This is a genomic window from Klebsiella sp. P1CD1 (assembly GCF_003790505.1).
Taxonomy (GTDB): domain Bacteria; phylum Pseudomonadota; class Gammaproteobacteria; order Enterobacterales; family Enterobacteriaceae; genus Klebsiella; species Klebsiella variicola.
The window spans coordinates 4441273-4497338 of sequence record NZ_CP033631.1 but is presented as its reverse complement, the minus strand read 5'-3'; the positions used below and the strand labels follow the sequence as shown (position 1 = coordinate 4497338).

The window sequence follows — 56066 nt, the reverse complement described above, 5'->3', positions numbered from 1 at the left end:
CGCTGAACGGCGCCTCGGTGTCCGCATGGCATGCTGCCTGGCTGCGCGCGGCACCTTTGCCACCGGTAAGGCATTCGGTTGCCGCATGGCGGCATTCGGAATGATTTGGAATATAGATTATGTCATTCATCCGGAGGGGTAAAGGTTGCAGGCGGAACGCCCCGGCACTAGACTACCCGCCTCTTTATTCAGTCTGAGTTACCGTCATGCGCGTTACCGATTTTGCTTTTGAACTACCCGAATCTCTGATCGCCCACTATCCGATGCCTGAGCGCAGCAGCTGCCGCCTGCTCTCCCTGGACGGGCCGACGGGCGCGCTGACGCATGGCACCTTCACCGACATCCTCGATAAGCTCAATCCCGGCGATCTGCTGGTGTTTAACAACACCCGGGTGATCCCGGCGCGTCTGTTCGGCCGCAAGGCCAGCGGCGGCAAGATTGAAGTGCTGGTGGAGCGGATGCTGGATGATAAGCGCATCCTGGCCCATATTCGCGCCTCAAAAGCGCCGAAGCCGGGCGCCGAGCTGCTGCTGGGCGATGACGAGAGCATTAAGGCCACGATGCTGGCGCGTCATGGCGCGCTGTTTGAAGTGGAATTTAACGACGAGCGTCCGGTGCTGGAGATCCTCAACGGGATCGGCCATATGCCGCTGCCGCCCTACATTGACCGCCCGGACGAAGACGCTGATCGCGAACTCTATCAAACCGTCTACGGCACCAGGCCGGGCGCGGTAGCCGCCCCGACCGCCGGTCTGCACTTCGACGAACCGCTGCTGGACAAACTGCGCGCCAAAGGCGTTGAGATGGCGTTTGTCACCCTGCACGTGGGGGCGGGGACTTTCCAGCCGGTGCGCGTCGACAGCATTGAAGAGCACACCATGCACTCTGAATATGCGGAAGTGCCGCAGGAGGTGGTCGATGCGGTGCTGGCGGCGAAAGCGCGCGGCAACCGCGTGATTGCGGTAGGCACCACCTCGGTACGCTCGCTGGAGAGCGCGGCGCAGGCGGCGAAAGACGCCCTGATCGCGCCGTTCTTCGACGATACGCAGATTTTCATCTACCCGGGTTATCAGTACCAGGTGATCGATGCGCTGGTAACCAACTTCCATCTCCCTGAATCCACACTGATTATGCTGGTGTCGGCGTTTGCGGGTTATCAGCACACCATGAACGCCTATAAGGTGGCGGTGGAGCAGAAATATCGCTTTTTTAGCTACGGGGATGCGATGTTTATCACGTACAATCCGCAGGCTATTTCTGAGCGTCCCTGACAAGGCCGGCCCGCCGGCGTTTTGGACGCCATGACGCATTTTTTAGCCACGGAATCATTCCGTGGCGAGTATGAAAACGTCGGACTGTTTTTCTGACGCAGGAGCAAGCATGAAATTTGAACTGGATACCACCGACGGTCGCGCCCGCCGCGGTCGCCTGGTGTTTGAGCGCGGCGTGGTGGAAACACCGGCCTTTATGCCCGTTGGCACCTACGGCACCGTCAAAGGGATGACGCCGGAAGAAGTGGAAGCCACCGGCGCGCAGATTATTCTCGGCAACACCTTCCACCTGTGGCTGCGCCCGGGTCAGGAGATCATGAAGCTGCATGGCGATCTGCACGATTTTATGCAGTGGAAAGGACCGATCCTTACCGACTCCGGCGGCTTCCAGGTGTTCAGCCTTGGCGATATCCGTAAGATCACCGAGCAGGGCGTCCATTTCCGCAACCCGATCAACGGCGATCCGATTTTCCTCGATCCGGAAAAATCGATGGAGATTCAATACGATCTCGGTTCCGACATCGTGATGATCTTCGACGAATGTACGCCGTACCCGGCAGACTGGGATTACGCCAAGCGCTCGATGGAAATGTCTCTGCGCTGGGCCAAGCGCAGCCGCGACCGTTTCGATAGCCTTGGCAATAAAAATGCGCTGTTCGGCATCATTCAGGGCAGCGTTTACGAAGATTTACGTGATATCTCGGTGAAAGGTCTGGTAGAGATTGGCTTTGATGGCTACGCTGTCGGCGGTTTGGCGGTCGGTGAGCCGAAGGAAGACATGCACCGTATTCTGGAGCACGTCTGCCCGCAGATCCCGGCCGATAAACCACGATACCTGATGGGCGTCGGGAAGCCGGAAGATCTGGTGGAAGGGGTACGTCGCGGTATCGATATGTTCGACTGCGTCATGCCGACGCGCAACGCGCGTAACGGCCACCTGTTCGTCACCGACGGCGTGGTGAAAATCCGCAACGCGAAGCACAAAAGCGATACCGCACCGCTGGACGCCGAGTGTGATTGCTATACATGTCGCAATTATTCACGCGCTTACTTGCATCACCTCGACCGTTGCAACGAAATATTGGGCGCGCGTCTCAATACCATTCATAACCTGCGCTACTATCAGCGTTTAATGGCTGGTTTACGCAAGGCTATCGAAGAGGGTAAATTAGAGAGCTTCGTGACCGATTTTTACCAACGTCAGGGGCGCACCGTGCCTCCTTTGAACGTTGATTAATTTTAATAATGAGGGAATTTCAATGAGCTTTTTTATTTCTGATGCGGTAGCGGCAACGGGTGCACCGGCGCAGGGCAGCCCGATGTCTCTGATTCTGATGCTGGTGGTGTTCGGTCTGATTTTTTACTTCATGATCCTGCGCCCACAGCAGAAGCGCACCAAGGAACACAAGAACCTGATGAACTCCATCGCCAAAGGTGATGAAGTGCTGACCAACGGCGGTCTGGTCGGTCGCGTGACCAAAGTAGCGGAAACTGGCTACATTGCTATCGCGCTGAACGATACCACTGAAGTGGTTATCAAACGTGACTTCGTTGCTGCCGTTCTGCCGAAAGGCACCATGAAGGCGCTGTAATCTAACTTTTCCCAAAGGGAACTGCCGTGTTAAACCGTTATCCTTTGTGGAAGTACGTCATGCTGGTCGTCGTCATTGTCGTCGGCCTGATCTATGCGCTTCCCAACCTGTATGGTGAGGATCCGGCTGTTCAAATCACTGGCGCGCGCGGCGTCGCCGCCAGTGAGCAAACGCTGATCCAGGTCCAGAAAACTTTACAAGAAGAAAAAATAACCGCGAAGTCTGTGGCACTGGAAGAGGGCGCTATTCTTGCGCGCTTCGACACCACTGATACCCAGCTGCGTGCGCGTGAAGCGCTGCTTACCGTGCTGGGTGACAAATACGTCGTGGCGCTAAACCTTGCTCCGGCAACCCCACGCTGGCTGGCGGCACTCTATGCCGAGCCAATGAAGCTGGGTCTTGATCTGCGCGGCGGCGTGCACTTCCTGATGGAAGTCGACATGGACACCGCGTTAGGCAAACTGCAGGAACAGAACATCGACAGCCTGCGCAGCGAACTGCGTGACAAAGGCATTCCTTACGCGACCGTGCGCAAGGAAGACAACTATGGTCTGAGCATCGTCTTCCGCGACAGCGCGGCGCGCGACCAGGCTATCTCTTATCTCAGCCCTCGCCATCGCGATCTGGTGATTTCCTCTCAGGGTGACAACAGCCTGAAAGCGGTGATGACCGATGAGCGCCTGAAAGAAGCCCGCGAGTACGCGGTTCAGCAGAACATTAACATTCTGCGTAACCGTGTGAACCAGCTGGGCGTCGCCGAACCGCTGGTTCAGCGTCAGGGTGCTGACCGCATCGTGGTTGAGCTGCCGGGTATCCAGGATACCGCGCGGGCGAAAGAGATCCTTGGCGCAACCGCGACCCTCGAGTTCCGTCTGGTCAATACCAACGTGGACCAGTCCGCCGCTGCCTCTGGCCGCGTGCCGGGCGACTCGGAAGTGAAAGAGACGCGTGAAGGCCAGCCGGTGGTGCTGTACAAGCGAGTGATCCTGACCGGTGACCATATCACCGACTCGACCTCCAGCATGGATGAGTACAACCAGCCGCAGGTCAACATCTCGCTGGACAGCGCGGGCGGTAATATCATGTCTAACTTCACCAAGGACAATATCGGTAAGCCGATGGCGACCCTGTTCGTGGAGTATAAAGACAGCGGTAAGAAAGACGCTAACGGTCGCGCTATCCTGGCGAAAGAGGAAGAGGTGATTAACATCGCCAACATCCAGTCGCGTCTGGGTAACAGCTTCCGTATCACCGGTATCAGCAACCCGAACGAAGCACGCCAGCTGTCGCTGCTGCTGCGTGCCGGCGCGCTGATTGCCCCGATTCAGATCGTCGAAGAGCGGACTATCGGCCCAACCCTTGGTATGCAGAACATCAAGCAGGGTCTGGAAGCCTGTCTGGCCGGCCTGGTGGTCTCTATCCTGTTCATGATCCTCTTCTATAAGAAGTTCGGTCTGATTGCGACCTCGGCGCTGATTGCCAACCTGGTGCTGATTGTCGGCATTATGTCCCTGATCCCGGGGGCGACGCTGACCATGCCGGGCATCGCGGGTATCGTGTTAACCCTTGCGGTGGCGGTCGATGCTAACGTTCTGATCAACGAGCGTATCAAAGAAGAGCTGAGCAACGGGCGTACCGTTCAGCAGGCGATTGACGAAGGTTATCGCGGCGCGTTCAGCTCGATCTTCGACGCCAACGTGACGACGCTTATCAAAGTGATCATCCTGTACGCGGTCGGTACCGGTGCCATTAAAGGGTTTGCGATTACCACCGGTATCGGTATCGCGACCTCAATGTTTACCGCTATCGTCGGCACCCGTGCCATCGTGAACCTGCTGTACGGCGGCAAGCGCGTTAAAAAGCTGTCTATCTGAGGAGTGCGTTGTGGCACAGGAATATACTGTTGAACAATTGAACCACGGCCGTAAAGTCTGGGACTTTATGCGCTGGGACTACTGGGCCTTCGGCATTTCAGGTTTTCTGCTGATTGTGTCGATCGCCATCATCGGCGTCCGCGGCTTTAACTGGGGGCTCGATTTCACCGGCGGTACGGTGATCGAGATTACCCTTGAGAAGCCGGTCGATCTGGACCAGATGCGCGACTCCCTGCAGAAAGCGGGCTTTGAAGAGCCGCAGGTGCAGAACTTTGGCAGCAGCCGCGACATCATGGTACGTATGCCGCCGGTGCATGACGCCAACGTCAGCCAGGAACTGGGCAGCAAGGTCGTGACGGTGATTAACGAATCGACCAGCCAGAATGCGGCGGTGAAGCGAATTGAGTTTGTCGGCCCGAGCGTCGGCGCGGACCTCGCGCAAACTGGCGCCCTGGCGCTGATTGCCGCGCTGGTCTGTATCCTGATCTACGTCGGCTTCCGCTTCGAATGGCGTCTGGCTGCCGGGGTGGTTATCGCCCTGGCGCACGATGTGGTGATCACCATGGGCGTACTGTCGCTGTTCCATATCGAGATCGACCTGACCATTGTGGCCTCGTTGATGTCGGTTATCGGCTACTCGCTGAACGACAGTATTGTGGTATCGGACCGTATCCGTGAAAACTTCCGTAAGATCCGCCGCGGTACGCCGTACGAGATCTTCAACGTGTCGTTGACCCAGACGCTGCACCGTACCTTGATCACCTCCGGGACCACCCTGATGGTGATCCTGATGCTGTTCCTGTTCGGCGGCCCGATTCTGGAAGGCTTCTCGCTGACCATGCTGATCGGTGTCTCCATCGGTACGGCTTCCTCTATCTACGTCGCCTCTGCGCTGGCGTTGAAACTGGGTATGAAGCGCGAGCATCTGCTGCAGCAGAAGGTCGAAAAAGAAGGGGCGGACCAGCCGTCTATTCTGCCGTAATCCGGTTCAGTTGAGATAAAGCCATCCCGGCCCAGGCGGCCGGGATTTTTTTGTCCGCGATAAAACCTGCTGACAGTATGCTGTCAGGAGCCCTCCCATACACTCCTTCTGAACTCACTAACGAGCAGGAGGAAGTATGAATAACGTGATTAACTGGTTTGAAATTCCGGTCGCCGATATGGATCGCGCCGTCGCGTTTTATGAGCCGGTGATGCAGGTGACGCTGCGTCGCGAAACCATGGACTGCGCCGAGCTGGCGGTGTTCCCGCATCAGGATCCGGCCCCTGGCGGCGCGTTGGCCAAATTTGAGGGTATCGCCCCTTCAGCGCAGGGCGCTATTATTTACCTGCATACAGACCATCTTGCCGCCACCCTGGACCGCGTTGCCTCGGCGGGTGGGGCGTGTGTTTTCGGGCCGCTGACGCTGCCGAATGATATTGGCACCATCGCGCTGTTTACTGACAGCGAGGGCAACCGCGTCGGCCTGCACCAGCCGGCTTAACCTAAACGTTTTGTGAAGTGAGACATGACCCGACGCGCCGACCGTTTATTTCAGATTGTGCAGATCCTGCGCGGCAGGCGGCTCACTACCGCCGCGCTGCTGGCGGAGCGGTTGGGCGTGTCGGAGCGCACCGTGTATCGCGATATCCGCGATCTCTCCCTCTCCGGCGTGCCGGTGGAGGGCGAGGCGGGGAGTGGTTATCGCCTGCTGGCGGGCTACGATCTGCCGCCGCTGATGCTGACCACCAAAGAATCCGAAGCGCTGATCGCCGCGATTCGGTTGCTGAAAACCTGGGGCGGTGAGGCGCTGTCGCAATCGCTGGAATCCGCCCAGGAGAAGATGCTGGCGATCCTGCCGGAGGCGCGCCGGCGCCAGGCGGAGCAGACCCGCCTGTTTGCCCCCGATCTCGGCGCCCATCGCTATGCCAAAACCTATTTTGACGTCATTCATCAGGCGGTCTCCGGCCAGCAGGTGCTGCAGTTGCGCTATCAGGATGAGTCTGGCCGGGTAACCGAGCGCGACGTGCTGCCGCTGGGGCTGTTTTTCTGGGGGGAGCGCTGGCTGCTGGTGGCCTGGTGCGAGCTGCGTAATGATTATCGTAACTTTCGCCTCGACCGTTGTCTGGCGGTCAGGGCGACCGAGCGTCGATTCAGCGAGTGTGCCGATCGCTCGTTAAGCGATTTTCTGCGCAAAGTGCGGTGCGACGTGTGGGAGAAATAAAAACGCCCGGCTGGCCCGGGCGCTGTCTTGCTGTATCCGCAATTAGAAGTTGTAACCGACCACGAAGTAACCACCCCAGCCGGTCGAGCGGACGCTGAAATCGCCATCGCCGAAGTTCAGCTTGGCATCGTCAGCCCACTGACCGCCGTTATGGAAGTAACGGGCCACCACCGAGTAGTGCCAGTGCGCGTAGTTCAACGCCAGGATGTGGCTGGAGGCGATGGAGTTGCTGGTGCGCGCGTGCTTCCCGTTCAGATCGTAGAAGTTGTCATCGCCGAGATCAGAACCCCAGTCGAAGTTGGTGAAACCGATGTAGCTCAGCGAGCCGCCCCACAGGTCGGTCAGCGGCACGAAGTATTTCACTTTGAAGCGGTAGCCGTCCCACTCGTTTTCGTTGGACGCGCCGTAGTTCTGCCACTGGTATTTGGCGTAGACGTTCAGCGACAGGCTCATCGGCAGGCCGGTATCGATATCGGTACCCAGACCCATATACCAGGTGCTCTGCTCCTGAGAGTCGTTACGGCCCATATCGTAGATATAGTTGTTCGCGAAGTACCACTCTTTGAACGGCCCGAAGCTCAGATCGGTATTGGTCAGCTTATCGATAGAGAAACGCGGTTCGATCTCCATAAACAGCGGCGAGCCGTTGTTCCAGATACCTTTTGCCGTGCTGTTGCCGCCGAAGAATACCGGGGCATCGATATAGCCGTAGAAATCAAACCAGTCTTTTTTGGCGAACGCTTCATATTCCAGGTAGGTATCGTTACGGATCTGCGGTCCAAAACGGGTGTGGTAGCTGCCCACCACGTTAACACTCTGGTGCCACCAGTCAGACAGGAACTGCGGTTTATCGTTTTCTGCCGCGCCCGCAGTAAAAGAAGTGGAGAGCGCCACAACCGCACCCGCTGCCAGTAATGTTTTTTTCATAGTAATGCCACTGTTTAAATTGAGCCTGAAGGCGTTAAAAGAAGTGCCGAAGCGTTTCTAAATATTTCGTCTTTCTGTGGGGGTCTATTATAGGAATCATTGCTCACAAAAATACGTGTTGTTTCACATAACCAGAACATGCGTAATCGATTGCGTTCACGATTCTATGCATTTCTTGACAAAATGCTACTGAAAATCGCCATACAGAACGATTTCTAATGAACTCTTGTGAAAAGTTGTAAGTGGATAAGAAAGACGGAGCTGGAGGTAGCCGGGCGGGGCAGGGCCCGGCGTGAAGATTTACTGTGCAGCGGCGGGCTGGATATCGTGGACGCGAATAAAACCGACTTTGTCGGGCGTCACGTTCAGACGCAACGGGATATCCACATCGCTGGGGGCGAGGATGCTGGCCGGGGCGCTAATCAGCTGATCCTGAACATTGACTTCCTGATAGCTGTGGGTGGTGCCGGTGATCTGCCCGGAGGCGACGGTGGCGGTAAAGGCCGGCAGCGGATCGTTGGATTCACCCTGAATGCGTAAAGTCAGGCGTGACCCGTCGCCGTCCGGCGTAATGCTGCCCACCGACATGCGCAGGGTGCCGATCTGGCTCTCCAGCCGCGCCGGGGTTTTGGCCTCCGGCAGCAGATAGACGCCGCGGGTGGATTTGGCGTTCAGCGCGTTTTGTTGGGTGATTTTGATCGTTTGCTGATTGAGCTGGGTCATCTCCTGGCTCAGGGTACTCACGCTCTGGTGCATCTGGCGGATTTCGCTTTGCTGGGCGCAGGCGGTCAGGGTAAACAGGCTGCCCGCGATGGCGAGTTTCAGGTAACGTCTTGTCATGGTCAGGATTCCGTTTGCAGAGGATGCTTAATGGTAGCCAAACCGCCTGCCTCTCTCATAGATCCTTTGTCTCAAAAGCTCTTTCTTTGTAGTCAGGTCACTTCGCGGTAAACTACCCTTCAGTTTAACTACCTGTCAGGACGCGCTATGCATTGCCCTTTCTGTTTCGCCGTGGATACCAAAGTGATCGACTCTCGTCTGGTGGGGGAAGGCTCTTCCGTGCGTCGCCGTCGGCAGTGCCTGGTCTGTAATGAACGCTTTACCACCTTCGAAGTGGCGGAGCTGGTGATGCCCCGGGTGGTGAAGAGTAACGATGTGCGTGAACCCTTCAACGAAGACAAGCTGCGCAGCGGGATGCTGAAAGCGCTGGAGAAACGTCCGGTTAGCGCCGATGACGTGGAAATGGCGGTCAACCATATCAAAACCCATCTGCGCGGCACCGGCGAGCGCGAAGTGGCCAGCAAAATGATTGGCAATCTGGTGATGGAACAGCTGAAAAAGCTGGATAAAGTCGCCTATATTCGCTTTGCGTCGGTCTATCGCAGCTTTGAAGACATCAAAGAATTCGGCGAAGAGATCGCCCGCTTACAGGACTAAGCCATGCAGGACGAAATGTACATGGCGCGAGCGCTGAAGCTTGCCGCGCGCGGACGCTTTACCACCCATCCTAACCCTAACGTTGGCTGCGTCATTGTGAAAGACGGCGAGATCGTCGGCGAGGGCTTTCACTATCGCGCCGGCGAGCCGCACGCCGAAGTGCACGCGCTCCGCATGGCCGGCGAAAAGGCGCAGGGCGCCACCGCCTACGTCACCCTTGAGCCCTGCAGCCACCATGGCCGTACGCCGCCGTGCTGCGATGCGTTGATCGCCGCCGGCGTTAGCCGCGTGGTCGCTGCGATGCAAGACCCAAACCCGCAGGTGGCGGGGCGCGGTCTGTATCGTCTGCAGCAGGCCGGTATTGACGTCAGCCACGGGCTGATGATGAACGAAGCGGAAGCGCTGAATAAGGGCTTCCTGAAGCGGATGCGCACCGGTTTTCCTTGGGTGCAGCTGAAGCTGGGCGCCTCGCTGGACGGCCGCACGGCGATGGCCAGCGGTGAAAGCCAGTGGATCACCTCCCCGCAGGCGCGACGCGACGTGCAGCGTCTGCGCGCCCAAAGTCATGCCATCCTCACCAGCAGCGCCACCGTGCTGGCGGACGATCCTGCGCTGACCGTGCGCTGGCAGGAGCTGAGCGCGGATACTCAGGCGCTGTATCCCGAAGAGAATTTGCGCCAACCGCTGCGCGTCGTCATCGACAGTCAGAACCGCGTCACGCCTGAGCACCGTATTGTGCAGCAGGCAGGAGAAACGCTGTTTGCCCGCCTGCGTGCGGATGAGCGCCAGTGGCCGGAAAGCGTTCGTACGCTGCTGGTGCCGGAACATAACGGCCATCTCGATCTGGTGTTGCTGATGATGCTGCTTGGCAAACAGCAGGTGAACAGCGTCTGGGTGGAGGCGGGAGCGACGCTTGCCGGGGCGCTGCTGCAGGCTGGCCTTGTCGACGAGCTTATCGTCTATATTGCGCCTAAACTGTTAGGCAATGCGGCGCGTGGATTATGCGCGCTGCCGGGGCTTGAAGAACTGAGCCAGGCACCCCATTTCAAATTCAATGAGATACGTCAGGTTGGCCCGGATGTCTGCCTGCATTTAACCACTGCGTGAGGCTTTCCTGATTATTAGGAAGCAGCGCTCAGAATAATATGATAAAATCCGCCCCCCTTGCGGGGCACATGAACCCGAAGGAAGAGTATGAACATTATTGAAGCTAACGTTGCTACCCCGGACGCTCGCGTCGCCATCACCATTGCGCGTTTCAACAACTTTATCAATGACAGCCTGCTGGAAGGTGCGATTGACGCCCTGAAACGCATTGGTCAGGTAAAAGATGAAAACATCACCGTTGTTTGGGTTCCAGGCGCGTATGAGCTGCCGCTGGCGGCTGGCGCACTGGCGAAAACCGGTAAATATGACGCGGTGATCGCGCTGGGTACGGTGATCCGCGGCGGTACTGCCCACTTTGAATATGTGGCTGGCGGTGCCAGCAATGGCCTGGCGCATGTCGCTCAGGACAGCGAAATCCCGGTAGCCTTTGGTGTTCTGACCACTGAAAGTATTGAACAAGCCATCGAGCGCGCTGGCACCAAAGCCGGTAACAAAGGCGCAGAAGCTGCGCTGACCGCGCTGGAAATGATTAACGTATTGAAAGCCATCAAGGCCTGATTTTTGTAAGGGGAATTCCGTGAAACCTGCTGCTCGTCGCCGCGCCCGTGAGTGTGCCGTCCAGGCGCTCTACTCCTGGCAGTTGTCCCACAACGACATCGCTGATGTCGAATACCAGTTCCTGGCGGAACAGGACGTAAAAGATGTAGATGTTCTGTATTTCCGTGAACTGCTGTCCGGAGTGGCGACTAACAGCGCGTACCTCGACGGCCTGATGAAGCCCTACCTGTCCCGTCAGCTGGAAGAGCTGGGCCAGGTGGAAAAAGCGGTGCTGCGTATCGCGCTGTTTGAGCTGTCCAAACGTGACGACGTACCGTATAAAGTGGCCATCAATGAAGCTATCGAACTGGCGAAAACCTTCGGCGCTGAAGATAGCCATAAGTTCGTCAACGGCGTGCTGGACAAAGCGGCTCCGGTAATTCGTCCCCGCAAAAAGTAAACGCCAGGCCGGGCTTTGCAGGATCTGATCCCGCGAACCCGGCCTTATTTTTTTCTTTGCTGAGGCATAACGTATGGCATGCGGCGAATTTTCCCTGATTGCCCGTTATTTTGATCGCGTTAAAAGCGCCCGCCTTGATGTTGAAACCGGCATCGGCGATGACTGCGCGCTCCTGAATATCCCCGAGAAAAAAACGCTGGCAATCAGCACCGACACCCTGGTGGCGGGCAATCACTTCTTACCCGATATCGACCCTGCCGACCTCGCTTATAAAGCGCTGGCGGTGAACCTGAGCGACCTCGCGGCGATGGGCGCGGAACCGGCGTGGCTCACGCTGGCGCTGACTTTGCCAGAGGTGGATGAAACCTGGCTGGAAGCCTTTAGCGACAGCCTGTTTGTCCAGCTGGACTATTACGATATGCAGCTGATTGGCGGTGATACCACCCGTGGCCCGCTCGCCATGACGCTGGGTATTCACGGCTTTGTGCCGCCAGGGCGCGCCATGAAACGCGCTGGCGCGAAGCCAGGAGACTGGATCTATGTCACCGGCACCCCGGGAGACAGCGCCGCCGGCCTGGCGGTGCTGCAGAACCGGCTGACGGTGGATGAACCGTCTGACGCCGACTACCTGCTGGCTCGTCATCTGCGCCCGATGCCGCGCGTGCTGCAGGGTCAGGCGCTGCGTGACCTGGCGACATCGGCTATCGATCTTTCCGACGGCCTGATCTCCGATCTGGGCCATATTCTTAAAGCCAGCGGCTGCGGCGCGCGCATCGATCTCGATGCCATGCCGTATTCCGACGCGATACTGCGCCAGGTGGAGCCCGAGCAGGCGCTGCGCTGGGCGCTCGCTGGCGGGGAAGATTACGAACTGTGCTTTACCGTACCGGAGCTGAACCGCGGGGCGCTGGACGTGGCCCTTGGCCATCTTGGCGCGCGTTTTACCTGTATCGGACAGATTGCGCCGGAGAGCGAAGGGCTGCAATTTATCCGCGATGGTAAGCCGGTCGCGCTTGATTTAAAGGGATACGATCACTTTGCGTAGTCGAGACGAGGCGTTACGCCGCCTGAGCATGCGTAACCCGTGGCATCTGCTGGCGACTGGCTTTGGCAGCGGCTTAAGCCCGGTGGTACCGGGGACGATGGGGTCGCTGGCGGCGATCCCGTTCTGGTATCTGATGACCTTTCTCCCCTGGCAGCTCTACTCGCTGGTGGTGATGATGAGCATCTGTATTGGCGTCTATCTGTGCCATCGCACGGCCAAAGATATGGGCACCCATGACCACGGCAGTATAGTCTGGGATGAGTTTGTCGGGATGTGGATCACCCTGATGGCGTTGCCGACCCTGGACTGGCAGTGGGTGGCCGCTGGCTTCGTGATTTTCCGTATCTTCGATATGTGGAAGCCGTGGCCGATTCGCTGGTTTGACCGCAATATCCACGGCGGAATGGGGATTATGGTCGACGATATCGTCGCCGGCGTGATCTCGGCCGGCGTGCTGTATGTCATTGGCCATCACTGGCCCATCGGTCTGCTTTAATCGTCTCTCCCCGGTAGCATCATGCTGCCGGGGAAACCACACCTGTTACTTAAATCCCACCACCGGATGCGGCTGATACGGCGCCTCCAGCTTGTCGATCTGTTCCGGAGAAAGCGTCAAATCCACCGCCTGCAGCAGGTCGTCGAGCTGTTCCTGACGCGAGGGACCGATAATCGGCGCGGCAACGCCGGGTTTGCTTAACAGCCAGGCGAGGGCAACCTGGGCGCGGCTGGCGTCGAGTTCTTCCGCCACGTCCGCGAGATTCTCAGCGATCTGCGCGTCGTTTTCTTCACTGGTGCTGTAAAGCGTTTTGCCGAACTCATCCGAAACCAGCCGGGCGGTGGTCTCTCCCCAGGGGCGGGTCAGTCTGCCGCGCGCCAGCGGGCTCCACGGGATCACCGCCACGCCGTTGTGCTGACACAGCGGCAGCATCTCATTCTCTTCTTCCCGGTAAATCAGATTGTAGTGATCCTGCATGGTGACAAAGCGCGCCCAGCCGTTCTGCTGCTGGAGCGCCAGCGCCTGGGCAAATTGTCGGGCATGCATGGACGAGGCGCCGATATAGCGCGCTTTGCCGGCTTTCACCACCTCGTCCAGCGCTTCGAGGGTCTCTTCAATCGGGGTGGTATAGTCCCAGCGGTGGATCTGCAGCAGGTCGACATAGTCCATCCCAAGACGGCGCAGGCTGTCGTCGATGGAGCGCAGGATCTGCGCCCGGGAAAGCCCTTCCGCCAGATCGCCGACCTGGTGATACACTTTGGTGGCGACAACCACCTCATCACGGCGGGCAAAGTCGCGCAGGGCGCGGCCAACGATCTCTTCACTGCTGCCGTCGGAGTAGCTGTTTGCGGTATCGAAGAAGTTGATGCCGCCTTCAATGGCGTGCTGGATAAGCGGGCGGCTGCTCTCTTCCGGAAGCGTCCAGGCGTGTCTGCCGCGGTCCGGCTCGCCGAAGGTCATGCAGCCGAGGCAGAGTCGGGAAACCCGTAAGGCAGTATCACCTAGGGGGATATAGTGCATAGTGCGCTCCTGCTATTCATCAAGGGTATCTCTTAAGCATAGCAGGAGCGGAAGGGGCAATTATGCCAGCCAGTCGCGGATTTTGGCTTCAATACCGGCGGCATCAAGGCCGAGGTCGGCGCGGATCTCTTCCTGAGTGCCCTGAGGAATAAAATAATCCGGCAGGCCAATATTGAGCACCGGTACCGCCCGGCGATGGGCCATCAGCACTTCGTTCACGCCGCTGCCGGCGCCGCCCATGATGGCGTTCTCTTCCAGCGTCACCAGCGCGTCGTGTTCGCCGGCCAGCTGCAGGATCAGCGCCGTATCCAGCGGCTTCACAAAGCGCATATCCACGAGGGTCGCGTTGAGTTTATCCGCTACCGCCGCGGCTTCCGGCAGCAGGGTGCCAAAGTTGAGGATCGCTATTTTCTCGCCCTGACGTTTCACCATCCCTTTGCCGATCGGCAGCGATGCCAGCGGCTCGAGCGTCGCGCCGGTGCCGCTACCGCGCGGATAGCGCACGGCGCAGGGGCCGTCGCTGTAATGGTAGCCGGTATGCAGCATCTGGCGACATTCATTTTCATCGCTCGGGGTCATCACCACCATATCCGGAATACAGCGCAGGAAGGAGAGATCGAACGCTCCCTGATGCGTCTGGCCGTCTGCGCCGACAATCCCGGCGCGGTCGATAGCAAACAGCACCGGCAGCTTCTGGATAGCCACATCGTGGATCACCTGATCGTAGGCTCGCTGCAGGAAGGTGGAGTAGATCGCCACCACCGGCTTGTAGTCGCCAATCGCCAGCCCGGCGGCGAAGGTGACCGCATGCTGCTCGGCGATGGCGACGTCAAAGTACTGATCGGGGAATTTCTTCGAAAACTCCACCATCCCTGAACCTTCGCGCATCGCCGGCGTGATCGCCATCAGCTTGCTGTCTTTGGCCGCTGTCTCGCACAGCCAGTCGCCGAAGATTTTCGAGTAGGAAGGGAGGCCGCCGCTGCTTTTGGGCAGTACGCCGCTGGTATGGTCGAATTTTGGCACCGCATGGAAGGTGATCGGGTCTTTCTCGGCGGGCTCATAGCCGCGGCCCTTTTTGGTCATAATATGCAGGAACTGCGGGCCTTTCAGATCGCGCATGTTCTTCAGCGTGCTGACCAGACCGAGCACATCGTGGCCATCGACCGGCCCGATGTAGTTAAAGCCCAGCTCTTCAAACAGCGTCCCCGGTACCACCATCCCTTTGATATGTTCTTCGGTTCGTTTAAGCAGCTCTTTAATCGGCGGCACCCCGGAGAAGACCTTTTTGCCCCCTTCGCGCAGGGTGGAGTAGAGCTTACCGGAGAGCAACTGCGCCAGATGATTGTTCAGCGCGCCGACGTTCTCGGAAATCGACATTTCATTGTCATTCAGCACGACCAGCAGGTCGGGTTTGATATCCCCGGCGTGGTTCATCGCTTCAAACGCCATGCCGGCGGTGATCGCCCCGTCGCCAATCACGCACACTGCGCGCCGCTGCTTATCCTCTTTCGCGGCGGCGATAGCCACCCCGATACCGGCGGAAATGGAGGTGGAGGAGTGGCCGACGCTCAGCACGTCATACTCACTTTCACCGCGCCACGGGAAGGGATGCAGGCCGCCTTTCTGGCGAATGGTGCCGATTTTGTCCCGGCGGCCGGTCAGAATTTTATGCGGGTAGGCCTGATGGCCGACGTCCCAGATCAGGCGATCGAACGGCGTGTTATACACGTAGTGCAGCGCCACGGTCAGTTCCACCGTGCCGAGGCCAGAGGCAAAGTGACCGCTGGAGCGGCTGACGCTGTCCAGCAGATAGCGCCGCAGCTCATCACACAGCTTCGGCAGGCTCTCTTTTGGCAACAGGCGCAACTCCTGGGTGGAATCTACCAGCGCCAGGGTCGGGTATTTGGCAATATCAAAACTCATCAGAGACTCATTTATTGTTTATTTATCGCGCTGAATAATGTAATTCGCGAGCGCTTCCAGTGCCGAAGTATCCAGAGATTGTGCGGCCAGCTCATCTAACGACCGGCGGGCATCAGCGATCAGGTCGTGCGCTTTCTTCCGGGCTTGCTCAAGACCCAGGAGGGCGGGATAGGTGCTTTTACCCAATTGCTGGTCGGCACCCTGACGTTTGCCAAGGGTCGCAGTATCCCCTACCACGTCGAGAATGTCATCCTGGACCTGGAAGGCAAGACCGATATTTTCCGCATAGCGATCCAGCGCGGGCAGGGCAGCGCGGCCGCGTTCGCCGGCGCTCAGCGCCCCCATCCGGACGGCGGCGCGGATCAACGCCCCCGTTTTGTGGCGATGGATACGCTCCAGCGCCTGCAGATCCACCTGCTGTCCTTCCGCCTCCAGATCCAGCGCCTGGCCGCCGCACATACCCGCCACGCCGCTGGCCTGCGCCAGTTCGGAGACCATCGCCAGCCGGTCCCGATCAGAGACGTCGGCCATCGGCGCATCACTCAGTATAGAGAACGCCAGCGTTTGCAGGGCATCTCCCGCAAGAATTGCGTTGGCTTCGCCAAATTTAATATGACAGGTCGGCAGTCCGCGACGCAGATCGTCATCATCCATCGCCGGCAAATCATCATGCATCAGGGAATAAGCATGAATACATTCGACCGCCGCGGCGGGGGCATCGAGCGTGGTGCGGCTGACGCCGAACATCGCGCCGGTGGCATAGACAAGGAAGGGGCGCAGGCGTTTACCGCCTAAGAGTGCGCCATAATGCATCGCTTCCACCAGCGGAGTGTTCTGAAAGGGCTGCGGCGCGATAAAACGGCGCAATGCCCCATTAGCCTGTTCCACACAGGCCTGCAATTGTTGCGGGAAATCCATTTTATTCAGCGTCCGGCGTAAAAGGCGTGGTCGGGGAATCTTCACTATCCGCCAGCAGGATCTGCACGCGCTGTTCGGCCTTCTGCAGCTGACTTTGCCCCTGGCGCGCCAGCTGTACGCCGCGCTCAAATTCGCTTAGCGCTTCCTCTAACGGCAAATCGCCGCTTTCCAGACGGTTAACGATCTGCTCCAGTTCGCCCAGAGCAGTTTCAAAGCTGGCCGGGGCCTCATTTTTCTTTGGCATAGTGAATGTAGACTCTTGTTATGTCGCGACGGCAATACCGGGTATGGTAACGAAGTCACGCGTGTAAGCAAATAACGCGCAATGGTGATATACTCCGCGCCCAGGATGCAGGCACCGGTGTGCGCTGCTTTACAACTTTTGCTTATAGCCCCGTCGGGCTTGCCAACGAACTATTGTCGCCATGAAGTTTATCATTAAATTGTTCCCGGAAATCACCATCAAAAGCCAATCTGTGCGGTTGCGCTTCATTAAAATCTTAACCGGGAACATTCGTAACGTTCTCAAAAACTATGACGAGACGCTGGCCGTCGTCCGTCATTGGGATCATATCGAAGTTCGCGCGAAAGATGAAAATCAGCGCCCGGCTATTCGCGATGCGCTGACCCGTATCCCCGGCATCCACCATATTCTGGAAGTCGAAGACGTACCGTTCACCTCGCTGCACGATATTTTTGAAAAGACGCTGCCGCTGTGGCGCGAGGCGCTGGAAGGCAAGACCTTCTGCGTGCGTGTGAAGCGTCGCGGCAAACATGAATTCACCTCAATTGAGGTGGAACGCTACGTCGGCGGCGGTCTGAATCAGCATATTGAAACGGCGCGCGTGAAGCTGACCGACCCGGACGTCACCGTCAATCTCGAGATTGAAAACGATCGCCTGCTGCTGGTGAAAGGCCGCTATGAAGGCATCGGCGGCTTCCCGATCGGCACCCAGGAAGATGTGCTGTCGCTGATCTCCGGCGGCTTTGACTCCGGCGTTTCCAGCTATATGCTGATGCGCCGCGGCTGCCGCGTGCACTACTGCTTCTTTAACCTTGGCGGCGCCGCCCATGAGATTGGCGTTCGCCAGGTCGCGCATTACCTGTGGAACCGCTTCGGCAGCTCGCACCGCGTTCGCTTTGTGGCGATTAACTTTGAGCCCGTGGTCGGTGAAATCCTTGAAAAAGTGGACGATGGTCAGATGGGTGTCGTGCTCAAGCGCATGATGGTCCGCGCCGCGTCAAAAGTCGCGGAACGCTACGGCGTGCAGGCGCTGGTCACCGGCGAAGCGCTGGGCCAGGTTTCCAGTCAGACCCTCACTAACCTGCGCCTGATCGACAACGTTTCCGATACTCTGATCCTGCGTCCGCTGATTTCGCACGATAAAGAGCACATCATCGACCTGGCGCGTGAGATCGGCACGGAAGATTTCGCCCGCACCATGCCGGAATACTGCGGCGTGATCTCGAAGAGCCCGACCGTGAAGGCGGTGAAGGCGAAGATTGAAGCGGAAGAAGAACACTTCGATTTCAGCATCCTCGATAAAGTGGTGGAAGAGGCGAGCAATATCGACATTCGCGATATTGCCCAGCAGACGGAAGCCGCCGTGGTTGAAGTGGAAACCGTGACCGGCTTTGGCGCTAACGACGCGATCCTCGACATCCGCTCCATTGACGAGCAGGAAGACAAGCCGCTGAAGGTCGAGGGCGTTGAGGTCGTTTCGCTGCCGTTCTACAAGCTGAGCACCAAATTTGGCGATCTTGATCAGAGCAAAACCTGGCTGCTGTGGTGCGAGCGCGGGGTGATGAGCCGTCTGCAGGCGCTCTATCTGCGCGAGCAGGGCTTCAGCAACGTGAAAGTTTATCGCCCGTAACGGGTTGCCATCCATATTGAAAAAGGCCTTCCCCGATGGAAGGCCTTTTGTCATCTCCGGGCCAGCGCATTAGCGCAGGGTCATCGCCAGGTCATTCAGCTGATCGATGACGATATTCCAGCCCTCAAAAAATCCCATCTGCTCATGCTGCTCGCGAGTTTCATCATCCGCATGCAGCACCGTGGCCGTATAGCGACATCCGTCTTTTTCGTCGGCAAAGGTGATGATGGCCGTCATGGCGAAGGGAGAAACCGCAGGGCGATAATCCGCCGTCAGCATCGAGGTCATGACGATTTTTTGTTGCGGGATGACCGCAAGAAAACAGCCGGGATTATCGCTGCGTTCACCGTCAGGGCCGTGCATCACGGTATGAAAAGCCCCGCCAGAGCGAAAATCAAAGGCCAGCACCTCAGTAGACCAGGGCTTCGGGCACCACCAGGTTTTGAGTAATGCCGGGTCGGCCCACGCGCGCCACAGGGCAGAGGCTGGCGCGCTGAGCAGGCGGCTGATGACAAGATCGCGAGAATCGGTTGCGCTACGGGACATGCTACGACTCCTCAGGAAAAGGGGAGCCAGTCCGCGGCGCGGACCGGCTATCAGGCTTCGTAGTAATTATAGATGCCGGCGGCCATTACCAGCTGCGAGGCGACCTCATACGCTTTCTCGCGACCCACCAACAGGTCAATCATTTTCAGGGCGAAATCAATCGATGTCCCCGGTCCCTGGCTGGTTAACAGATTCACCCGTGGATCCCAGACCACCCGTTTATCCTGCCACTGATCGGCGGGGATATGTTCCTTCAGCGCCGGAAAACCGGTCATGTTACCGATCGGGAACAGCTGATGGGGCACCAGCACGGTCGCCGGGGCGGCGCAGATGGCGGCCACAATGCGGCCTGAGAGGTGGAACTGTCGGACGGTTTCCACCAACAGCGGGCTGTCGCGGAAGCACTCTGCGCCCTTGATGCCGCCAGGGAGGACGATGATATCGAAATCACCATCGGCCACCTCGACCAGCGGCGCATCCGCCAGCAGTTTGACGCCGCGCGAGCAGACGATGGTCAGGCCGCCGTCGCTGGCGACGCTGGCGGTGGTTACCTTCACTCCGCCGCGGACCAGCAGATCGATAGTGGTGACCGCTTCGGTCTCTTCGCTACCAGGGGCGAGGCAAATCAGTGCCGACGCGCTCATATTCATTCTCCTTACGCTTGATCAATTCAAATAAGCGGGCGTTTTCCGGTACGGCAACGCCGTGGGCGCGGGCGCGGTTGAGCAGAAAACCGGTGATATAGTCGATCTCCGTGTGCCGCTGGGCGCGGATGTCCTGCAGCATGGATGAGATATTTTCTGCCGTACTTTCAATCACCTGTTCGACATAAAATAGCAGGTTTTCCGCCGAGGTATGAATACCTTCGCGCTCCATCACCGCCGCCACTTCCTGGCAAATGGCGGCAACCTCCTGCGGATAGTGGCGCAGATCGCCGTTTTTACATCCTTTGAGGGCGGTCAGAGGATTAATGACGCAGTTTACCGCCAGCTTGCGCCAGGTGGCCGAGTAGATATGGTTGTGCCAGGCGACATCCGGCAGTACGCTTTGCAGGACTTCCGCGAGATAGCTGTAGTCCTCCTCGTAGCTTTTCGCCGGACCGATATGGGTGGTGCCCTGGGCGACGTGGATGATCACATTCCCGTCGCGACGCGCTGCCTGGGTGGTGGAGGCCAGCAGCAAAGGCTGTTTCACGCCGCGCAGCTCCTCGACGGTGCCCATGCCGTTATGCACCAGCACAATTGGCGTAGTGACCGGCAGGATCCCGGCCAGGTGCTTCACCGCATTCGACACCTGCCAGGCCTTTAAGGTGACGATCAGCAGCTCGCTGCTGGCGAGAAAATCGGGGTCGTTGGCCGTCAGTGACTCGTTGAACACCGAGCCGTCGGTTTCAATGACATTGACGCTACAGAATGGCTGCGGTACGCGTAGCCAGCCCTGGACTTCATGTCCCTGTTTGCACAACGCGGTCAGCCATAGTTGTCCCAGTGCACCGCATCCCAGTACGGTTACTTTCATTGTTCCTCCTCATCTGCCGCTACCCCAGGCGCTGATGGCTAAAGTCTATCTCGTCGCTTTTCGCATTGTCGGACGGAAAGGGGGATTCGGCGTCGTCGGGCAGCACGGGGAAATAGCGCGAGCGTTGCGTAATCAGCTAAGCTTCCGGGATAACAAGTTGAGTTATGCCGCGTTGCAGGTATTATGCAACGCAAAAGAAACGGAAGGAGAGGAAAAGATGCCATCTTTCGATATTGTCTCTGAAGTTGATCTTCAGGAAGCCCGTAACGCGGTGGACAACGCGAGCCGCGAAGTCGAGTCGCGTTTTGATTTTCGTGGCGTTGAAGCCACTTTTGAATTAAACGACGCCAACAAAACCATTAAGGTGCTGAGTGAGTCTGACTTCCAGGTGAACCAGCTGCTGGATATCCTGCGCGCTAAGCTGCTTAAGCGCGGCATTGAAGGTACCTCCCTCGACGTGCCGGAAGATATCGTGCACAGCGGTAAAACCTGGTTTGTTGAAGCGAAGCTGAAGCAGGGCATTGAAAGCGCGGTGCAGAAGAAGATCGTCAAACTGATCAAAGACAGCAAGCTGAAAGTGCAGGCGCAGATTCAGGGCGAAGAGATCCGCGTGACCGGTAAGTCCCGCGACGATCTGCAGTCGGTGATGGCGCTGGTGCGCGGCGGCGATCTGGGGCAGCCGTTCCAGTTCAAAAACTTCCGCGACTAACGCGGCGGCAGACAGCAAAAAGCGGGGAATTCCCCGCTTTTTTTATACCCCTTTGATGAGCTGCTCGATCTCGAAGCGGTTGGTGACCTTGCTGTCGATTTTGATATACACCGAGCGCTCCTCAGGCACCACCAGCGCCTGATGAACCCCGTTGGCGTTCAGCAGACGCGTCTGTAGCGCGCTGTCGACCACCACGCCATCCGGCACCTCCACCCGCAGGCTGCTGACGTACGGCGGCTCGCTCATGGTACTGGCCACCAGCAGCCACAGCATTGCCAGCAGGGCGCCCAGCAAGAACACGGTTTGCGAATCAAAGAAACCATCGACCCAGCCGCCAAGCGCGCCGCCAATCGCCACGCCGAGGAACTGGCTGGTGGAGTAGACGCCCATTGCGGTGCCTTTATAGCCCGCCGGCGATTCCTTGCTAATTAACGATGGCAGCAGCGCTTCCAGCAGGTTAAACGCCAGGAAGAAGAGCTGGACGCCCGCCACCAGCTCCCAGAAGTAGCCTCCAGCGCCCCAGAGGACAATTTCCGCAATCAGCAGGATGGCGACGCAGAGCAGGAAGACGCGCTTCATTTTGCGCTTCACTTCGGCATAGATGATAAACGGCACCACCGAGATGAACGAGATAACCATGGTGACCAGGTAAATCTTCCAGTGCTCGGCGGCCGGAAAGCCAGCAGCCTCCAGTTGGCCGGGCAGCGCGACAAAGGTCGACATCAGCATGATGTGCAGGCACATGATGCCAAAGTTGAGCTTCAGCAGGCGTGGTTCCACCAGTACTTTGCTAAAGCAGCCCTTCACCATCCCGGATTCGCGGTTGAGCACGTGGTTATGGCTGTTGGGCACCACCCACAGGGTGAGCAGGATGCCGATGGTCGCCAGAATGGCGATCATCCAGAACAGCGCGTGCAGACCCAACTGGTGGGTGACAATCGGCCCCAGCACCATGGCGATGGCGAAGGTGACGCCAAAGCTGACGCCGATAAAGGCCATCGCTTTGGTGCGGTTCTGTTCGCGAGTGAGATCGGATAGCAAAGCCATGACCGCGGCGGCGATAGCGCCGGAGCCCTGCAGGGCGCGGCCAAGAATGATGCCCCAGATAGAGTCGGTGAGCGCGGCGAGGACGCTGCCGAGTACAAAGATGAGCAGGCCGCCGACGATCAGCGGCTTACGGCCAATACGGTCAGATAACAGTCCGAAGGGGATTTGGAAAATCGCCTGCGCCAGGCCGTAGATACCGATCGCCAGGCCAATCAGCGCTTCACTGGCGCCCTGCAACGCCATGCCATACGTGGTCAGAACCGGCAGGACCATAAACATGCCAAGCATGCGCAGGGAGAATACCGTCCCCAAACCCCAGGTCGCGCGCAGTTCCCCTGGCGTCATTTTGTTATCGTTCATTACCACCTCAATATAAAAACTGCGCCTAGTGTAGCGGCGGGGGGTAAGAAGCGTAAATAAATGTTTGTTTAACAGATATTACGGGGCTGTTGCGCGATGAGACAAGTTGGTAAAAATCAATAAACCAGTGGAGGGGGACTCCACTGGCGAGGGGAAAAATTAAGGTAAAGTAAAGTCAACCCACTGGCTGCCAGCGTCAGCCGATTTGACGCACTGTTCGACCCAATAGACGCCGTGCAGCCCGGCTTCAACGTCCGGATACCAGAAGTCTTGCAGGAAAGCGCGATCGTCACGGTCCGTGGCGTCAATCGCCTGCGCATAGCGGCGATAGAGGTTGGCCCAGGCTTCGAATAGCCCTTCCGGATGGCCGCCGCCGATGCGGTCATCCGCCAGCGCGTTCGGCGACAGGTAGGGCATCCCGCGCTCAAGAATCCGCGCCGGCTCGCCCTGCACCTCATAGCTGAGCTGGTTAGGATGCTCATCCCACCATTCGATACTCGCTTTTTCACCGACGATACGCACTTTTTGCGAGTGCATGGCGCCGCTGTTGACCGCGCTGGTCCACATCGAGCCAACCGCGCCGTTGTCATATTCCATCAGGACAAAGGCGTTATCTTCCAGCGGCGCGCGGGAGGGGACAAAGCTCTGGCGGGAGCACATCAGCCGTTTGATATTGAGCTGCGGCGCCATGGTTTCGGCGACAAACAGCGGATGGGTGGCCAGATCGCCCAACACATAGCTGGGCCCGGCAAACTTCGGCGTCACGCGCCAGCGGGTGGATTCAGCCTGCAGCTCGACGGCCTGGTTATGAAAGCCGTGGGCGAACTGCATATTGACGATGCGGATCTCGCCGAGCAGTCCATCGGCAATCATCTGCCGCGCCTGCTGGATCATCTGATAGCCGGCATAGCCGTAGGTGACGCCGACGATTTTGTTCTGTTTTTTGCTCAGGTCCACCAGCTCGCGTGCTTCTTCGGCGCTAAAGCAGAGGGGCTTTTCACAGATGACGTGGAGGCCCGCTTCCAGCGCCGCTTTGGTGATGGCGAAATGGGTATTGTTCGGGGTGGTGACCGAGACGACCTCGATGCCGTCAGGGCGCTGCGCCTCTTCACGAAACAGGGTCTGGTAGTCGGCGTAGCAGCGCTCCGGCGCGATGCCCAGTTGCTCGCCGAACGCGCGCCCGCGCTCGGCATCGACGTCAAGCGCGCCGGCCAGCAGGGTATAAACATTGTCACGCAGCGCCGCACAGCGGTGGCTGTAGCCGATCTGACTGGTTCCCCCGCCGCCGACCATGCCCCAACGCAGGGAGCGGGATAAGGGTTTCAGGCCGTTTAACATGGTGCTCTCCTTTTTGAAATCATTCGCACTCTGAGGCGCTCAATGCCGACGCCTGCGGCAACGCGCATCCGGATAGACTCACCTTAACTTAAGGAAATGTTTGTTCTGTTTCAATTGTGTTGTGGAATTTATTTTCCATATATGCGAGGGGGATCGAATTAGCGAAAGTTTCTTTTGGGCTGCGTTGAAAAGATGAGCGAGGGCTTATCGCCTCCCGGAGCAGAGCAGATTCTTGCGGGTGTTTTTCGTTCCGACTAAATATGAAATAAATTTTCTTTTTAGCCGCTGAGCCGGTGCAATCCGCAGATTGCACCGGGGAGCCGATGCCGCTATGACGCTCCGCGCACAGACGCGGGGGAAGGTGAAGCGGCGGGAGGATTACCGGCCGCAAAGATGCCTTTCGCCGCCAGACCTGCGACGGTGAGGGCTGCCGGGATACCGAGGATCAAAAAGACGCTTTCAAAGGGCAGGTTGAGCGCCATCATCTCGGCACCGGCAAAGGCGCTGAGAATGGCGCCGATGCGCCCGACGCCATGCATCCAGCTGGATCCCGTCGCCCGCGCCTGCGTAGGATAGTAGCGGGCGGAGAGGGCGTTCATACCGGTATTAGCGCCGTTCAGACAGGCGCCGCTGATAAACGCCAGCATACAGAGCAAGGCAAAGCTGCCCGCGGCGTAGCCCATCGCCATGGTGAACAGGCCGCCAACGGCGTAGATCATCCCCAGCGCGCGATGAGGGTTGATCCTGTCCATCAGCCAGCCGGCAAACAGCGAGCCGAGGGTGCCGCCCGCCTGGTAGATCGCTGTCATGATGGCCGCCTGGCTAACGGTCATTCCCACCGCTTTAACCAGCGTTGGCAGCCAGCTACCGAGGATATAGACCAGGAACAGCCCCATAAAGTAGACCAGCCATAGCATCAGTGAGCCGAAGCCGTACTGGCGGGAGAGCACAATGCGCATCGCGTTGCCGGCCGCCGGCTGCGCCGGCAGGGTAAATGTCACGTTGTCGCTGATTTGTCCGGGATAGAGACGGTTAAGAATGGCGCGAATGCGTGCGGCGGGCGCTTGTTTGATCACCAGAAAACGAACCGACTCCGGCAGCAGCCAGATAAGCAGGGGGGCAAACAGCAGCGGCAGAATGCCGCCGAGCGCCATCAGCGAGTGCCAGCCAAACTGCGGGATCAGCCACGATGCTGAGAATCCTCCTGCCGCCGCGCCGAAGGTGAAGCCGCAAAAGATGACGGTAATAATAAATGAACGCTGGCGTTCCGGAGCGTACTCCGACACCAGCGTCCCGATGTTTGGCATCGCGGCGCCCAACCCCAGGCCGGTCATAAAGCGGAAAAACATCATCTGTTCAATGTTGTGCGAGAAGGCGGTGGCGATGGTCCAGAAGCCGAAGAAAAAGACGCTATTGATAATGATTTTCTTGCGCCCCAGCCAGTCGGCGAGCGGGCCAGAGAAAATCGCCCCCAGCGCGAGGCCGATCAGCGCGGCGCTGATCACCAGGCCTAGCTGGTGGTTGCTTACCCCCCATTCCAGCTTTAGCGTCGGGGCGATAAACCCCATGATCGCGATATCAAAACCATCGAGAGCGATAACGCAAAAACCGAGAAAAATGATCTGCTTTTGAAAGCGGCTCAGCGGGTTACAGTTTATTAACTCTCTGACATCCAGGCGTTGAGTCTGTGTCATAGCGTATTCCTTATGCGCAGGAGCGCAGGTAGGGCTGCGCGGCATTGAACAGTAATTGCGCCCGCTGGAGCGGCGGCAAGGCGCCCTGCTCGCCGTCGAGCGGCACTTCGAGGGAGACCGGCAGCGTTGCCGGCAGGGCCGACATCAGACCGTGCAGATCCAGACCGCCTTCCCCTGGCACGTTGCGCGCCGAGCGGGCCTGGCGGATGAGTTCCTGTTCGCTCTCCGGCCTCTGCGCCGCGCCATCGCAGAGCTGCATATAGTTGAGATGATGCGCGGGCAGGCTGGAGAGGACGGCGAGCGATTCTCCCGCGCGCCAGAAATGAAGGGCGTCCACCAGGATGCCGATATCCTCCCACCCGCTGGCGGCGATCATCGCCTGCGCATCGGCGATAGTACGCAGTTGGGTCCAGGGCATCGGCTCAAGGTTCATGGTCAGCCCATAGGGGCGACCGGCCGCGGCGAGGATAGCCAGGTTGTCGGCGCTGCGCTGAAGGTTGTCGTCATTGCCGGCGACCAGCACCTGTCCGGCGCCAAGACGCGCCGCAGTCTCCATAAACCGCTGCAGCCGATCGTCGAGCGTAAACCCGGGGGTCAGGCGGACGATCTCTACGTCTGAGACGCGGATGCCGGTTTCCATCAGCGCAGACAGCGTCGCGCGGACGGCGGGGGTATCGCCCAGCATGTCGTAGTCCGGGTCGGCCGGTGTGGCGGGGAGCAGCCGCAGACCAACGTGGGTAAAACCGGTTCTGGCCGCTATCCGCACCTGTTCGGGGGGAGGGACATCGAGCAGGGTCAGCGCGGCGAGCGATAGGGTACGCATGTTCATAAAGGGCTCCGGTACAGTTGCAGGTGAGGATAGTTATGGGTATTGCCGTCCCTGGTCGTTTATTGCTTTGTTTTTATTGTATTTCCCGCCAGATTTTTGCCCACCAGATAGCCGAAGGTCATGGCGGGTCCGAGGGTTATCCCTCCGCTGGGGTAATAGCCGCGCATCACGCTCGACATGTCGTTGCCGATGGCAAACAGGCCCGGTATCGGCTGCTGCTGTCCATCCAGCACCCGGGCGTGTTCGTCGGTTTGCAATCCGCTGAAGGTGCCCAGCGAGCCGGGCAGAATGCGCACCGCGTAGAACGGCCCTTCGCGCAGCGGTCCGAGCGTCACCTGATGGTCACCCTGGGCGCGGTTATAGGCTGATGCCCCGCGGTGAAAATCGACGTCTTCGCCAGTGCTGGCGAAGTGGTTAAAGCGTTCAACGGTTTCCGCCAGCGAATAAGCGTCGATGGCGCACTGCTTCGCCAGCTCCCCCAGCGTGTTTCCCCGTAGCAGGTAACCGGTACGCAGCCAGGCGGTGGGGGTGAACGGGAACGGTCTGGCATGACCCAGACCGTAGCGACGCAGCGCGCGACGATCGGCCAGCAGCCAGGCCTGCGGCGTGTCGCCCGCGGGGGTGGCCGCCAGCAGGGCGGCGATAAAGTCATGATAAGAGTCTGCCTCGTTAACAAAGCGTTTGCCGTTGGGCAGGACAGCGATCACCCCGGGCTTGGCGCGTTCCACCAGGTGGGGAAACATCAGCTGCTGGCCGCTGGCCAGGGTGACGCGGGACACCGGCGCCCAGGCCAGCGGGTGGCGCAGGCGGGTGTCGAACTGGCCGCCGACGGATTCGCCAAGCCTGATCCCCTCGCCCTGATTGTCCGGTGGTGCGGCGGAAAAATGGCCGTAACCCTCCGCCGCGTGGGGCACTACCTGCGCCAGCCGCTGCCGATCGTGGGGAAAACCGCCGCAGGCCAGCACCACGGCCCCTGCTTCGACGTGAATCTCCCCACCGTCGCTGCGCAGCACCGCGCCGGACACGCCCTGCGGACCCTGCAGCAGCCGGACCACCGGGGCATTGAGCTGAAAACGCACTCCGGCGTCGAGGGCGGATCGCAGCAGACGGGCGAGCAGCGCATTGCCATTGACCAGATGCTGCCCTCGTCCGGCGCGCAGCCGCTGCCAGCCGTGGCGCAGCAGGCGGCGGACGGCATACAGCGCGGAGCGCGGCGAGCGGGTGGCATTGAAAAAATGCGCCATATCCGCGCCGCCGGCGATGCCCATCCCGGCAAGGCTGATGGTCTCCAGCGGCGGACGCAGTCGGTGGAGCCAGTCACCGAGCTGACGGCCATCGTAGGGCTGAGCGGTGACCGACCGCCCACCGCTCGCCGCACCCGGCGACGCGTGAAAGTCCGGCATGGTACTGCCCGAGAGAAACTGCACCGCCGTCCTGTGATGAAAAAAATCCACCATCTCCGGCCCATGGCGCAGGAAGGTCTGCAGGCGAACGTCAGCGACTTCGCCCCCCATCTCATGCTGCAGATAGGTCAGCGGCGCGTCGGCCGCTTCGTCGATGCCCTCCGCCCGCGCCAGCGGGTTGCGGGGGATCCACAGCCAGCCGCCGGACCAGGCGCTGGTCCCGCCGAGTACTGACGCTTTCTCCGCCACCATGACGCTGGCGCCGTGCATGGCCGCGGTGACCGCGGCAGAGAGTCCCGCCGCGCCGGAGCCGACCACCAGCACATCCACCTTCACAGGCCTGCTCATGATGGACTCCTTACTGCAATGGTGAAAAAGCGGTGGGGCGCATCAGCACCGACTCCAGGCGTTCAACGGCGGCCAGTTCGCGATTTTTCCGCGAAAAGGTCTGCCAGCGTTCGTCCTGCGCCATTCGCGCGCGGCGCACCAGGCGATCGTCCAGGCTTTCATAAGCCCAGATGTGCACCACCTGATTGACCACGCCGATCTCGGTAAAAAAGAAACCGATCAGTTTGCCGAGATGGTCGGTCTGCACCGCCAGGGCATCGCTTTGGTACAGCGCCAGCCAGTCGGCCATTTTCAACGGATTGATGGTGTACGTGCGTTTTTCGTAGATCATGATGTTTTCCTGATTAGTGGGGGGAGTGTTGTGCCAGATGGCAGGCGGCGAGGTAGCCAAACGTCAGCCCCGGGCCGAGGGTGATGCCGGGACCCGGGTAGGTGCCGGCCATCAGCGAATCCATGTCATTTCCCACCGCGTACAGCCCCGCGATGGGTTTTCCTTCCACGTTGACGACCTGTGCATCGGCGGTGGTGACCAGGCCCCGCGACGTTCCCAGATCGCCGGTATAGAGTTTGATGGCATAGAACGGCGCGCTGAGCAGGGGGGCGTTACAGGCGTCAGGCTGATGACCCGGATCGCCCATCGCCCGGTTATAGCTGTTGCCGCCTTTAGCAAATTCCCGATCCACGCCCTGCGCGGCGTCGCGGTTGTAGCGGGCAACCGTCTCGCTCAGCGTTTGGGCATCCAGACCAAGCTGTTGCGCCAGCGTCTCCAGGGTGTCGGCTTTGTACAGATAGCCGGCGGCGATCAGGGCGTCATTATTGACCGGCGCCGGGCGTGCCAGCCCGAGGCCGTAACGCTTCATCGCCTGGGCGTCGCAGAGTAAAAAGCAGGGGGCATTTTCCGTAGCGCGCTGCATCGCGCTGGCGAAATGGTGATAGGAGTTAGACTCGTTGACGAAGCGTACCGCCCGCTGATTGACGGCAATCACGCCCGGTTTGGCCCGGTCGGTTACCAGATGGGGGAAGCGCTCCTCGCTGCCGTCGGCCCGGGTCAGCACCGATACTGGCGCCCAGAAAAAGTTGGAGGCCTGATCGGCTCCCTCGCGAGCGTTAAGCGCCGCCGCGAGATGCAGCGCGGCGCCATCGTTGGCCGGCGGCGACATGGTGAAGTGTTCGCGGGTGTGTGGCCGATAGCGCGCCGCCAGCGCGCCCGCGGCAAAGCCGCCTGCGGCCAGCACCACCCCGCGGCGGGCGTGCAGCGTCTCTCTTTGCCCCTGATACTCAATCTCCACCCCGTGGACCGCGCCTTGCGCTTCGCACAGCGCCAGAACATTGACATTCAGCCGCAGGTTCATGCCTTTACGCAGCGCCGTTGTCGCCATGCGGGCAATCAGCGCATTGCCCATCGCCAGGCGGGTGCCGCGAGGGTACTTCACCCGGTCGCGGGCGTAGCGCAGCAGCAGCCGGGTGCAATGGGCCAGGGAGCGTAGCGAGCGCCGCATGTCGAGAAAATGTTGAATGTCGACGCGGTTGACCATCATCCCGCCAAACAGCAACATCCCCGGCGGCGGTGAACGCAGGTCGCGAAACGCGTCCCCCAGTTCACGACCGTCATACTCCACCACCTCCAGCGCACGACCGACGTCGACCGCGCCGGGTTCATCCGGATAGTAATCAGGGGAGAGCGGGCGCAGGCTATATTTCACCGCCCCCTCGCGCTCGAGAAAGGCCAGCGCCTCACGCCCGGCGCTAACAAACGCTTCGGCGAGATCTTCACGGTACTGGCTCTCGCCGATAATGGTCCGCAGGTAGGTTTTCATCGCCTCGGCGCTGCCGCTTTTACCCGCCGCACGCGCCTGATCGGTATCGTGCAGCCACACGGCGCCACCGGAGATAGCCGAGGTGCCGCCGAACTGGCCGGCTTTCTCCAACATCAGCACCGACAGCCCTTTGCAGCTGGCGGTGACCGCGGCGGCAAAGCCAGCGGCGCCGCTGCCGATGACGATCACATCCCAGCTCTTCATGCTGCCGCTCCCTGCGCTGGCGGGATGGCGCCGATAAACTGGCCCATCAGCGTCATCTGCGCCAGCGCCATTTCCGGCCCGGTCTGCACCCGGCAGCCGCGGGCGGCGGCGAAAGTGAGCAACGGCGTCATCACCGGGGCGGTGACAACATCAGCCACGTGGGTGGCGCTGTCGAGCGTATCCAGCAGCGCCTGCGGCAGGGGCAGCTCATCAAATCCGGCCATGCCGGCCGGCGAGCCATTAACCAATAGATCGACGCCGTGAAGGGTGTCCGGCAGCGCGCTCAGTTGTACCGCCGGGAAGGCCTCAGCCAGAAGGTCATGCAGGCGTTGCCGGGTGGTCGGGTTTTGATCGTGCAGGGCCAGCTGACGGATCCCCGCCTCGCACAGTCCCCAGGCGATGGCGCTGCCGACGCCGCCGCAGCCGGAGAGCAGCGCCTGCTTACCTGCCGGCTGAAAACCCTGCGCCTCGGCGGCGAGCTGAAAGCCGACGCCGTCCAGCATATCGCCCTGCAAACGGCCATCCGCCAATTTGCGGATCACATTGATGGCGTTGAGTCGGCGGGCGCGGGGGGTGAGCTCGTCGACCAGCGCGGCGGCGCGCTGCTTATGCGGCACCGTCACCAGCACGCCGGTCATGTTCTGCCAGCCACGCAGAGCGTTGAGGTAGTCGACTACCGCGTCCGGGGCGATATCCACCGGGATCATGACGCTGTCCATGTGCTGTTCAGCAAAGTAGCGGTTGAAGTTATCCGGTGATTTGACCTGGGCGATCGGATGACCAATCACGGCGACAACCTGGGTAGTTCCACTGACCATTTCAAACCTCATTTGTTAAATGAATGTTGTGAAAGTATTTCAGTGGAAGCTGGGAGCGACAACGCAGAATTCGGACATGTCGGTTGTTAATCGCACGATCGCTGCGATAATCGCAGGAAATCGATAATGATGTTGCAAAAATGTGAGCGAATATGCAAAACACCATTCATCCACGCGATCTGATCGTCGGTTTACAAAAAGGGCTGGCGTTAATCCAGCTTTTTTCCAAAACCTGCCCAAAACTCACCGTCGCCCAGGCGGCGAAAATGAGCGGCCTGACGCAAAGCGCCGCGCGGCGTTTTCTGTTGACGCTGCTGCATGAGCGCTATCTGCAAACCGATGGGCGTTATTACTGGCTTACCCCGAAGACGCTGCGGCTTGGTCAGGCCTACGTCGATTCGGCGCAGTTTCCCCGCATGGTGCGGCCAATTGTCGAATACATCGCCAGCCGGACCGAGGAGCACGCCTCGGTAGGGGTGGTGGATGAAGATGAGCTGGTCTATATCGCCCGCAGCCGGCATACGCCGTTTAACTCCACGTCGGTTCGGCTTGGGGAGCGGGTGCCCATCTTCTGTACCGCCGGGGGACGGTTATGGCTGGCTTCGCTGCCGGAAGCTGAGTGCGAGGCGGTTCTGCAGCGTATTACCCGGGAACAACGCACGCCCTATACGGTGACCGACGTCGCGTTGCTGATGGAGAAAATCGCCCAGGTGCGGCGCCAGGGTTATGCCACCATTGAACAGGAGTTTGAGATTGGCATGCTGGTGCTGGCGGTGCCGTTAACTGACAGGGAAGGAACCTGGTGGGGCGCGCTGAGTCTGACCAGCCATCAATCGCGCACATCGCTGGAAGCGTTATGTCACGACCATCTCGATCTGCTCTACAGCGCGCAGGCGATGCTGGTGAGCTAAACAGGGCAGCAGATGCGCTGCCCTCAAAGATGTTGCTTACGCCGACGCGTTGTTCAGGAAGCTGTTCCAGTTGCTGGCGGCGTTATCTACGAAGATGTTCCAGTTTTTGCCAGCGGTGAGGACAAAGTTTCCCCAGTTTTCGCTACCAGTGGTCACAAAGGTTTCCCAGTTTGACTGCCCGGTCAGGAAGGAACCAAACGCCATCGCGCTGTCGCCGACGAAGGAGGCAAACGCGCTGCCGGAGGTGAGAACAAAAGAGGTGAAGCCGACGCCCGAGTTGGCAACAAAGCTGGCGAAGCCGCTGGCCGCGCCGAACAGGTTAAAGCCACCGGAGATGTACTCCATTTCGTTTAGTGTTAACTCTTTCATTGCAATTCCTTGTAGTAATGATTTTCCAAATGGGTGGGTAAACCCGGTGCAAAAGGTAGCACTGCTGTCGTGCACAGCGCGAGTCAGGTCCGCTGTGTATTAGCTCATTTTTTCCTCATTTTTTGGCAGGAGAGCAGCGTAAACGGCCGGAAGAGGGGAGGGGAGTATGAAATGAGAAAGAAAGCGGTGAGGAAGCAGAAAAGAAAAAGCCCCGTAAAAACGGGGCTTTATATCGCACTGGAGTGGGAGATTATCTCACGTAAGCCAGCAGGCTATGTGAATCCGGCACCATAAAGTCAACGGACATCATCACGGACAGCGCGGTGATGGCGACGATGGAAAAGACGAACAGCTTACGCGCCCAGACTTTATCATCGGCCACTTTATAGCCACGCAGCGCCATGCCCAGCCACCAGACGCTGACCGCTGCCGCCACGACCAGGTATTTATACCCGGCGTAGCCGCCCAGCGAGAGCATCAGGGTCGCCACGGCAAAGGCAACGATGTACAGCGTAATATGGTTTTTGGCGACCGAAATGCCTTTCACCACCGGCAGCACCGGAATGTTCGCAGCCTGATAATCCTTAAAGCGGAAAATCGCGATGGCGTAGGAGTGAGGCATCTGCCACAGGCTAAAGATAGCCAGCAGGATCGCCGCACCGCTGTCGAAATCACCGGTGACCGCGCAGTAGCCAATCACCGGCGGCGCGGCGCCGGAGAGTGAGCCAATCAGCGTGCCATAGACGGAGTGGCGTTTCATGTACAGGCTGTAGACGCCGACATAAACCACGAACCCCATCACCCCCAGCCAGCAGGCCAGCGGATTTGCGCCGAACCACAGCAGCATGAAGCCAGCAATACCCAGCAAGGTGGCGTACACCAGCGAAGCTTCTGGCGAGATCAGCCCTTTGACCAGCACCCGGTTTTTCGTCCGTTCCATCTTACGATCGATGTCCCGGTCGATGTAGTTGTTGAATACACAACCCGAGGCGACCACCAGGGATACTCCAAGGAGCGTCCAGACGAACAGCGGATAGTCGATGTGGCCTTTGGAGGCCAACAGGAAACCGCCGATCACGGAGATCAGGTTGCCAAAAATAATGCCTGGTTTCGTTACTTGCAGGTATTGCTTAAACATACTCGCCGCTCTTAGTGCATCATCATGTTGTAGTTCAGGTTCCACATAATCCAGATGGAGCCGACAACCACGATCGCAATGATGATTACGGTGAAGATAAATGCGGTCAGGTTCCAGCCTTCATCGGACTTGCTGTTCATATGCAGGAAGTACACGAGGTGTACCACGATCTGCACCACAGCGGTCACCAGAATGGTGCCAAGGATAACCGCATGCGAGGCGGAGCCACTCATCACCATGGCGAACGGAATGACCGTCAGGATGATGGACAGGATAAATCCTGTCATGTAGCTCTTCACGCTGCCGTGAGAAGCGCCGCTATGATCGGTAGAATGACTCATTACATCGCCCCCATCAGATAGACAACCGAGAACACGCAGATCCACACGACGTCCAGGAAGTGCCAGAACAGGCTCAGGCACAGGATACGCGTGCGGTTAGTGCTAGTCAGGCCACGACGTGAAACCTGGAACATCAGCACCGCCATCCAGATAAGGCCAGAGGTCACGTGCAGACCGTGGGTGCCGACCAGCGCGAAGAACGCCGACAGGAAACCGCTACGATCCGGACCGAAGCCTTCCATGATCAGGTGATGGAATTCATAGATTTCCATCCCGATAAAGCCAGCGCCAAACAACCAGGTCAACGCCAGCCAGGAAACCACCTGGCTCTTGTTGTTTTTGTACATGGCGATAGCCGCCATGCCGTAGGTGATGGAGCTGAACAGCAGCAGTGCGGTTTCAACCAGAACGAACGGCAGTTCGAAAATATCTTTGCCCGTCGGTCCGCCGGCTGTGCCGTTCACCAGAACGGCATAGGTAGCAAACAGCGTAGCGAAGATGATGCAGTCGCTCATCAGGTAGATCCAGAAACCGAATACCTTCATCGGTCCTGTATCATGGTGCCCGTGTTCATGCGCGTGGGCAGTATGCGCAAGAGTATCAGTTGCCATTTTTCAGCCCTGCTTTGTTAATCTCATCGAAATGCTGTTTTTCCAGTTTTTCGACTTCTGCAACCGGTACGTAGTAATCCACGTCCTCGTCAAAGCTCTTAATAATCCAGGTCGCTACGATGCCGATGAAGCTGGCAATCGCCATCCACCAGATATGCCAGATCATGGCGAAACCAAATACCGTAGCGAAGGCGGCAATGACGATGCCGGCGCCGCTGTTTTTCGGCATATGAATTTCTTCATAGTGAGCAGGCTGTTTGTACGCTTCACCTTTCTCTTTCATTTCCCAGAAGGCATCACGCTCGTGAACCTGAGGAACGATAGCGAAGTTATAGAACGGCGGTGGAGAAGAGGTTGCCCACTCCAGCGTACGACCACCCCATGGGTCACCGGTCAGGTCACGGTTCTGATCGCGGTCGCGAATAGACACGTAGAACTGAATCAGCTGGCACAGGATACCGCAGGCGATCAGCGCTGCACCGCAAGCTGCAACAACCAGCATCGGGTGGAACTGCGGATCGATCTGCTGGCTCAGACGACGGGTCATACCCATGAAGCCCAGCACGTACAGCGGCATAAACGCCACGAAGAAGCCGATGATCCAGAACCAGAAAGCGCGTTTGCCCCAGGTTTCGTTCAGGGTGAAGCCAAAGGCTTTCGGCCACCAGTAGGTCAGACCTGCGAAGCAACCGAATACTACGCCGCCGATGATAACGTTATGGAAGTGCGCGATCAGGAACAGGCTGTTATGCAGAACGAAGTCCGCGCCCGGTACCGCCAGCAGCACGCCAGTCATCCCACCGACGGAGAAGGTCACGATAAAGCCGATAGTCCACATCATCGCTGAGTTGAAGACGATGCGACCCTGATACATGGTGAACAGCCAGTTGAAGATCTTAACCCCGGTCGGGATCGCGATAATCATGGTAGTAATACCGAAGAAGGCGTTTACGTTCGCGCCAGCACCCATGGTGAAGAAGTGGTGCAGCCAAACGATGAACGACAGAACGGTAATACAGACGGTTGCCCACACCAGAGAGGTGTAACCGAACAGACGCTTACGCGAGAAGGTCGCGGCGATTTCGGAGAAGACCCCGAACACCGGCAGAACCAGGATGTACACTTCCGGGTGACCCCAGGCCCAAATCAGGTTGATGTACATCATCATGTTGCCACCCATATCGTTGGTAAAGAAATGGGTGCCCAGGTAACGATCCAGGGTCAGCAGCGCGATGGTGACGGTCAGAATTGGGAAAGAGGCGATAATCAGGATGTTAGCGCACAGAGATGCCCAGGAGAATACCGGCATCTTGAACATGGTCATGCCCGGGGCGCGCATCTTGATAATGGTCACGAAGAAGTTAATACCGGTCAGGGTAGTACCGATACCGGAGAGCTGCAGCGCCCAAATCCAGTAATCGACCCCTACGCCAGGACTGTATTCAATTCCCGACAGCGGCGGATAGGCCAGCCAACCGGTCTGCGCGAACTCACCGACGCCCAGAGACAGGTTAACCAGAATCACGCCCACAACGGTGAACCAGAAGCTCAGGTTGTTGAGGAACGGGAAGGCCACGTCGCGCGCGCCGAGCTGAAGCGGAACCACCAGGTTCATCAGACCGATAACGAACGGCATCGCCACGAAGAAGATCATGATAACGCCGTGGGCGGTAAAGATCTGATCGTAGTGATGAGGCGGCAGGAAGCCTGCTTCCCCGGCCGAGGCCAGCACCTGCTGGCTACGCATCATAACGGCATCAGCAAAGCCACGCAGCAGCATGACGATTGCCACGATAACGTACATGATACCGAGACGTTTGTGGTCGACAGAAGTCAGCCACTCGTTCCACAGGTAGGACCACTTACCGAAGTAAGTGATGGCAGCCAGAAGCGCCAGTCCCCCAATGATAATCGCAGCCACCGTAACCACGATAATGGGTTCGTGGTAGGGCACTGCATCCAGTGTAAGTTTTCCGAACATCGTTTTCTTCCTCGGCCCCTTAGTGAGCGGTTTCCGCGTGGCTCATGTCCATGCCTTCCATCCCGTCGTGAGCAGCGTGCTCGCCTTCAGGTTTGGACATGTTCATGCTCTCGTGAGACATGAATTTGTTCACAACATCTTTGAACAGATCCGGCTTCACGTTAGAGAAGTATTCCACTTTGTTGTATTCGCTAGGCACAGCCACTTTATCGAACGCGGCCATGGAGTCCATGGAGTTCGGCGACTGTTTGGCTTTTTCAACCCACTGATCGAAGGTTGCACGATCCGGAGTAGCAATCGCTTTGAACTTCATACCTGAGAAGCCCGGGCCACTGTAGCTAGCGGAGATACCGTCATAAGTACCAGCTTCGTCAGCAATGAGGTGCAGTTGAGTCTGCATCCCGGCCATTGCGTAAATCTGGCTACCTAAGCGCGGAATGAAGAACGAGTTCATCACCGAGTTAGAGGTCACTTTGAAGTGTACCGGTACGTTCGCCGGGAAGGCGATTTCGTTAACGGTAGCAATACCCTGTTCCGGATAGATAAAGAACCATTTCCAGTCCATCGAAACGACTTCGATGGTGATTGGTTTCTCGTCGTGGGCAAGCGGTTTGCTTGGCTCCAGTGCGTGAGTGGTTTTCCAGGTCAGAACGGCCAGGAACAGGATGATCAGAATAGGTACCGTCCAGACCACAGCTTCCACTTTGTTGGAGTGTGACCAGTTCGGGCTATACTTCGCATCTTTATTGCTCGCGCGATACTTCCAGGCAAATCCTACTGCCATCAAGACGGCGGGAATAACGACAATCATCATCAGGCCGAAGGCCGTCAGAATCAAAGAGCGTTGCTCCAGTCCAATCTGTCCTTTTGGGTCAAGGAGTGCAGAATCACAACCACTGAGTAATACAGTACTTGCGATTAATGACATCCATCCCAAACTTTTATTGTATTTCCTGAGTCTCATTGAACGACCTCAATTCCACGGGATCTGGTGGCGTTTAAAGTGTACGGGCATTTTACGGTAAGGTTGCATTACTGTAAACATGATTGGATCTCTGTCAGTTCTGTGTTAGCGGCTTCTGCTTGGTTTGTCACATATGTTACGTAGTGTTACGTAATCGCTTGCAAAGCCTGATTTTCGTGGGATTGATAACGAAAGGGATAAGAAAAGGAGTGCTTAGCGGCGAATGGGCATAACCACCCAAAAATTAGAACAATTGTTTAACATTTAATTATCAAATAAAAGACATTGTGAAAACCTAAAATAAAATCGCCGTAGCTGAATCGGTTAAATTATTTAAAGAATCGAATGAAAACTGTCAATAATTTCCAGAAATCAAAAACGCACAAAACAACAAATAGCGCGGCGGGCAATATAAAAGCGTTAATAAGCCGTTATAATTACGTTTCGTAATTACAACGGCTAATAATGATGCAGCTTCCTTAAATCAGGCGAGTTTTACGCAGCGCCAGGTAGTCGAGCAGACCGCCGAACAAAATACCGCCCACCGCAGTCAGCGCCGCAACCTCCAGCAGACCGGACAGGAAAGAGAAGGCGGTGTAATCCAGGGCGTTCATGATCAGCAGTACCAGCCATACCGCCAGCAGCAGGCAGCCCAGCGCCAGGATCCTTAACGCCAACGCATAGGCTTGCGGGTATTCGCTTCGCGGCATAAAGCTTGCTGTGCGTTGGGTATGCTCAAGCGTTTGCCGGCACAGTAGCAGCAGCGCGATCCCCGGTACCGCCGCAACGACCGAGAAGAGATAGAACGTCGACCAGCCGTGGGCCTCGACAAACCAGCCGGCGATCGGCCCAACGTACACGCGGCCGACCGCGGACAGCGCAGAGAGCAGCGCGAACTGGGTAGCGGAAAAGGATTTATTGCACAGCGTCATCAGCAGCGCGACAAACGCCGCCGTCCCCATTCCCCCGCACAGGTTTTCAAAGAACACGGCGGTTGCCATGGAATAGAGGTGCTTATCGGTAATCGACAGCAGCCAGTAGCCAGCGTTGGAGACCCCCTGCAGCACACCGAAGATCAGCAGCGCCCGAAACAGCGTCAGCCGCTGCATCAGGACCCCGCCGTACAGGGCGCCGAGAATGGTGGCAAACAGGCCTAAGGTTTTGTTCACCATCCCCACTTCGCCGGCGTCAAAACCGACGCCGCGGATGAGGAAGGTGGTGGTCAGGCTCATGGCAAACGCATCGCCCAGCTTATAAAGGACGATGAGCAGCAGAATCAGCCAGGCGTTATTGCGACCGAAAAAATCGCGCAGCGGTTCGGCGACCGCCTGCTCCAGCGATCTGGGAACCGGGATAACGTCGCTCGGCTCGGGCGCCAGCAGTGTGGCGATGATGCACGGCACCAGCAGCGCCGCCATCAGCCAGTACATCCCCTGCCAGCCGAGATAGCGGTCGGCAAGCCACAGTGCCAGCCCCCCGGATACCAGCATCCCGAGGCGATAACCCAGCACGCTGATCGCGGCGCCAGCGCCGCGCTCTTCCGCTGGCAGAACGTCGGTTTTCCAGGCGTCGAACACAATATCCTGTGACGCCGAGCAGAAGGCGATCACCACCGCCAGCGCCGCCATCCAGCGGAGCTGGGAGACAGGCTCAAGAAAGCCCATCGCCGCGATAGCCAGCAGGAGCAGGACCTGGGTAGTCAGCAGCCAACCGCGACGACGCCCAAGAAACGGCGGCGTATAGCGGTCCATTAGCGGGGACCAGAGAAATTTAAAGACATAGGCCTGGCCGACGAGTGAGAAAAAACCGATCGTTTTCAGATCGATATTTTCCACTGTCATCCAGGCCTGCAGGGTACCGGAGGTGAGAGCCAGCGGCAGGCCTGAGGCGAAACCAAGGATCAGCAAAATCGCTGATTTCGGCTGTTGAAAAATGCGTAAGTAGTGACTGGACATAGCATAAAGCACGAACCCGGCCGCGGCCGGGTTCGTGGTGGCATTAACGCGCGTTTTGCTTGATGAAATCGTGGATGCTGGTGTCCTGCGCCATATCGGCGATGGTATCGGTCAGGACGCTGTTGACGGCATCAGCGATGTTCTTGTTCGAGGCCTGGAAGGCGCCTTCAACGGAATAGCTGGCGCGGTAGTTTTTGGTCATCTTCGTGCCGTTTGCCGCGGTGGCGATGATGGCGATATCGGCTTTCGTGGCGATGTTGTAGCGCACGTTGCCCTGGGAGACGTCAGCGTAGAGTTTATTGACAATAATCTGCAGATCGACCGCACCGTTCGGGCCAATCATGTAGCCGCGAGCGGTCATCTGTTTCTCCAGCACTTCCTGCAGCAGGAAGCGCAGATCGCGCGAGGCGGTGAGGGTGACCTGCTGATTGTCGCGCGTGACTTTCGCCAGCGCCTGGTCCGGACGCTGATCGGCGCCGTTGATGCTGACGGTCACGCCCATCAGGCTCGGATCCTGCTGCGGCAGCGTGATTTTCGGCGATACTTCAATGGTGGTCGGCGGCGTGGCGCATCCTGCCAGCATAAACATGGCGACCAACGGGAAAAGGATCTTCTTAAGCATGTTCAGGTCTCAACGCATGGTGTTGTTATAAGGAAAATTACCGCCATCATAGCATTGCCAACGGCAAGGGGAAGTGGCAACGCGTGTAAATCCATCGCCCTGGCGGTTTTCTGAGCGTCCCGCCATGGTTAATCGCTCTTTCCCCGGCGGATCTGGCGACCAGAGCCAGTAAACGTGATACTTTTGAATGAAAATATCAGAACAATGCTAATTTTTTGTTGTTTTCTCCTAATGGAAGCGGTAAAAGCGGCTAACATTTAAATGGAGTGGCGGCATCTCAGCGTTGTCGGAGGAGAAAATTCATGATGATACGTGAACAGATCGAAGCAAAACTTAGAGCAGCGTTCGACCCGATGTATCTCGAAGTCGTGGATGAAAGTTATCGTCACAACGTCCCAGCGGGCTCTGAAAGTCATTTTAAAGTGGTGTTAGTGAGCGATCGCTTCACTGGCGAGCGTTTCCTCAATCGCCACCGTATGATCTACGGCACGCTAACCGAGGAGCTGTCGAATACGGTGCATGCCCTGGCGCTGCACACCTATACGATAAAAGAGTGGGAAGCATTACAGGATACGGTTTTCGCCTCGCCGCCTTGCCGCGGTGCGGGGAGTATCGCCTAGAAATCCCATTTGCAACCGCTGGCGCTTTTCCAGTATGTTGCTTGCAGATTTAGCAAAAACGGCCTACGGGCCGTTTTGTTTTGCCTGGAAAATGCGCAAAGTGAGCGCTTTTGCGGACAAATTTGAGCGGGAAATGTGAAAAATGCCGCAGCAGTGGGCGACAACCGTTCTCGACTCACAAAAGTGATGCCGCTATAATGCCGCGTCTTATATATGAATGTCTTCGGGATGATTCTGACGACAGGGAATGTGTTTCTGATTTGAAGAGGGCATCCCGGTTCTGCGAAGCCACCTACACGCGCTTCCAGAGTTGACCGAGCACTGTGATTTTTTTGAGGTAACAAGATGCAAGTTTCAGTTGAAACCACTCAGGGCCTTGGGCGCCGTGTAACGATTACTATCGCCGCTGACAGCATCGAGAATGCTGTCAAAAGCGAGCTGGTCAACGTAGCGAAAAAAGTTCGCATTGACGGCTTCCGTAAAGGCAAAGTGCCGATGAATGTTGTTGCTCAGCGTTATGGCGCATCCGTTCGCCAGGACGTGCTGGGCGACCTGATGAGCCGTCATTTCGTTGACGCGATCATCAAAGAGAAAATCAATCCGGCCGGTGCGCCGAACTACGTTCCGGGCGAATACAAACTGGGCGAAGACTTCACCTACGCGGTAGAGTTCGAAGTGTATCCGGAAGTTGAACTGCAGGGTCTGGACGCGATCGAAGTTGAAAAACCGGTTGTTGAAGTGACCGACGCTGACGTTGACACCATGCTGGAAACCCTGCGCAAACAGCAGGCGACCTGGAAAGACAAAGACGGCGCCGTTGACGCTGAAGATCGCGTCACTATCGACTTCACCGGTTCCGTAGACGGCGAAGAGTTCGAAGGCGGCAAAGCCTCTGACTTCGTACTGGCGATGGGCCAGGGTCGCATGATCCCGGGCTTCGAAGATGGTATCAAAGGCCACAAAGCGGGCGAAGAGTTCACCATCGACGTGACCTTCCCGGAAGAATACCACGCAGAAAACCTGAAAGGTAAAGCGGCTAAGTTCGTTATCAACCTGAAAAAAGTTGAAGAGCGTGAACTGCCGGAGCTGACTGAAGAATTCATCAAACGTTTCGGCGTGGAAGATGGTTCCGTCGCTGGCCTGCGCGCTGAAGTGCGTAAAAACATGGAGCGCGAGCTGAAAGGCGCTGTGCGTAACCGCGTGAAGTCTCAGGCTATCGAAGGTCTGGTTAAAGCCAACGAGATCGACGTTCCGGCTGCCCTGATTGACAGCGAAATCGACGTGCTGCGTCGTCAGGCTGCTCAGCGTTTCGGTGGCAACGAGAAACAGGCTCTGGAACTGCCGCGCGAGCTGTTCGAAGAGCAGGCTAAACGCCGCGTTGTTGTCGGTCTGCTGCTGGGCGAAGTGATTCGCACCAATGAGCTGAAAGCTGACGAAGAGCGCGTGAAAGGCCTGATCGAAGAGATGGCTTCTGCGTACGAAGATCCGTCAGAAGTGGTTGAGTTCTACAGCAAGAACAAAGAGCTGATGGACAACATGCGCAACGTGGCGCTGGAAGAGCAGGCTGTTGAAGCTGTGCTGGCGAAAGCCAAAGTGTCTGAAAAAGCCACTTCCTTCAACGAACTGATGAACCAGCAGGCGTAATTTCGCCGCGATTGTTTAAGGTTCGAGCAAAAACCCGTTGCCGAAAGGCGGCGGGTTTTTTTTTAAGATAATGATAGCCTCAGGCACGGTGCTAAAACGCATTTACCATGATAGCGTTACAGCAAAAGCTTGTTATGCTTGAAATATGGCAACACCATCCCCATTACCGGGGGAGGCAACTGCATCCGCTATCGCACGCGTGTTGAAGAGGCGGTGACGCGTTCAGCGGATAGAAACTGTGGCTGATAATCCGTCCGTAAGGTTACAATCAGTGCAGCAGGTATTTTAAAATTACTCCAGGAGACGGAAATGTCATACAGTGGCGAACGAGACAACTTTGCACCCCATATGGCCCTGGTGCCGATGGTCATTGAACAGACCTCACGCGGTGAACGTTCTTTTGATATCTACTCCCGTCTGCTTAAGGAACGCGTCATTTTTCTGACCGGCCAGGTCGAAGACCACATGGCAAACCTGATCGTGGCGCAGATGCTGTTTCTGGAAGCAGAAAACCCGGAAAAAGACATTTACCTGTACATTAACTCTCCGGGCGGGGTGATCACCGCCGGGATGTCGATTTATGACACCATGCAGTTCATCAAGCCGGATGTCAGCACCATTTGTATGGGGCAGGCCGCTTCTATGGGCGCGTTTCTGCTGACCGCCGGGGCGAAAGGCAAGCGCTTCTGCCTGCCGAACTCCCGCGTGATGATCCACCAGCCGCTGGGCGGCTATCAGGGACAGGCGACGGATATTGAGATCCACGCCCGTGAAATCCTGAAGGTGAAAGGACGCATGAATGAGCTGATGGCGCATCATACCGGCCAGTCTCTTGAGCAGATTGAGCGTGACACCGAGCGTGACCGCTTCCTCTCTGCTGCGGAAGCCGTGGAGTACGGGCTGGTCGACTCTATTTTGACCCATCGTAATTGATGCCCGAGGCGCAAGGGTGCCGCTTTACGCTTCATCCTTCTCGCCGCGATTTTTCGGGTGGTTGGCATTTTTTCGGACGCTTGCCGGTCAGGCTTGCGGCCGGAGGCTTTGCCACCGCCTCGATGTAGCGCGAAGGATTTTGTGTATATACTAATGAAGGGCGGCACAACGCTATATGGCGGCTTGCGCCTGAGAATGGCATTTGCGTCGTCGTGTGCGGCACAAAGAACTTAAAAAGAGGTTTGGACTCATGACAGATAAACGCAAAGATGGATCGGGCAAATTGTTGTATTGCTCTTTTTGCGGCAAAAGCCAGCATGAAGTGCGTAAGCTGATCGCCGGGCCATCCGTGTATATCTGCGACGAATGCGTTGATTTATGTAACGACATCATTCGCGAAGAGATTAAAGAAGTTGCGCCGCACCGCGAGCGCAGCGCATTGCCGACGCCGCACGAGATTCGCCACCACCTTGATGACTATGTCATCGGTCAGGAACAGGCGAAGAAAGTGTTGGCGGTCGCGGTATACAACCACTACAAACGTCTGCGCAATGGCGATACCAGCAATGGCGTAGAGCTGGGTAAAAGTAACATTCTGCTGATCGGGCCGACCGGTTCCGGTAAAACGCTGTTGGCGGAAACGCTGGCGCGCCTGCTGGATGTGCCGTTTACCATGGCAGACGCCACCACCCTGACCGAAGCGGGTTATGTGGGTGAGGACGTCGAAAATATCATTCAGAAACTGCTGCAGAAGTGCGACTACGACGTGCAGAAAGCGCAGCGCGGCATCGTTTATATCGACGAAATCGACAAAATTTCGCGTAAATCCGATAACCCGTCGATTACCCGCGACGTCTCCGGCGAAGGCGTACAGCAGGCGTTGCTGAAGCTTATCGAAGGCACCGTCGCCGCCGTTCCACCGCAGGGCGGGCGTAAACATCCGCAGCAAGAGTTCCTGCAGGTTGATACCTCCAAGATCCTGTTTATCTGCGGCGGCGCGTTCGCCGGCCTGGACAAAGTGATTTCCCACCGTGTTGAAACCGGCTCCGGCATTGGTTTTGGCGCGACGGTAAAAGCGAAGTCCGACAAAGCGAGCGAAGGCGAGCTGCTGGCCCAGGTCGAGCCGGAAGATCTGATCAAGTTTGGTCTGATCCCGGAATTCATTGGCCGTCTGCCGGTGGTGGCGACCCTGAATGAGCTGAGCGAAGAAGCCCTGATCCAGATCCTGAAAGAGCCGAAAAATGCCCTGACCAAGCAGTATCAGGCGCTGTTTAGCCTTGAGGGCGCAGAGCTTGAATTCCGCGACGAAGCGCTGGACGCCATCGCCAAGAAAGCGATGGCGCGTAAAACCGGCGCCCGCGGTCTGCGCTCGATTGTGGAAGCGGCGCTGCTGGATACCATGTATGACCTGCCTTCGATGGATGATGTCGAAAAAGTGGTCATTGATGAGTCGGTTATCGAAGGTCAGAGCAAACCGCTGCTGATCTACGGCAAACCGGAAGCCCAACAGGCATCTGGTGAATAATTAACCATTTCACTCAAGCAGTTAACAAAAAGGGGGGATTTTATCTCCCCTTTTATTTTTCCTGCATTCCCGCCGTTGAATGTGTGGAATACATCCCCATATACTGGATTACATATTAACGACGATGCAGTGGAGTATGGCGTCGTCGGCTACCTGGCGGACTTTAAACTAAGAGAGAGCTCTATGAATCCTGAGCGTTCTGAACGCATTGAAATCCCCGTATTGCCATTGCGCGATGTGGTGGTTTATCCGCACATGGTCATACCCCTGTTCGTAGGGCGGGAAAAATCTATTCGTTGCCTCGAAGCGGCCATGGACCATGATAAAAAAATCATGCTGGTTGCGCAGAAAGAAGCGTCGACGGATGAGCCGGGTGTAAACGATCTTTTCACCGTTGGAACCGTGGCGTCTATTTTGCAGATGCTGAAGCTGCCGGACGGCACCGTGAAGGTGCTGGTCGAAGGGCTGCAGCGTGCACGTATTTCTGCGCTGTCTGATAATGGCGAACATTTCTCGGCGAAAGCGGAGTATCTCGACTCGCCGGCGATTGACGAACGCGAGCAGGAAGTGCTGGTTCGCACCGCTATCAGCCAGTTTGAAGGCTATATCAAGCTGAACAAAAAGATCCCACCGGAAGTGCTGACGTCGCTGAACAGCATCGACGATCCGGCGCGCCTGGCGGATACCATCGCGGCGCACATGCCGCTGAAGCTGGCTGACAAGCAGTCTGTGCTTGAGATGTCCGACGTCAACGAACGTCTGGAATATCTGATGGCGATGATGGAATCGGAAATCGATCTGCTGCAGGTTGAGAAGCGCATTCGCAACCGCGTCAAAAAGCAGATGGAGAAATCCCAGCGCGAGTACTATCTGAACGAGCAAATGAAAGCGATTCAGAAAGAACTCGGCGAGATGGACGACGCCCCGGACGAAAACGAAGCGCTGAAGCGTAAGATCGACGCGGCGAAAATGCCGAAAGAGGCGAAAGAAAAAACCGAAGCGGAACTGCAGAAGCTGAAGATGATGTCGCCGATGTCTGCGGAAGCGACCGTCGTGCGTGGCTACATCGACTGGATGGTGCAGGTGCCGTGGAACGCGCGCAGTAAGGTCAAAAAAGACCTGCGCCAGGCCCAGGAGATCCTTGATACCGATCACTATGGCCTGGAGCGCGTGAAGGATCGCATCCTTGAATATCTCGCGGTGCAGAGCCGGGTGAACAAAATCAAGGGGCCAATCCTCTGTCTGGTGGGACCGCCGGGGGTAGGTAAAACCTCGTTAGGTCAATCCATCGCCAAAGCGACCGGACGTAAATACGTACGTATGGCGTTAGGTGGCGTGCGCGATGAAGCGGAAATTCGCGGTCATCGTCGGACCTATATTGGCTCGATGCCGGGCAAACTGATCCAGAAAATGGCGAAAGTGGGGGTGAAAAACCCGCTGTTCCTGCTGGATGAGATCGACAAAATGTCTTCCGACATGCGCGGCGACCCGGCTTCTGCGTTGCTTGAGGTGCTGGATCCGGAACAGAACGTGGCCTTTAACGACCACTATCTGGAAGTGGATTACGATCTCAGCGATGTGATGTTCGTGGCGACGTCTAACTCCATGAACATTCCGGCGCCGCTGCTGGATCGTATGGAAGTGATTCGCCTCTCCGGTTACACCGAAGATGAAAAGCTTAACATCGCCAAGCGTCACCTGCTGCCGAAGCAGATCGAACGTAACGCGCTGAAGAAAGGCGAGCTGACCGTCGACGATAGCGCCATTATCGGCATTATTCGTTACTACACGCGTGAAGCGGGGGTTCGTAGCCTGGAGCGTGAAATCTCCAAGCTGTGCCGTAAAGCCGTTAAACAGCTGCTGCTGGATAAGTCGCTGAAACACATCGAGATTAACGGTGAGAATCTGCATGATTATCTCGGCGTACAGCGCTTTGACTATGGCCGTGCCGATAGTGAGAACCGCGTCGGTCAGGTGACCGGTCTGGCGTGGACGGAGGTGGGGGGCGATCTGCTGACCATCGAAACCGCCTGCGTACCAGGCAAAGGCAAGCTGACCTACACCGGTTCGCTGGGTGAGGTGATGCAGGAATCGATTCAGGCTGCGCTGACCGTGGTGCGTTCGCGGGCGGACAAACTGGGCATTAACGCCGACTTCTACGAGAAGCGTGATATTCACGTCCACGTTCCGGAAGGGGCGACGCCGAAGGATGGTCCTAGCGCGGGTATCGCCATGTGCACGGCGCTGGTCTCCTGCCTGACCGGTAACCCGGTACGCGCTGATGTGGCGATGACCGGTGAAATCACTCTGCGTGGTCAGGTGCTGCCGATCGGCGGTCTGAAGGAAAAACTGCTGGCGGCGCATCGCGGTGGCATTAAGACTGTTCTGATTCCTGATGAGAACAAACGCGACCTTGAAGAAATTCCAGATAACGTTATCGCCGATTTGGATATCCATCCGGTGAAACGAATCGAGGAAGTTCTGACACTTGCGCTGCAGAACGAACCGTTCGGCATGCAGGTTGTGACCGCGAAATAGTGATTCTGCGCAAATTGCGCTAATAAAAATAGGGCTGGTAAGTCATTTCGGACTTGCCAGCCTTTTTTTGTGTAGCTAACTTAGATCGCTGGCAGGGGGGTCATCGACAACTGCTGTTGTAAGGGCATGACAGTCCTGATATAACTGCTGCGCGGTCGCACTATGAAGGACTCAGGTGCGATATAAATTATAAAGAGAGGAAGAGAACAGTGAATAAATCTCAACTGATTGACAAAATTGCTGCGGGTGCGGACATTTCTAAAGCTGCAGCTGGACGTGCGTTAGATGCTTTAATCGCTTCTGTTACTGAATCTCTGCAGGCTGGGGATGACGTTGCGCTGGTAGGTTTTGGTACCTTTGCTGTTAAAGAACGTGCCGCCCGTACTGGTCGCAACCCACAAACAGGTAAAGAAATTACTATCGCTGCCGCAAAAGTGCCGGGCTTCCGTGCTGGTAAAGCGCTGAAAGACGCGGTGAACTGATCGGCTTTCCCGTCAGGGAATGTGACGAAGTACAAGGGCGCATCGTGAGATGTGCCTTTTTTATTGCCTTTTCAGACCACTTTATGTGTGTTTATCGCCACTTGTGGGCTGACAATCACCCTGTTTTCTTGTCAAAATACGTCCTCACGCGCGGCGGCCATCACGTGCTATGCTGCGCGAGCTAAAGTCATCTACAGCGGAGCGTTGTTACACCATGATGGACAACCTACGCACGGCCGCCAACAGCGTCGTGCTCAAGATTATTTTCGGTATCATTATCGTCTCGTTCATTTTGACCGGGGTGAGTGGTTACCTGATTGGCGGTGGCAAAAACTATGCCGCAAAAGTGAATGGCCAGGAGATTGGCCGTGGGCAGTTTGAAAATGCCGTCGCCAGCGAACGTAACCGTATGCAGCAGCAGCTTGGCGACCAGTTCTCCGAGCTGGCGGCGAACGAAAACTACATGAAAACCATGCGCCAGCAGGTGCTGAACCGCCTGATCGATGAATCGCTTCTGGATCAGTATGCCCGCGAGCTGGGCCTCAGCATCAGCGATGAGCAGGTGAAGCAGGCGATCTTCCAGACTCAGGCTTTCCAGACGAACGGTAAGTTCGACAACCAGCGTTTCAGCGGTATTGTCGCCCAGATGGGGATGACCACCGATCAGTACGCTCAGGCGCTGCGTAACCAGCTGACCACACAGCAGCTGATTAACGCCATTGCCGGTACCGACTTCATGCTGCCGGGTGAGTCCGATCAGCTGGCGGCGCTGGTGTCTCAGCAGCGTGTCGTCCGCGAAGCGACCATCAACGTGAATGCCCTGGCGGCAAAACAGACGGCCAGCGATGAGGAAATCAACGCTTTCTGGCAGCAGAATCAGGCCCGTTTTATGGCGCCGGAGCAGTTCCGCGTCAGCTATATCAAAATGGATGCCGCCAGCATGCAGGAGAGCGCCTCTGACGAAGAGATTCAGTCATGGTACGACCAGCATAAGGATCAGTTCACTCAGCCGCAGCGCAACCGCTACAGCGTGATTCAGACCAAAACGGAAGCCGATGCGAAAGCGGTGCTGGCCGAGCTGCAAAAAGGGGCAGATTTCGCCACGCTGGCGAAAGAAAAATCGACCGATATTATCTCTGCCCGCAACGGCGGCGATATGGGGTGGATGGAAGAGGCCTCTACGGTGCCAGAGCTGAAAGATGCCGGGCTGAAAGAGAAAGGCCAGCTGTCTGGCGTGATCAAATCCTCGGTTGGCTTCCTGGTGGCCCGTCTGGACGACGTCCAGCCGGCGCAGGTGAAGCCGCTGGCTGACGTGCGTAATGACATTGCGGCGAAAGTGAAGCAGGAAAAAGCGCTGGATGCTTACTACGCGCTGCAGCAGAAGGTGAGCGATGCGGCCAGCAACGATAATGAATCGCTGGCGGGCGCGGCGCAGGTCGCCGGACTGAAGGTGGTGGAAACCGGCTGGTTTGGCCGCGATAACCTGCCGGAAGAGCTGAACTTTAAACCGGTCGCTGACGCTATCTTCAACGGCGGTCTGGTGGGTGAGAACGGCGCGCCGGGCAGCAACTCCGACATCATTACCGTTGACGGCGATCGCGCATTTGTTCTGCGCATCAGCGAGCACAAAGCCGAGGCGGTGAAGCCGCTGGCTGAAGTGAAGGCGCAGGTTAGCGATATCGTTAAGCACAATAAAGCGGAACAGCAGGCGAAACTGGACGCCGACAAGCTGCTGGCGGCGCTGAAAGACGGCAAAGGCGATGAAGCGATGAAGGCGGCTGGCCTGAGCTTTGGCGCGCCGCAGACGCTTTCCCGTACCGGCCAGGATCCGCTGAGCCAGCTGGCATTCACTCTGCCGCTGCCGCAGCAGGGCAAACCGGTCTACGGCGTTGGCAGCAATATGCAAGGCGATGTGGTGCTGGTGGCGCTGGATGAAGTGAAAGCAGGCAACATGCCGGAAGAGCAGAAGAAGGCCATGGTTCAGGGGATTACCCAGAACAACGCCCAAATCGCTTTCGAAGCACTGATGAGCAACCTGCGCAAGGCGGCGAAAATTAAGCTGGGCGACAGCATCGACCAGCAGCAGTAATTTCGCGTCGTCTCGCAAAAATGAGCAACATGATGTAATCCTCAAGGGCCGCTTTCGCGGCCCTTTCCATTTCTGTGATTTGCCTTTTGTCGGCCATCCGCACTGACGCTATCGTAACCTTGCTGTCTACACACAAGGAGATATCAGCATGAAATATGGAATAAAAACACTGATGGCCGCGGGCGTTCTGGTTTTCGCGGTAGGCGTACAGGGCGCGCTGGCGGCACCCGCCAGCGGTAAAGCGGCGGTGAATAAAGAAAATGTGCAGGCGACCGCTTCGGCGAAGGCGGAAGCGGTGCCCGGCGACACCGACAACGGGGCGACAAAAGTCAGCATTAACCACGCCAGCGCCGAACAGCTGGCGCAGGCGTTGAATGGCGTGGGGTTGAAAAAAGCCCAGGCCATTGTCAGCTACCGCGAAGAGTACGGGCCGTTCAAAACCCTCGATGATCTGAAGCAGGTCCCGGGAATGGGGAGCGCGTTGGTGGAGCGCAATTTAGCCCATCTGACGCTGTAAATTTTATGCCAGACCTTGCACAGCGGTGATTTTTTGCCAGGATAAAGAGGTTGCATCAAGTGGTGTGACCTCTTACCTCATAAACAACAATAACAGAAAGGCATTAGTGCTATGCAGACACAAATTAAAGTTCGCGGCTATCATCTGGACGTCTACCAGCATGTGAACAACGCACGTTACCTGGAGTTCCTTGAGGAAGCCCGCTGGGACGGCCTGGAAAACAGCCCCGCGTTTCAGTGGATGATGGAGAAAAACATCGCCTTCGTGGTGGTGAATATCAATATTAACTACCGTCGTCCGGCGGTGCTGGGCGATGTGCTGACAGTGAGCAGCAAACTGAAGCAACTCAACGGCAAAAGCGGCACCCTTAGTCAGGTGGTCACCCTCAACCCCAATGGCGAAGTGGTAGCCGATGCGCTGATTACCTTTGTCTGTATCGATTTGAAAACCCAGAAGGCGCTGCCGCTGGAAGGGGAGTTGCGTGAGAAACTTGACCAGATGAACTTGCGCTGACAACCGACGTGCGAGTGACGGGCCCACGGCAGGTGATGAACCCGTAGCCCCGGTAAGCGTCGCGCTACCGGGGAATTTGAGTCAAAGCTCCGGTAAATCGCTCCCCGGAGGCTATGCCTGTGCCAGCCCGGTTTTTTGCTTCATCACCGCCATTACGCCGACCTTGTCCCCCAGATACTGGTTGAGTCCGTTTGCGCGCAGGTTACAGGCGGCGCACTGGCCGCAGCCATCGCCCTTAATGCCGTTGTAGCAGGTGAGGGTTTCCTGGCGCACCAGATCCAGCTGACCCCAGAAGTCGGCAAGCGCCCAGGTCTCGGCTTTATTCAGCCACATCAGCGGCGTCTCAAAGCGAATGTCTTTCGCCATCCCAAGGCTGACGGCGTGGTGCAGCGCTTTGACAAACTCATCGCGACAGTCCGGGTAGCCGGAGAAGTCGGTCTCGCACACGCCGGTGATGATGGCTTCGGCTTTCACCTGATAGGCGTAGATTGCCGTCAGGGTTAAAAACAGAATATTGCGCCCGGGGACAAAGGTGTTGGGAATCCCCTCAGCATCAGGCTGATAGTCGGGTACCGGAATGTTATCGCGGGTCAGGCTGCTGACTGCCAGTTCGTTGAGCAGAGTGACGTCCAGCACTTTATGCGCGACGGCGCCCAGTTTCAGGGCGAGTTCGCGCGCAACGTCGATTTCCGCGCGGTGGCGTTGGCCATAATCAAAAGTGACGCAATGCACTTCATCATACTGTTGCAGAGCCTGCACCAGACAGGTGGTTGAATCTTGTCCTCCGCTGAAGACAACTACGGCGCGTTTCATGGCAATTCCTGACTAAATGAGTAAAGGCGCTATGGTAGCGCCAGACGCGCGCGGCGACCAGCTCTCTCACGTCAACGAGGCCGGCAGCCAGGCGCTGGCGAAGTCAAACCAGCCCCGGGCGTTGAGGCGCAGGCCATTAACCCCCGGCGGCGCGCTGATCCGATAGTTATACTTGAACAGCGGCGTCATGATGGCGTCTTCCATCAGACTGTTGAACACGTTGCGCAGCGCATCGTTGCGGCTGCGGGCGTCGGGCTGAGACTGCACGGCGTCTAATGTCGCCTGCAGATGGGCATATTGCGCCCCGGTCAGCAAATTAGGCCACAGCATATCGCAGCGCAGCCACTGCTCCAGGGCGTACTCCGGCGCTTCGCCGATCAGTCGGTCGCCCATCATCAGGTCGGCCTGCCCCAGATGCTGACAGCCTTCCCAGTTTTTGGCGTCATGAAAAACGATCGTCAGTTCGCAGCCCAGCAGAGCCAGCCGTTGCCTCAGTTGCTCGGCCATCGCATGAAGCTCGACCGGCAGATGATAGAGCAGAGTGAGCCTGGCCGGCAGCGGCACCGCGTTGTTTTCCGGTCCCTGCGGGATGGACCATCCCGGCAGCACCTCATGGCTTGGCGTAATCAGATCCTCCTCCAGCGGCAGCGTTTCCAGCAGCGACGAGTGATGGATTATCGACACCAGCCGCTGGGCCTGCGTTTTACTAAGACGCGGGCTGTGGCGCAGGGTCAGATAGCAGAAGCCAAGGCTGATACGGTTGCTGACCTGGCGCAGATTGTGGAGCTCTTCGCGATCGCCGATGGTGATCTGCACCGGGTGGCGGCAGCTGGTGCCGAGATCGCGGTCAAAGAGCTGAGGAGTGATCCAGTATTCCACCGCCTGGATCAGCGGATGCTGCAGGTGGTACCGGGGATGGTTCTCCAGGCGGACGAGTTCCGGACTAAACCGCTTCAGGCGGAATGGCCCGCAGCCGATGGCCGGATCGTCGGGATGCGCCAGCACGCTGCAGTAGCTGGCCAGGCGGAACGGCAGCCAGTAGTCAGGACGATGCAGCGTGATGGTTAGACACTGGGCGTGAGTGACATCGATACGGCTGATGCTGGCGAAGAGGGTCCGTAAGGCGGGCAGCTCAAGCAGCAACCGTAACCGCTGCCGTAGCTGTGCGGTTTGCACCGCATCGCCATTGTGCCAGTACAGCGTGGAGCGAATGTAAAAATGCCAGCGCAGGCCGTCCGGTGAGACCTGCCAGTGATGCGCCAGATCGCCGATCGGCATATTGTCGCCTTCATCGAAGCGCGTCAGCCCGGCATAGATCTGCCCGGCCAGATGCTGCTCGGCGCGTCCGGGGAGAAAGCCAGGACGCAGCGGCTCCAGTGGGCGATAGTAAGGAATACGCAGCGTCGGAGTATTGTTTTGCCACTGACCGCCGAGGAAGGGATGGAGCAGGGCTTTCAGCTCCACCGGGGCCAGCTGCGCCAGCTCCAGCGCGTTTTGCTGCTGACCGTTGTTCAGCGCCTGCTCCATCATCTCGTTGCGCAGACTTTCCGGGGTTTTGTGAAATGAGAGCTGTCCGCGTTTGCCGCGCCCGGAGCTGGCCTGCCAGCTTAGCCACCCCGCCTCCTGCGCCTGACGCAGCAGAGTGCGGACGTGGCGTTCGCTACAAAAACAGCGCTCCGCCAGTTCGCCGACGGTCACCTGCTGCGGCGCCCCGGCTGAGGGTTGCCACAATCGCTGGTATTGATTTAAACGGTGTAAGAGTCGCATGGGGGCCGTAATCCACCGGGCCGCTGTAAACCCGGAACAATTAATAATATCTATTCACTATTACTTCCGTATATCCCAGGTGATACTGCAACACAAGCGAAGCCCATCACACATCGGGGAATACACCATGGCAAAACTGGCCGCATTTGATATGGACGGCACCCTGCTGATGCCGGACCATCGTCTCGGCGAGCAAACGCTCACCGCGCTGAAACGGCTGCGGGAACGTAATATCACCCTGACGTTCGCTACCGGTCGCCATGTGCTGGAGATGCACCATGTGATTGGCCAATTTTCCCTGGACGCATTTCTGATCACCGGCAACGGGACGCGCATCCATTCGCTGGAAGGGGAGGAGCTTTATCGCCAGGATCTCGCTCCCGAGGCGGCGGAAGCGGTGCTGCACAGCAAATGGGATACTCAGGCCAGCATGCATGTGTTTAACGATGGCGGCTGGTTCACCGGTCAGGCAAGGCCTGAATTGTTGCAAGCGCATGTCTTCAGCGGCTTTCACTATCAACTGTGCGATCCGAAACGCATGTCGGCGCAGCATGTCACCAAGATCTGTTTTTGCGGCGATCATGACGATCTCCGCCGCCTGCGGATCCAACTGAATGAGACGCTGGGCGATCGCGCGTTTCTCTGCTTCTCGGCGATGGACTGTCTGGAAGTGCTGCCGGTCGGGTGTAATAAAGGTGCAGCGCTGGCGGTGCTCAGCCAGCACTTAGGCTTCACCCTGCAGGAGTGCATGGCGTTTGGCGATGCGATGAATGACCGCGAGATGCTGGGCAGCGTTGGGCGGGGTTTTATCATGGGCAACGCGATGCCGCAGCTGAAAGCCGAGCTGCCGCATCTTCCGGTTATCGGAGACTGCCGGCATCAGGCGGTCTCCCACTTTTTAACGCATTGGCTGGATAATCCTGATCTTCCTTATTCCCCCGAATAGAGAGACCCTTCCGGCAAGCCAGATAGTTTTCTATCTGGCTTTTTTTATCGCCTGCCGACCAGCGCGGCGATCTCCGCCTGCCAGGGCGCGATATCGCCGATATTGGCGGCCACCCACTGCGGGTTGTAATAGGTTTCCAGGTAGCGCTCACCGCTGTCGCACAACAGCGTGACGATGGAACCCGTTCGCCCTTCCTCGCGCATCCGCGCGGCCAGCTGCAATACGCCCCACATATTGGTGCCGGTAGAAGCGCCGACCTTGCGCCCAAGCTGTGTTTCCAGCCACAGGGCGGTGGCTACGCTCGCCGCATCCGGTACGCGCAGCATCTCGTCGACGACGTCGGGAATAAATGACGGTTCGACGCGTGGGCGGCCGATGCCTTCAATTTTGCTGCCGACCGGGCTGCGCAGGGTGGCGTCGCGGGTCTGCCAGTATTCGAGGAAGACCGAATTCTGCGGATCAACGACCATCAGCTGCGTCTCATGGCCCTGGCTGCGAATATAGCGGCCAATGGTTGCCGAGGTGCCGCCGGTGCCGGCGCTCATGACGATCCATGACGGCTGCGGGTGCGGTTCATGGCTCATCTGACGGAAAATACTGTCGGCGATATTGTTATTGCCGCGCCAGTCGGTGGCCCGCTCGGCAAAGGTGAATTGATCCATATAATGGCCGTTCAGCTCGCGGGCCAGCGTTTCGGAAGCATCGTAGATTTCGCAGGCGCTCTGCACAAAATGGCAGCGTCCGCCGTAAAACTCGATCTGTTCGATCTTACGTTTGGCGGTGCAGGAAGGCATCACGGCGATAAACGGCAGCCCCAGCAGGCGGGCGAAGTAGGCCTCCGAAACGGCGGTTGAACCCGAGGAGGATTCAATAATCGGCGTACCTTCTTTGATCCAGCCGTTGCACAGGCCATAGAGAAACAGCGACCGCGCCAGGCGATGTTTAAGGCTGCCGGTAGGGTGGGTGCTTTCATCTTTCAGATACAGGTGGATGCCCGGAAACGCGGGCAGCGCCAGACGGATCAGGTGCGTGTCGGCGGAGCGCTGATAGTCGGCGTTGATTTCGCTAATGGCATGTTTAACCCAGGCGCTATTCATCGTGATTTCCTGTTTGTCATTTTGTGCCTAGCTTAGCGGAAAGCGCAGGAAAAATTGTTGCCATTTAGCCTTTGGATTACCATTATGAGAGCAAAATTTTCTCTTAGGATGCCCTATGCTAGATAAAATTGACCGTAAGCTGCTGGCGCTGCTGCAGGAAGATTGCACCCTCTCTTTGCAGGCGCTGGCCGATGCCGTTAATCTGACCACCACGCCCTGCTGGAAGCGCCTGAAAAGGCTCGAAGATGAAGGTATTTTGCGCGGGCGCGTCGCCTTACTGGATGCCGAAAAGGTGGGGCTGGGCCTAACGGCGTTTGTCCTGATCAAGACTCAGCATCACAGCAGCGACTGGTATGGCCATTTTGTGAGCGAAG

Annotated in this window: 56 protein-coding genes (1 of these 56 running past the window's edge); 28 read left to right on the top strand and 28 right to left on the bottom strand. The window is 57.7% G+C overall.

Annotation, left to right across the window (positions count from 1 at the left end; all coding sequences use genetic code 11):
* Positions 1 to 25 precede the first annotated feature (25 nt).
* The 8 genes from DTA24_RS28435 to DTA24_RS22300 all read left to right on the top strand — a co-directional run bounded on the left by DTA24_RS28435 (position 26) and on the right by DTA24_RS22300 (position 6941).
* Entirely contained in the window at positions 26 to 142 is a 117-nt protein-coding gene (locus DTA24_RS28435; RefSeq protein WP_004218831.1) for a hypothetical protein, read from the top strand.
* Positions 143 to 206: 64 nt separating this feature from the next.
* Positions 207 to 1271, top strand: a complete 1065-nt coding sequence (gene queA, locus DTA24_RS22330) for a tRNA preQ1(34) S-adenosylmethionine ribosyltransferase-isomerase QueA (protein WP_002890390.1) — start codon at positions 207 to 209, stop codon at positions 1269 to 1271.
* 109 nt (positions 1272 to 1380) lie between these two features.
* A complete protein-coding gene (gene tgt, locus DTA24_RS22325) occupies positions 1381 to 2508 on the top strand; it encodes a tRNA guanosine(34) transglycosylase Tgt (RefSeq protein ID WP_002890395.1) in 1128 nt (375 codons plus the stop codon).
* 22 nt (positions 2509 to 2530) lie between these two features.
* Positions 2531 to 2863, top strand: coding sequence for a preprotein translocase subunit YajC (yajC, locus tag DTA24_RS22320; RefSeq protein WP_002890398.1), 333 nt, complete (start codon positions 2531 to 2533; stop codon positions 2861 to 2863).
* A 26-nt stretch (positions 2864 to 2889) separates the two neighbouring features.
* Positions 2890 to 4737, top strand: coding sequence for a protein translocase subunit SecD (gene secD, locus DTA24_RS22315; protein WP_008805370.1), 1848 nt, complete (start codon positions 2890 to 2892; stop codon positions 4735 to 4737).
* Positions 4738 to 4747: 10 nt separating this feature from the next.
* Positions 4748 to 5719, top strand: a complete 972-nt coding sequence (secF, locus tag DTA24_RS22310) for a protein translocase subunit SecF (protein WP_008805371.1) — start codon at positions 4748 to 4750, stop codon at positions 5717 to 5719.
* Positions 5720 to 5855: 136 nt separating this feature from the next.
* On the top strand, positions 5856 to 6221 hold the full coding sequence (locus DTA24_RS22305) for a VOC family protein (protein ID WP_016160371.1): 366 nt from the start codon (positions 5856 to 5858) through the stop codon (positions 6219 to 6221).
* Positions 6222 to 6245: 24 nt separating this feature from the next.
* Positions 6246 to 6941 carry a helix-turn-helix transcriptional regulator gene (locus DTA24_RS22300; RefSeq protein ID WP_008805373.1) on the top strand — a complete coding sequence of 232 codons (696 nt, stop codon included), beginning with the start codon at positions 6246 to 6248 and terminating at the stop codon, positions 6939 to 6941.
* Between the two features lie 42 nt (positions 6942 to 6983).
* Here DTA24_RS22300 and DTA24_RS22295 read toward each other — a convergent pair whose 3' ends face one another.
* Positions 6984 to 7868, bottom strand: coding sequence for a nucleoside-specific channel-forming protein Tsx (locus DTA24_RS22295; RefSeq protein WP_123837066.1), 885 nt, complete (start codon positions 7866 to 7868; stop codon positions 6984 to 6986).
* 300 nt (positions 7869 to 8168) lie between these two features.
* Complete coding sequence (locus DTA24_RS22290; RefSeq protein WP_008805374.1) at positions 8169 to 8708, bottom strand: DUF3251 domain-containing protein; 540 nt, start codon at positions 8706 to 8708, stop codon at positions 8169 to 8171.
* A gap of 147 nt (positions 8709 to 8855) precedes the next feature.
* On the opposite strand from DTA24_RS22290, the gene nrdR reads away from it, so the two are divergent.
* From nrdR to pgpA, 6 genes are all read left to right on the top strand, one after another.
* On the top strand, positions 8856 to 9305 hold the full coding sequence (gene nrdR / locus DTA24_RS22285) for a transcriptional regulator NrdR (RefSeq protein ID WP_002890417.1): 450 nt from the start codon (positions 8856 to 8858) through the stop codon (positions 9303 to 9305).
* A gap of 3 nt (positions 9306 to 9308) precedes the next feature.
* Positions 9309 to 10412 carry a bifunctional diaminohydroxyphosphoribosylaminopyrimidine deaminase/5-amino-6-(5-phosphoribosylamino)uracil reductase RibD gene (gene ribD, locus DTA24_RS22280; RefSeq protein WP_016160372.1) on the top strand — a complete coding sequence of 368 codons (1104 nt, stop codon included), beginning with the start codon at positions 9309 to 9311 and terminating at the stop codon, positions 10410 to 10412.
* Between the two features lie 87 nt (positions 10413 to 10499).
* Entirely contained in the window at positions 10500 to 10970 is a 471-nt protein-coding gene (ribE, locus tag DTA24_RS22275; protein ID WP_001021161.1) for a 6,7-dimethyl-8-ribityllumazine synthase, read from the top strand.
* Positions 10971 to 10989: 19 nt separating this feature from the next.
* Entirely contained in the window at positions 10990 to 11409 is a 420-nt protein-coding gene (nusB, locus tag DTA24_RS22270) for a transcription antitermination factor NusB (RefSeq protein WP_008805376.1), read from the top strand.
* A 73-nt stretch (positions 11410 to 11482) separates the two neighbouring features.
* Complete coding sequence (gene thiL / locus DTA24_RS22265; RefSeq protein WP_012542699.1) at positions 11483 to 12454, top strand: thiamine-phosphate kinase; 972 nt, start codon at positions 11483 to 11485, stop codon at positions 12452 to 12454.
* On the top strand, positions 12447 to 12950 hold the full coding sequence (gene pgpA, locus DTA24_RS22260; protein WP_008805378.1) for a phosphatidylglycerophosphatase A: 504 nt from the start codon (positions 12447 to 12449) through the stop codon (positions 12948 to 12950). Before thiL ends, pgpA begins: the two co-directional genes overlap by 8 nt.
* Before the next feature lie 45 nt (positions 12951 to 12995).
* On the opposite strand, the gene DTA24_RS22255 is transcribed toward pgpA, so the two are convergent.
* From DTA24_RS22255 to xseB, 4 genes are read right to left on the bottom strand one after another with little or no spacing between them, the layout of a single operon-like run.
* Complete coding sequence (locus DTA24_RS22255) at positions 12996 to 13970, bottom strand: aldo/keto reductase (RefSeq protein ID WP_008805379.1); 975 nt, start codon at positions 13968 to 13970, stop codon at positions 12996 to 12998.
* Between the two features lie 60 nt (positions 13971 to 14030).
* Positions 14031 to 15893 carry a 1-deoxy-D-xylulose-5-phosphate synthase gene (gene dxs / locus DTA24_RS22250; protein ID WP_008805380.1) on the bottom strand — a complete coding sequence of 621 codons (1863 nt, stop codon included), beginning with the start codon at positions 15891 to 15893 and terminating at the stop codon, positions 14031 to 14033.
* Between the two features lie 18 nt (positions 15894 to 15911).
* The gene (gene ispA / locus DTA24_RS22245) at positions 15912 to 16811 is read right to left on the bottom strand and encodes a (2E,6E)-farnesyl diphosphate synthase (protein ID WP_008805381.1); all 900 of its coding nucleotides are present in this window, start codon (positions 16809 to 16811) and stop codon (positions 15912 to 15914) included.
* A 1-nt stretch (position 16812) separates the two neighbouring features.
* On the bottom strand, positions 16813 to 17055 hold the full coding sequence (xseB, locus tag DTA24_RS22240) for an exodeoxyribonuclease VII small subunit (RefSeq protein ID WP_002891398.1): 243 nt from the start codon (positions 17053 to 17055) through the stop codon (positions 16813 to 16815).
* A gap of 181 nt (positions 17056 to 17236) precedes the next feature.
* Between xseB and thiI the strand changes: the two genes are divergently transcribed.
* Positions 17237 to 18685 (top strand): tRNA uracil 4-sulfurtransferase ThiI, encoded by a 1449-nt coding sequence (thiI, locus tag DTA24_RS22235; protein ID WP_008805382.1) that lies wholly within the window; start codon positions 17237 to 17239, stop codon positions 18683 to 18685.
* Positions 18686 to 18754: 69 nt separating this feature from the next.
* Here the strand turns inward: thiI and DTA24_RS22230 are convergent, their stop codons facing one another.
* Genes DTA24_RS22230 through panE form a run of 3 tightly spaced genes read right to left on the bottom strand, consistent with a single transcriptional unit; the run spans position 18755 to position 20749 of the window.
* Entirely contained in the window at positions 18755 to 19231 is a 477-nt protein-coding gene (locus DTA24_RS22230; RefSeq protein WP_008805383.1) for an SRPBCC family protein, read from the bottom strand.
* 50 nt (positions 19232 to 19281) lie between these two features.
* Positions 19282 to 19875 (bottom strand): protein deglycase YajL, encoded by a 594-nt coding sequence (gene yajL, locus DTA24_RS22225; protein WP_008805384.1) that lies wholly within the window; start codon positions 19873 to 19875, stop codon positions 19282 to 19284.
* Positions 19838 to 20749 carry a 2-dehydropantoate 2-reductase gene (gene panE / locus DTA24_RS22220; RefSeq protein WP_008805385.1) on the bottom strand — a complete coding sequence of 304 codons (912 nt, stop codon included), beginning with the start codon at positions 20747 to 20749 and terminating at the stop codon, positions 19838 to 19840. Before panE ends, yajL begins: the two co-directional genes overlap by 38 nt.
* Positions 20750 to 20966: 217 nt before the next feature.
* On the opposite strand from panE, the gene DTA24_RS22215 reads away from it, so the two are divergent.
* Complete coding sequence (locus DTA24_RS22215) at positions 20967 to 21458, top strand: YajQ family cyclic di-GMP-binding protein (RefSeq protein WP_002891465.1); 492 nt, start codon at positions 20967 to 20969, stop codon at positions 21456 to 21458.
* Between the two features lie 42 nt (positions 21459 to 21500).
* On the opposite strand, the gene DTA24_RS22210 is transcribed toward DTA24_RS22215, so the two are convergent.
* The 8 genes from DTA24_RS22210 to DTA24_RS22175 form a co-directional block, all read right to left on the bottom strand.
* Positions 21501 to 22865, bottom strand: a complete 1365-nt coding sequence (locus DTA24_RS22210) for an MFS transporter (protein WP_110195999.1) — start codon at positions 22863 to 22865, stop codon at positions 21501 to 21503.
* A 159-nt stretch (positions 22866 to 23024) separates the two neighbouring features.
* On the bottom strand, positions 23025 to 24203 hold the full coding sequence (locus DTA24_RS22205) for a Gfo/Idh/MocA family protein (RefSeq protein ID WP_008805388.1): 1179 nt from the start codon (positions 24201 to 24203) through the stop codon (positions 23025 to 23027).
* 329 nt (positions 24204 to 24532) lie between these two features.
* Positions 24533 to 25897 (bottom strand): MFS transporter, encoded by a 1365-nt coding sequence (locus tag DTA24_RS22200; RefSeq protein WP_072123470.1) that lies wholly within the window; start codon positions 25895 to 25897, stop codon positions 24533 to 24535.
* Positions 25898 to 25907: 10 nt separating this feature from the next.
* The gene (locus tag DTA24_RS22195) at positions 25908 to 26726 is read right to left on the bottom strand and encodes a sugar phosphate isomerase/epimerase family protein (protein ID WP_023339649.1); all 819 of its coding nucleotides are present in this window, start codon (positions 26724 to 26726) and stop codon (positions 25908 to 25910) included.
* A 59-nt stretch (positions 26727 to 26785) separates the two neighbouring features.
* The gene (locus DTA24_RS22190; protein WP_123837065.1) at positions 26786 to 28477 is read right to left on the bottom strand and encodes an FAD-dependent oxidoreductase; all 1692 of its coding nucleotides are present in this window, start codon (positions 28475 to 28477) and stop codon (positions 26786 to 26788) included.
* Between the two features lie 10 nt (positions 28478 to 28487).
* The gene (locus DTA24_RS22185; RefSeq protein ID WP_004204812.1) at positions 28488 to 28808 is read right to left on the bottom strand and encodes an NIPSNAP family protein; all 321 of its coding nucleotides are present in this window, start codon (positions 28806 to 28808) and stop codon (positions 28488 to 28490) included.
* 13 nt (positions 28809 to 28821) lie between these two features.
* On the bottom strand, positions 28822 to 30498 hold the full coding sequence (locus tag DTA24_RS22180) for an FAD-dependent oxidoreductase (RefSeq protein ID WP_023322143.1): 1677 nt from the start codon (positions 30496 to 30498) through the stop codon (positions 28822 to 28824).
* Positions 30495 to 31316, bottom strand: coding sequence for a shikimate dehydrogenase family protein (locus tag DTA24_RS22175; RefSeq protein ID WP_012542692.1), 822 nt, complete (start codon positions 31314 to 31316; stop codon positions 30495 to 30497). The genes DTA24_RS22180 and DTA24_RS22175 overlap by 4 nt, the downstream gene beginning before the upstream one ends.
* Before the next feature lie 152 nt (positions 31317 to 31468).
* Here DTA24_RS22175 and DTA24_RS22170 point away from each other — a divergent pair, with 152 nt between their 5' ends.
* On the top strand, positions 31469 to 32227 hold the full coding sequence (locus DTA24_RS22170) for an IclR family transcriptional regulator C-terminal domain-containing protein (RefSeq protein ID WP_004177256.1): 759 nt from the start codon (positions 31469 to 31471) through the stop codon (positions 32225 to 32227).
* Between the two features lie 36 nt (positions 32228 to 32263).
* On the opposite strand, the gene DTA24_RS22165 is transcribed toward DTA24_RS22170, so the two are convergent.
* The 8 genes from DTA24_RS22165 to DTA24_RS22130 all read right to left on the bottom strand — a co-directional run bounded on the left by DTA24_RS22165 (position 32264) and on the right by DTA24_RS22130 (position 40208).
* Positions 32264 to 32596 carry a hypothetical protein gene (locus DTA24_RS22165; RefSeq protein WP_004177255.1) on the bottom strand — a complete coding sequence of 111 codons (333 nt, stop codon included), beginning with the start codon at positions 32594 to 32596 and terminating at the stop codon, positions 32264 to 32266.
* A 250-nt stretch (positions 32597 to 32846) separates the two neighbouring features.
* A complete protein-coding gene (gene cyoE, locus DTA24_RS22160; RefSeq protein WP_002891629.1) occupies positions 32847 to 33734 on the bottom strand; it encodes a heme o synthase in 888 nt (295 codons plus the stop codon).
* An 11-nt stretch (positions 33735 to 33745) separates the two neighbouring features.
* Entirely contained in the window at positions 33746 to 34075 is a 330-nt protein-coding gene (locus DTA24_RS22155; protein ID WP_002891634.1) for a cytochrome o ubiquinol oxidase subunit IV, read from the bottom strand.
* A complete protein-coding gene (locus DTA24_RS22150) occupies positions 34075 to 34686 on the bottom strand; it encodes a cytochrome o ubiquinol oxidase subunit III (protein ID WP_002891635.1) in 612 nt (203 codons plus the stop codon). The genes DTA24_RS22155 and DTA24_RS22150 overlap by 1 nt, the downstream gene beginning before the upstream one ends.
* The gene (gene cyoB / locus DTA24_RS22145; protein WP_012542690.1) at positions 34676 to 36667 is read right to left on the bottom strand and encodes a cytochrome o ubiquinol oxidase subunit I; all 1992 of its coding nucleotides are present in this window, start codon (positions 36665 to 36667) and stop codon (positions 34676 to 34678) included. Before cyoB ends, DTA24_RS22150 begins: the two co-directional genes overlap by 11 nt.
* Positions 36668 to 36686: 19 nt before the next feature.
* On the bottom strand, positions 36687 to 37631 hold the full coding sequence (gene cyoA / locus DTA24_RS22140; protein WP_008805398.1) for a cytochrome o ubiquinol oxidase subunit II: 945 nt from the start codon (positions 37629 to 37631) through the stop codon (positions 36687 to 36689).
* A 479-nt stretch (positions 37632 to 38110) separates the two neighbouring features.
* Positions 38111 to 39586, bottom strand: a complete 1476-nt coding sequence (gene ampG / locus DTA24_RS22135) for a muropeptide MFS transporter AmpG (protein ID WP_012542689.1) — start codon at positions 39584 to 39586, stop codon at positions 38111 to 38113.
* A 43-nt stretch (positions 39587 to 39629) separates the two neighbouring features.
* Entirely contained in the window at positions 39630 to 40208 is a 579-nt protein-coding gene (locus DTA24_RS22130) for a lipoprotein (protein ID WP_004204800.1), read from the bottom strand.
* 302 nt (positions 40209 to 40510) lie between these two features.
* On the opposite strand from DTA24_RS22130, the gene bolA reads away from it, so the two are divergent.
* The 9 genes from bolA (at position 40511) to DTA24_RS22075 (ending at position 51069) form a co-directional block, all read left to right on the top strand.
* Positions 40511 to 40828, top strand: coding sequence for a transcriptional regulator BolA (bolA, locus tag DTA24_RS22125; protein WP_002891649.1), 318 nt, complete (start codon positions 40511 to 40513; stop codon positions 40826 to 40828).
* Between the two features lie 345 nt (positions 40829 to 41173).
* The gene (gene tig / locus DTA24_RS22110; RefSeq protein ID WP_008805401.1) at positions 41174 to 42472 is read left to right on the top strand and encodes a trigger factor; all 1299 of its coding nucleotides are present in this window, start codon (positions 41174 to 41176) and stop codon (positions 42470 to 42472) included.
* Between the two features lie 309 nt (positions 42473 to 42781).
* A complete protein-coding gene (gene clpP, locus DTA24_RS22105) occupies positions 42782 to 43405 on the top strand; it encodes an ATP-dependent Clp endopeptidase proteolytic subunit ClpP (protein ID WP_002891804.1) in 624 nt (207 codons plus the stop codon).
* Between the two features lie 250 nt (positions 43406 to 43655).
* Positions 43656 to 44930, top strand: a complete 1275-nt coding sequence (gene clpX, locus DTA24_RS22100; protein ID WP_008805402.1) for an ATP-dependent protease ATP-binding subunit ClpX — start codon at positions 43656 to 43658, stop codon at positions 44928 to 44930.
* A 183-nt stretch (positions 44931 to 45113) separates the two neighbouring features.
* Positions 45114 to 47468 carry an endopeptidase La gene (gene lon / locus DTA24_RS22095; protein WP_004151336.1) on the top strand — a complete coding sequence of 785 codons (2355 nt, stop codon included), beginning with the start codon at positions 45114 to 45116 and terminating at the stop codon, positions 47466 to 47468.
* Between the two features lie 209 nt (positions 47469 to 47677).
* On the top strand, positions 47678 to 47950 hold the full coding sequence (hupB, locus tag DTA24_RS22090; protein WP_002444653.1) for a nucleoid-associated protein HU-beta: 273 nt from the start codon (positions 47678 to 47680) through the stop codon (positions 47948 to 47950).
* A 214-nt stretch (positions 47951 to 48164) separates the two neighbouring features.
* Positions 48165 to 50039 (top strand): peptidylprolyl isomerase, encoded by a 1875-nt coding sequence (gene ppiD / locus DTA24_RS22085; protein ID WP_012968827.1) that lies wholly within the window; start codon positions 48165 to 48167, stop codon positions 50037 to 50039.
* Between the two features lie 148 nt (positions 50040 to 50187).
* On the top strand, positions 50188 to 50556 hold the full coding sequence (locus tag DTA24_RS22080; RefSeq protein WP_008805404.1) for a helix-hairpin-helix domain-containing protein: 369 nt from the start codon (positions 50188 to 50190) through the stop codon (positions 50554 to 50556).
* 111 nt (positions 50557 to 50667) lie between these two features.
* The gene (locus tag DTA24_RS22075; protein ID WP_117123234.1) at positions 50668 to 51069 is read left to right on the top strand and encodes a YbgC/FadM family acyl-CoA thioesterase; all 402 of its coding nucleotides are present in this window, start codon (positions 50668 to 50670) and stop codon (positions 51067 to 51069) included.
* Positions 51070 to 51180: 111 nt separating this feature from the next.
* Here the strand turns inward: DTA24_RS22075 and queC are convergent, their stop codons facing one another.
* Together queC and DTA24_RS22065 are read right to left on the bottom strand one after the other, a co-directional pair.
* Complete coding sequence (gene queC / locus DTA24_RS22070; protein WP_008805406.1) at positions 51181 to 51882, bottom strand: 7-cyano-7-deazaguanine synthase QueC; 702 nt, start codon at positions 51880 to 51882, stop codon at positions 51181 to 51183.
* Between the two features lie 66 nt (positions 51883 to 51948).
* The gene (locus DTA24_RS22065) at positions 51949 to 53649 is read right to left on the bottom strand and encodes an SgrR family transcriptional regulator (protein WP_064323869.1); all 1701 of its coding nucleotides are present in this window, start codon (positions 53647 to 53649) and stop codon (positions 51949 to 51951) included.
* Positions 53650 to 53776: 127 nt separating this feature from the next.
* Between DTA24_RS22065 and cof the strand changes: the two genes are divergently transcribed.
* The gene (cof, locus tag DTA24_RS22060) at positions 53777 to 54595 is read left to right on the top strand and encodes an HMP-PP phosphatase (protein WP_023297131.1); all 819 of its coding nucleotides are present in this window, start codon (positions 53777 to 53779) and stop codon (positions 54593 to 54595) included.
* Positions 54596 to 54639: 44 nt separating this feature from the next.
* Here the strand turns inward: cof and DTA24_RS22055 are convergent, their stop codons facing one another.
* Positions 54640 to 55692, bottom strand: a complete 1053-nt coding sequence (locus DTA24_RS22055) for a PLP-dependent cysteine synthase family protein (protein WP_008805410.1) — start codon at positions 55690 to 55692, stop codon at positions 54640 to 54642.
* Between the two features lie 115 nt (positions 55693 to 55807).
* Here DTA24_RS22055 and DTA24_RS22050 point away from each other — a divergent pair, with 115 nt between their 5' ends.
* A protein-coding gene (locus DTA24_RS22050) for an Lrp/AsnC family transcriptional regulator (protein ID WP_008805409.1) crosses the window boundary here: on the top strand, positions 55808 to 56066 show its 5' portion. The gene runs 200 nt beyond the window's last position; 259 of the gene's 459 nt are visible here — the first part of the coding sequence; the start codon lies at positions 55808 to 55810; the stop codon falls past the right edge of the window.

Excerpts from the sequence above, each read along its gene's own strand:
- DTA24_RS28435 (WP_004218831.1), top strand. The coding sequence starts at position 26 with ATGGCATGCTGCCTGGCTGCGCGCGGCACCTTTGCCACCGGTAAGGCA.
- queA (WP_002890390.1), top strand. The coding sequence starts at position 207 with ATGCGCGTTACCGATTTTGCTTTTGAACTACCCGAATCTCTGATCGCC.
- tgt (WP_002890395.1), top strand. The coding sequence starts at position 1,381 with ATGAAATTTGAACTGGATACCACCGACGGTCGCGCCCGCCGCGGTCGC.
- yajC (WP_002890398.1), top strand. The coding sequence starts at position 2,531 with ATGAGCTTTTTTATTTCTGATGCGGTAGCGGCAACGGGTGCACCGGCG.
- DTA24_RS22305 (WP_016160371.1), top strand. The coding sequence starts at position 5,856 with ATGAATAACGTGATTAACTGGTTTGAAATTCCGGTCGCCGATATGGAT.
- DTA24_RS22300 (WP_008805373.1), top strand. The coding sequence starts at position 6,246 with ATGACCCGACGCGCCGACCGTTTATTTCAGATTGTGCAGATCCTGCGC.
- DTA24_RS22295 (WP_123837066.1), bottom strand. The coding sequence starts at position 7,868 with ATGAAAAAAACATTACTGGCAGCGGGTGCGGTTGTGGCGCTCTCCACT.
- DTA24_RS22290 (WP_008805374.1), bottom strand. The coding sequence starts at position 8,708 with ATGACAAGACGTTACCTGAAACTCGCCATCGCGGGCAGCCTGTTTACC.
- nrdR (WP_002890417.1), top strand. The coding sequence starts at position 8,856 with ATGCATTGCCCTTTCTGTTTCGCCGTGGATACCAAAGTGATCGACTCT.
- ribD (WP_016160372.1), top strand. The coding sequence starts at position 9,309 with ATGCAGGACGAAATGTACATGGCGCGAGCGCTGAAGCTTGCCGCGCGC.
- ribE (WP_001021161.1), top strand. The coding sequence starts at position 10,500 with ATGAACATTATTGAAGCTAACGTTGCTACCCCGGACGCTCGCGTCGCC.
- thiL (WP_012542699.1), top strand. The coding sequence starts at position 11,483 with ATGGCATGCGGCGAATTTTCCCTGATTGCCCGTTATTTTGATCGCGTT.
- DTA24_RS22255 (WP_008805379.1), bottom strand. The coding sequence starts at position 13,970 with ATGCACTATATCCCCCTAGGTGATACTGCCTTACGGGTTTCCCGACTC.
- dxs (WP_008805380.1), bottom strand. The coding sequence starts at position 15,893 with ATGAGTTTTGATATTGCCAAATACCCGACCCTGGCGCTGGTAGATTCC.
- ispA (WP_008805381.1), bottom strand. The coding sequence starts at position 16,811 with ATGGATTTCCCGCAACAATTGCAGGCCTGTGTGGAACAGGCTAATGGG.
- xseB (WP_002891398.1), bottom strand. The coding sequence starts at position 17,055 with ATGCCAAAGAAAAATGAGGCCCCGGCCAGCTTTGAAACTGCTCTGGGC.
- thiI (WP_008805382.1), top strand. The coding sequence starts at position 17,237 with ATGAAGTTTATCATTAAATTGTTCCCGGAAATCACCATCAAAAGCCAA.
- DTA24_RS22230 (WP_008805383.1), bottom strand. The coding sequence starts at position 19,231 with ATGTCCCGTAGCGCAACCGATTCTCGCGATCTTGTCATCAGCCGCCTG.
- yajL (WP_008805384.1), bottom strand. The coding sequence starts at position 19,875 with ATGAGCGCGTCGGCACTGATTTGCCTCGCCCCTGGTAGCGAAGAGACC.
- panE (WP_008805385.1), bottom strand. The coding sequence starts at position 20,749 with ATGAAAGTAACCGTACTGGGATGCGGTGCACTGGGACAACTATGGCTG.
- DTA24_RS22215 (WP_002891465.1), top strand. The coding sequence starts at position 20,967 with ATGCCATCTTTCGATATTGTCTCTGAAGTTGATCTTCAGGAAGCCCGT.
- DTA24_RS22210 (WP_110195999.1), bottom strand. The coding sequence starts at position 22,865 with ATGAACGATAACAAAATGACGCCAGGGGAACTGCGCGCGACCTGGGGT.
- DTA24_RS22205 (WP_008805388.1), bottom strand. The coding sequence starts at position 24,203 with ATGTTAAACGGCCTGAAACCCTTATCCCGCTCCCTGCGTTGGGGCATG.
- DTA24_RS22200 (WP_072123470.1), bottom strand. The coding sequence starts at position 25,897 with ATGACACAGACTCAACGCCTGGATGTCAGAGAGTTAATAAACTGTAAC.
- DTA24_RS22195 (WP_023339649.1), bottom strand. The coding sequence starts at position 26,726 with ATGAACATGCGTACCCTATCGCTCGCCGCGCTGACCCTGCTCGATGTC.
- DTA24_RS22190 (WP_123837065.1), bottom strand. The coding sequence starts at position 28,477 with ATGAGCAGGCCTGTGAAGGTGGATGTGCTGGTGGTCGGCTCCGGCGCG.
- DTA24_RS22185 (WP_004204812.1), bottom strand. The coding sequence starts at position 28,808 with ATGATCTACGAAAAACGCACGTACACCATCAATCCGTTGAAAATGGCC.
- DTA24_RS22180 (WP_023322143.1), bottom strand. The coding sequence starts at position 30,498 with ATGAAGAGCTGGGATGTGATCGTCATCGGCAGCGGCGCCGCTGGCTTT.
- DTA24_RS22175 (WP_012542692.1), bottom strand. The coding sequence starts at position 31,316 with ATGGTCAGTGGAACTACCCAGGTTGTCGCCGTGATTGGTCATCCGATC.
- DTA24_RS22170 (WP_004177256.1), top strand. The coding sequence starts at position 31,469 with ATGCAAAACACCATTCATCCACGCGATCTGATCGTCGGTTTACAAAAA.
- DTA24_RS22165 (WP_004177255.1), bottom strand. The coding sequence starts at position 32,596 with ATGAAAGAGTTAACACTAAACGAAATGGAGTACATCTCCGGTGGCTTT.
- cyoE (WP_002891629.1), bottom strand. The coding sequence starts at position 33,734 with ATGTTTAAGCAATACCTGCAAGTAACGAAACCAGGCATTATTTTTGGC.
- DTA24_RS22155 (WP_002891634.1), bottom strand. The coding sequence starts at position 34,075 with ATGAGTCATTCTACCGATCATAGCGGCGCTTCTCACGGCAGCGTGAAG.
- DTA24_RS22150 (WP_002891635.1), bottom strand. The coding sequence starts at position 34,686 with ATGGCAACTGATACTCTTGCGCATACTGCCCACGCGCATGAACACGGG.
- cyoB (WP_012542690.1), bottom strand. The coding sequence starts at position 36,667 with ATGTTCGGAAAACTTACACTGGATGCAGTGCCCTACCACGAACCCATT.
- cyoA (WP_008805398.1), bottom strand. The coding sequence starts at position 37,631 with ATGAGACTCAGGAAATACAATAAAAGTTTGGGATGGATGTCATTAATC.
- ampG (WP_012542689.1), bottom strand. The coding sequence starts at position 39,586 with ATGTCCAGTCACTACTTACGCATTTTTCAACAGCCGAAATCAGCGATT.
- DTA24_RS22130 (WP_004204800.1), bottom strand. The coding sequence starts at position 40,208 with ATGCTTAAGAAGATCCTTTTCCCGTTGGTCGCCATGTTTATGCTGGCA.
- bolA (WP_002891649.1), top strand. The coding sequence starts at position 40,511 with ATGATGATACGTGAACAGATCGAAGCAAAACTTAGAGCAGCGTTCGAC.
- tig (WP_008805401.1), top strand. The coding sequence starts at position 41,174 with ATGCAAGTTTCAGTTGAAACCACTCAGGGCCTTGGGCGCCGTGTAACG.
- clpP (WP_002891804.1), top strand. The coding sequence starts at position 42,782 with ATGTCATACAGTGGCGAACGAGACAACTTTGCACCCCATATGGCCCTG.
- clpX (WP_008805402.1), top strand. The coding sequence starts at position 43,656 with ATGACAGATAAACGCAAAGATGGATCGGGCAAATTGTTGTATTGCTCT.
- lon (WP_004151336.1), top strand. The coding sequence starts at position 45,114 with ATGAATCCTGAGCGTTCTGAACGCATTGAAATCCCCGTATTGCCATTG.
- ppiD (WP_012968827.1), top strand. The coding sequence starts at position 48,165 with ATGATGGACAACCTACGCACGGCCGCCAACAGCGTCGTGCTCAAGATT.
- DTA24_RS22080 (WP_008805404.1), top strand. The coding sequence starts at position 50,188 with ATGAAATATGGAATAAAAACACTGATGGCCGCGGGCGTTCTGGTTTTC.
- DTA24_RS22075 (WP_117123234.1), top strand. The coding sequence starts at position 50,668 with ATGCAGACACAAATTAAAGTTCGCGGCTATCATCTGGACGTCTACCAG.
- queC (WP_008805406.1), bottom strand. The coding sequence starts at position 51,882 with ATGAAACGCGCCGTAGTTGTCTTCAGCGGAGGACAAGATTCAACCACC.
- DTA24_RS22065 (WP_064323869.1), bottom strand. The coding sequence starts at position 53,649 with ATGCGACTCTTACACCGTTTAAATCAATACCAGCGATTGTGGCAACCC.
- cof (WP_023297131.1), top strand. The coding sequence starts at position 53,777 with ATGGCAAAACTGGCCGCATTTGATATGGACGGCACCCTGCTGATGCCG.
- DTA24_RS22055 (WP_008805410.1), bottom strand. The coding sequence starts at position 55,692 with ATGAATAGCGCCTGGGTTAAACATGCCATTAGCGAAATCAACGCCGAC.